The sequence below is a fragment of the Mycobacterium sp. UM_WGJ genome, assembly GCF_000455125.1.
Taxonomy (GTDB): domain Bacteria; phylum Actinomycetota; class Actinomycetes; order Mycobacteriales; family Mycobacteriaceae; genus Mycobacterium.
The window spans coordinates 1-51,943 of record NZ_AUWR01000065.1; the positions used below are offsets into that span (position 1 = coordinate 1).

The following is a 51,943-nucleotide window of genomic DNA, read 5'->3' on the forward strand; positions in this document are numbered from 1 at the left end:
GGCGTGATTGGCGGCCAGTTCCGGCAGCGTCGGCATCGCCGCCAACGCGGCGATATACGCCGCCGCCGTCTGTTCGTGTGCGGCCGCCATTCGGGCACTGTCTGCGGCGGTTCGATCCAGCCACGCCAGATACGGCAGGTGCGCTGCCTGGTACTGCTCACCGGCCACACCGCGCCACAGCCCGGCCGCTACCGAAGCCAATACTGCGGTCAGATCCTGCGCCGCCGCGGTGTACGCCACGCTCAGGGACGACCACGCGCCGGCGGCAGCCAACAGCGGGCCGGGGCCCGGACCGGAGCTGAGCAGCGTCGCATGCACCTCAGGTGGAGACGCCATCCACATCGGCCCGAACACAAGGATTCACTCTAGCGAATCTATAGTTTCGGGCGCCCGAACTCCTGCTCGTTTTCGGTGCGCCAACTGCCGGGCAGCACGGGCATGCGTGCAGCGTCGTCGAAAACGCCGCCGCCCGACACTGTCAGCCCCCCGGCCGGGGCGCCGTCGCGGGCCAGCGTGCCGGCGAATCCGGCCGCTCCGCGCGACGACGCGGTCAAGCCCACCTCAGCCGGCTCCGCCCACTCCGGCGCGACCCCGACGTTGAGGTCCATGACCGCGTCGTCGGGCCTGCGCACCGCAGCTCGCTTGCGGACCCGGGCCCGCCGCTGAGCACGCTCGGCCGCGGTAGCCGCAGCGGCGGTCGCACTACCGCGCGGCTGCGAGGCCTTGCGCGACGCTGCGGCCCCGACGGGCATGCCGGTCCCGGCGCCAACGCCGGGCGGACCGAGCAGATACGGCGGGAAGAACGGCGCGGCGCCCGGCGGCGGAGGTGGCGCCGCCGGCGCGGGGCCGCTGACGCCGGCCGTCACCGGGACCGGCGCGGGCGCCGGAGCCGGGGCCGGCGTGGTCGGCGTCGCGGGTACCGGCGCTCCCGCCGAGCCGGATCCGAACCCGGCGAAGCCATCGGGAGTGGCGCCCACCGGCAGCGGCGGGAGCGGCTGTGGCACACCGGCCAATCCGGCCAGCCCGGCGAAACCGCCCACCGCGCCTACCGGGGCGATCAGCACGCCGATCGCGGCCGCGAACAACTGCGGCGATTGGGCCAGCCAGGAGCCGATCTCGGCGAGGTGTGTCGGCCAGTCGAACTCGGCGAGCTGAACCAGATACTGAAACGCCAGCGCGGGGTTCTGCTGGAAATTCACCCCGAGCTGCTGAAAGTCCTCCAACAGTTCCAGCGCCCGCACCAACCAGAACATCGGCTGGCCGGCATCGGTGTACTGGTCATAGGGAATTCCGTTCACCATCGCGTGGGCGGGATCCCAATTGATCTGCCCGTTGCTGGCGGTCTGCAGAATCTTGGCGATCAGCTGATCCAGCGGACCATTGACCGTGGGGTCGGTGGGATCGTCGCCATGGGCGGGGTGCGCGTCGGCCTTGACGATCGGGGGCGCCGCCGGGGTGTGCGGCATCGCGGCCACCGCGGCGCCACTGACCGCTTGATACGTCGCCATGGTCGCGGCGGCCTGCACCCACATCCGCACATAGTCGGCCTCGTTGAACGCAATCGGGATGGTGTTGATGCCGAAGAAATTCGTCGCCACCAATACCCCATGGGTGGCGTGATTGGCGGCCAGTTCCGGCAACGTCGGCATGGCGGCCAGCGCGCTGACATACGCCCCCGCAGCCGTCTCATATTGGGCCGCGGTTGCCGCACTGTCCGCGCCGGCCTGGGTCAGCCACGCCAGGTAGGGCCAGTGAGCGCTCGCATACGCCTGGGCACTCGGGCCTTGCCACGCCCCCGCCCCGACGGAGTCCAGCACCCCCTGCAGTTCATCCGCGGCGGCAACGTACTCGGCTTCCAGCGCCGACCAGGCGGAAGCGGAAGCCAGCAGCGGGCCGGGTCCCGCTCCGGCGCTCAGCAACGCGGAGTGCACCTCGGGCGGAGATGCCATCCATGCCGGCGCCGGTGCCGTCACCGACTGCCGTCCACCAAGTTGTTGAACATGGTTTTCATTATCGGCAATTGAATACCCGCTGCGGCCGCCCCCGCAAGAGACTCCGCCTCCGCGTTAGCCCCGACAACGAAGTGAAGTGAATGGCCACCCCGGCACGCTCAGTCACATGCAGACTTCGCGGCTCAGCGTCACGGAGCGCGCCGACAACGACCGGGAAACCCGGTTCGAATGGAGCGGGAAGACCTAGAACAGGGTCGGCAGGCCGATGGCCGAGTCCACCGCCAGCGCACAGAAGACCAGCGCCAGGTAGTTGTTCGACTGCAGGAAGAGCCGCAGCGGCTTGACCGGCTCACCGCGACGCACGCCCGCGTACAGCTGGTGGGCCATAGCCAGGAACCACGCGCCAGCCAATACCGCGACCGCGGCGTAGAGCCAGCCTGCGGCGGGCACCAGCGCCAACGTGGCCAGCACGGTCGCCCAGGTGTAGACCACGATCCGGTGGGTGACCACATTCTCGCTGGCGACCACCGGCAGCATGGGCACCCCCGCCGCCGCGTAGTCCTCCTTGTAGCGCATCGCCAGCGCCCAGGTGTGCGGCGGCGTCCAGAAGAAGATCACTAAGAACATCACCACCGCGGGCCAGCCGATGGTGCCGGTGACCGCCGACCAGCCGATCACCACCGGCATGCAACCGGCCGCTCCGCCCCACACCACGTTCTGGGAGGTACGCCGCTTGAGCATCATCGAGTAGACCAGCACGTAGAACGCGATGGTGGCCATGGCCAGCAGGCCCGATATCAAGTTCGTGGTACGCCACAGCCACACGAACGAGGCGGCACCGAGCCCCAGGCTGAACACCAGAGCGTTGCGGGTCGGCACCGCGTCGCGAGCCAGCGGGCGGCGCGCAGTGCGCTTCATCACCTTGTCGATGTCGGCGTCGACGACGCAGTTCAGCGCATTGGCGCTGGCGGCGGCCAGCATCCCGCCGATCAGCGTGTTGAAGATCAGCAACGGATTCACCGTGCCGCGGTCGGCCAGTAGCATCGCCGGAATGGTCGTGACCAGCAGCAACTCGATGATTCGGGGCTTGGTCAGCGAAAGGTACGCCAACAACGTGTTGCGCACGGCGCGTATTCGGCGCGGCTCAGCGCGCTCGCGAATACTCACGTGATGACTCCTAGGATGGCAGCTGCGACGCCAGCTTCTACTACGGACGGACGCCAGCTTCTACTACGGACGATGGTAGACCGCCTGGCCAGGTCGTCCGAATCGCAGGGTCAATTCACGGCGAATCCACACGGCAACCGGACCTGCAACACTGCGCGTGCCCGCATTAGGGTGAGAAGCAACCTGGCTTGCATTTGAAGACCTATCTCAAAGATGAGGACCCGACGTTCGTGACCACTGCTGCAGAGATCTCCGCCCTTACCCGCCCGCACCACCCCGCTGACTGGGCCGAGATCGACTCCGTCGCAGTCGACACCGCCCGGGTGCTGGCCGCCGACGCGGTGCAGAAGGTCGGCAACGGCCACCCGGGTACCGCGATGAGCCTCGCGCCGCTGGCCTACACGCTGTTCCAGCGGGTGATGCGCCACGACCCGTCCGACACCACCTGGTTGGGCCGCGACCGGTTCGTGCTGTCCTGCGGGCACTCCAGCCTGACCCTGTACATCCAGCTCTACCTGGGCGGTTTCGGGCTGGAACTGGCCGACATCGAGGCACTGCGCACCTGGGGTTCCAAGACCCCGGGGCACCCGGAGTTCCGCCACACCAAGGGTGTGGAGATCACCACCGGCCCGCTCGGACAGGGCTTGGCCTCGGCGGTCGGCATGGCGATGGCCGCACGCTATGAGCGCGGCCTGTTCGACCCCGACACCGCCCCCGGCGAGAGCCCGTTTGACCACTTCGTCTACGTGATCGCCTCCGACGGCGACATCCAGGAAGGCGTCACCAGTGAGGCCTCCTCGCTGGCCGGCGTCCAGCAGCTGGGCAACCTCATCGTGTTCTACGACCACAACAAGATCTCCATCGAGGACGACACCGCGATCGCGCTCTGCGAGGACACCGCGGCCCGCTACCGGTCCTACGGCTGGCACGTCCAGGAGGTCGAGGGCGGCGAGAACGTGACCGGCATCGAGGAGGCCATCGCGAATGCCAAGGCCGTCACCGACAAGCCGTCGTTCATCTCGCTGCGCACGATCATCGGTTACCCGTCCCCGGGCAAGATGAACACCGGCGCCATCCACGGTTCCGCGCTCGGCGGCGACGAGGTGGCAGCCACCAAAGCCGCACTCGGATTCGACCCGGACAAGGCGTTCGACGTCCGCGAAGACGTGATCACCCACACCCGCGGGCTGGTGGCACGCGGCAAGCAGGCCCACGCCGACTGGCAGGAGCAGTTCGAGTCGTGGGCGGCCCGCGAGCCGGAGCGCAAGGCGCTGCTGGACCGGTTGATCGCAGGCGAGCTGCCCGAGGGCTGGGACGCCGAGCTGCCGTACTGGGAGCCCGGCTCCAAGGCCGTTGCCACCCGCGCCGCATCCGGCAAGGTGCTCAACGCAGTAGGCGCCAAGCTTCCCGAATTGTGGGGCGGCTCAGCCGATCTGGCGGGCAGCAACAACACCACCATGGACGGCGTCAAGTCGTTCGGGCCGGCGTCGATCTCCACCGGCGAGTACACCGCCGACCCCTACGGCCGCACCCTGCACTTCGGGATCCGCGAGCACGCGATGGGCTCGATCCTGTCCGGCATCGTGCTGCATGGGCCCACCCGCGCCTACGGCGGCACGTTCCTGCAGTTCTCCGACTACATGCGGCCCGCGGTGCGGTTGGCGGCGCTGATGGACATCGACCCGATCTACGTGTGGACGCACGACTCGATCGGGCTCGGCGAAGACGGTCCGACGCACCAGCCGATCGAGCACCTGGCGGCGTTGCGCGCCATCCCCCGGCTGTCGGTGGTGCGACCGGCGGATGCCAATGAGACGGCCTACGCGTGGCGCACAGTGCTGGCCCGCGGCGCGAGCAGCGGTCCGGTCGGGCTGATCCTGACCCGGCAGAACGTGCCGATCATCGAGGGCACCGACGCCGAAGGCGTCGCCCGCGGCGGCTACGTGCTGGGCGGCCTGGAAGCCGTCGGCGCCGACGACCCCGACGTGGTGTTGATCGCCACCGGTTCGGAGGTGCAGCTCGCGGTCGAAGCGCAGAAACTCTTGGCGGCCAAGGACATCAATGCCCGCGTGGTGTCGATGACATGCCTGGAGTGGTTCGAATCGCAGCCGGCCGACTACCGCGATGCAGTGCTGCCACCGTCGGTGTCGGCCCGGGTGGCGGTCGAAGCCGGTATCGCACAGTGCTGGCACAAGATCGTCGGCGACACCGGCGAGATCGTCTCGATCGAGCACTACGGCGAGTCCGCCGACTACCAAACGCTGTTCCGTGAGTTCGGTCTGACCGCGGAGGCTGTCGTCGCCGCCGCCGAAAGAACACTGGAAAACTGACGTCAATCGAAACCGATTGAGAAGGAGCGCAACATGACTCAGAATCCCAAGCTTGCCGCTCTCAGCGCCGCGGGCGTGTCGGTGTGGCTCGACGATCTGTCCCGCGACCGGCTCACGTCCGGCAACCTGGCCGACCTTGTCGCCACCCGCAGCGTGGTCGGCGTGACCACCAACCCGACCATCTTCCAGAAAGCACTGGAGAAGGGCCACGCCTACGACAAGCAGCTGGCCGAGCTGGCCGCCCGCGGCGCCGACGTGGACGCGGTGATCCGCACCGTCACCACCGACGACGTGCGCAACGCCTGCGACGTGCTGGCTGCGGCATGGGAGGCCACCGACGGCGTGGACGGGCGGGTGTCGATCGAGGTCGATCCGCGGCTGGCCCATGACACCGACAAGACCGTGGCCCAGGCCGTCGAACTGTGGAAGATCGTCGACCGGCCGAACCTGTTCATCAAGATTCCGGCCACCAAGGCGGGTCTGCCGGCTATCACCGCGGTACTGGCCGAAGGGATTTCGGTCAACGTCACGCTGATCTTCTCCGTCGAGCGGCACCGCGAGGTGATGGACGCCTACCTGGCCGGTCTGGAGGCCGCCAAGGCCGCCGGACACGACCTGGCCAAGATCCACTCGGTGGCGTCGTTCTTCGTTTCGCGGGTGGACACCGAGATCGACGCCCGGCTGGAGAAGATCGGCTCGGCCGAGGCTCTGGCGCTGCGCGGCAAGGCAGGTCTGGCCAACGCCCGGCTGGCCTACGCGGCCTACGAGGAGGTGTTCGCCGGCGAGCGCTTCGCCGCGCTGGCGGCCGACGGTGCGCGGGTGCAGCGGCCGTTGTGGGCGTCGACCGGGGTGAAAAACCCCGACTACCCGGACACCCTGTATGTCACCGAGCTGGTCGCGGCGCACACCGTCAACACCATGCCGGAACCGACGCTGGACGCCGTCGCCGACCACGGCGACATCACGGGTGACACCATCGCCGGAACCGCGGCAGCATCCCAGCAGGTCTTCGACGAACTCACCGCAGCAGGCATCGACCTGACCGACGTGTTCTTGGTGCTGGAGAACGAAGGCGTCGAGAAGTTCGAAGCGTCCTGGGGCGAACTGCTGGACGCCACGGCGACGCAGCTCGAAGAGGCCAAGTGATCTGATGGCCGGCGCCGGGGCAGCGCGAAACACCTCCTCGGGGTGGCAGAACCCGCTGCGAGACAAGCGAGACAAACGCTTGCCCCGCATCGCCGGCCCCTGCGGCGTGGTGATTTTCGGGGTCACCGGCGACCTGGCCCGGCGCAAGCTCATGCCGGCCATCTACGACCTGGCCAACCGCGGTCTGCTGCCGGCGACCTTTGCGCTGGTCGGTTTCGCCCGCCGCGACTGGGCCGACGAGGATTTCGCCGAGGTGGTCTACCAGGCCGTCAAAGAGCACGCCCGGACCCCGTTCCGGCAGGTGGTGTGGGACCGGCTGGCGTCCGGCTTCCGGTTCGTCACCGGCACCTTCGATGACGACGAGGCCTTCGCCCGGCTGGCGCAGACCCTCGAGGACCTCGACGCCGAGCGCGGCACCGGCGGCAATCACGCCTTCTACCTGTCGATTCCGCCCCACGCGTTCCCGGTGGTCTGCGAGAAGCTGCACTCGACAGGACTCGCCCGGCCGCGGGATGGCCGGTGGAGCCGGGTGGTGATCGAGAAGCCGTTCGGTCACGACCTGACCAGTGCGGTCGAACTCAACAGCGTGGTCAACAGCGTGTTCCCCGAGGAAGCGGTGTTCCGGATCGACCACTACCTGGGCAAGGAGACCGTCCAGAACATCCTGGCGCTGCGCTTCGCCAACCAGTTGTTCGACCCGATCTGGAACGCCCACTACGTCGACCACGTGCAGATCACCATGGCCGAGGACATCGGTTTGGGTGGGCGAGCCGGCTACTACGACGGCATCGGCGCTGCCCGGGACGTGATCCAGAACCACCTGCTGCAGTTGCTGGCCCTCACGGCGATGGAGGAGCCGGTGAGCTTCTCCCCTGCCGAACTGCAGTCCGAGAAGATCAAGGTGCTCTCGGCCACCAGGCTGGCGCAGCCGCTGGATGAGACCACCTCTCGCGGTCAGTATGCCGCCGGGTGGCAGGGCGGCGAGCGCGTCGTGGGCCTGCTCGACGAGGAGGGGTTCGCTCACGATTCACGGACCGAGACCTTCGCGGCGATCACGCTGGAGGTCGACACGAGGCGCTGGGCCGGCGTCCCGTTCTACCTGCGCACCGGGAAGCGCCTGGGCCGGCGGGTCACTGAGATCGCACTGGTGTTCAAGCGCGCACCGCACCTGCCGTTCGACGACACCATGACCGACGAATTGGGCAAGAACGCGTTGGTGATTCGGGTGCAGCCAGACGAGGGCATCACACTGCGATTCGGGTCCAAGGTGCCCGGCCACCTGATGGAGGTCCGTGACGTCAACATGGACTTCTCCTACGGCTCGACGTTCTCCGAGGATTCACCGGAGGCCTACGAGCGTCTGATCCTGGATGTGCTGCTGGGTGAGCCCTCCCTGTTTCCGGTCAACGCCGAGGTCGAACTGTCTTGGGAGATCCTCGATCCAGTCCTCCAGAACTGGGCTGAGCACGGCAAGCCCGAGCCGTATGTGGCCGGAAGTTGGGGACCGCGGTCGGCGTTCGAGATGCTGACCCGCTCCGGCCGGGAATGGCGGCGCCCATGATTGTCGAGTTGCCGAACACCACCACCACCGCGATCAACAAGAAGCTCAACGCGATCCGCGAGCAAGTCGGTGCGGCGACGACGGGGCGGGTGCTGACGCTGATCATCGCGCTGGAAACCGACGCCCTGCTCGATGAGTCCATCGCGGCGGCCAACATCGCCAGCCAAGAACACCCGAGCCGGGTGATCGCGGTGGTCGGCGGAGACCCCGACACCGGTGAGTCGCGCTTGGACGCCGAAGTGCGAATGTTCGGCGATGCCGGCGCCAGCGAGGTGGTGGTGCTGCGGCTCTACGGTCCGCTGGCCGGCCATGCTGACGCGGTCGTGGTGCCCTTCCTGCTGCCCGATATTCCGGTGGTCGCGTGGTGGCCCGACGTCGCGCCCGCAGCCCCGGCCACCGACCCCCTGGGGGCCCTGGCGTTGCGGCGCATCACCGACGCCACCAACGCCCCCGATCCCCGGGCGGCGATCAACAGTCGCCGAGACGGCTACACCGCCGGCGATACCGACCTGTCGTGGAGTCGCATCACCTACTGGCGGGCGTTGCTCGCCTCCGCACTGGATCAGCCACCGTTCGAGCCGATCCGCTCGGCGGTGGTCTCCGGGCTGGCGACCGAACCGGCCCTGGACATCCTGGCCGGCTGGCTGGCCAGTCGCATCGACGGTCCGGTGCGGCGTGCGGTCGGCGAACTGAAGATCGAATTGACCCGCGACAGCGAGACCGTGGAGCTGAGCCGCCCCCAGGACGGGGTCACCGCCACTTTGAGCCGCACCGGGAGGCCGGCGGCGCTGGTGCCGCTGCCCCGCCGGGTGACCGCGGAGTGTCTGGCTGAAGATCTGCGCCGGCTGGATGCGGACGTGATTTACGGTGCCGCGCTGACGGGCCTGGAAGAAGTGGAGTATCTGTGATCGTTGCGACCTACCCCGACACCGACGCACTGGTCGCCGCTGCCGGTGACCGCCTGGCCGATGCCGTCGAATCGGCGATCGCCGCCCGAGGCCGGGCGTTGGTCGTGCTGACCGGCGGCGGTACCGGCATCGGGATCCTCCGCCGGCTCCGCGAGCATGCTGCGCGGATCGACTGGGGTTGCGTGCAGGTGTATTTCGGCGATGACCGGTTCGTGCCGAGCGACGACGACGAACGCAACGAGAAGCAGGCCCGCGCGGCTCTGCTGAACCACGTCGGGATCCCCGCCGGCAATGTTCATGCGATGGCGGCCAGCGACGGCGCGTTCGGCGACGATCTGGATGTGGCCGCGCTGGCCTACGAGCAGGTGTTGGCCGATCATGCCGAACCCGGCGAGCGCACGCCGGACTTCGACGTGCACCTACTGGGCATGGGGGGTGAAGGCCACGTCAACTCCTTGTTCCCGGACACCCCGGCGGTCGCCGAGTCCGCCCGGCTGGTGCTGCCGGTCTACGACTCGCCCAAGCCTCCCCCACGCCGAATCACCCTGACAATTCCTGCGATCCAGCGCTCCCGCGAAGTGTGGCTGGTGGTGGCCGGTGAGCCCAAGGCCGAGGCGGTCGCCGCCGCGGTCGGTGGTGCGGACCCGGTCGCGGTGCCCGCCGCCGGGGCGACGGGGCGCGAACAGACGGTGTGGTTGCTCGATGAAGCAGCCGCCTCGCTGCTGCCCGCCACGTCATAATGAGCGCTATGGCAGACAGAAGCTCAGTATCCGGCACGGAACGTAAGCGACTCAAGACCCTGGCTCAGGCTGCCCTGAACGCCGACGTGACGGTCGGGCAGCTTGAAGATGTGCTGGACGGTCTGGGCGGCACCATGAATGAGCTCAACAGCTCATTGTCCAATCTCAACGCGACGATCGAACGCCTCGGCGGCGGCCTGGATCACCTTGAGGACACCATGTCCAGCCTCGATGACCTGGCCCGCCGCTTAGTCACGCTGATCGAACCGGTGGAGGCCATCGTCAATCGCATCGACTACCTGGTCGAAGTCGGCGAGACGGCGATGTCTCCGTTGACAGCGACCGAAAACGCGGTGCGCGGCATATTCAATGCCATGCGCAACCGGGTGCGCTGAGCCGTCAGGGTTTCATACCCCCTGCCTCCCTGCGCATTCAGAGGCGTCGGAGAATTCGACCCACCAAAGCACCGTGATCGACTGCCCGCCACCGAACCGCGACACCCAACGCGATCTACGAGCAGTTCAAAACAGACCAGGACACCGTTATGCATCGCCCTTCTGCCCCGCTGTCGGCGCCGCCTCCGGGCGGCGACCACCAGCCCCAGCCGGTCTAAGCCGGGCTGGGGGGCAGATCACGCGTACTTGATGAGCAGGCCGACCGCGATGATGCAGGTCAGCCAGATCGCGATGACGAAGTAGGTCAGCCGGTCCAGGTTCTTCTCGACCACGGTCGAGCCGGACAGGCTGGACTGCACACCGCCACCGAACAGAGTCGACAGGCCGCCACCCTTGGCGCGGTGCAGCAGCACCAGCAGAATCACCAGCAGGCTGGTGATCACCAAGAGAATCTGCAGCGTCAAGATCATGGGAGTTACCCTACCGTTCGCCTTGGTGCGTCAAGGCTCTGGGTCAAGGGAGCGGCCCGCCGGCAGCCAGCGCCGCCAGCATCGCGAACTGCTCACCGTCCAGCGACGCCCCGCCGACCAGGCCGCCGTCCACGTCCGGCTGGCCGATGAGTTCTCCGACGTTCTTGGCGTTGACCGACCCGCCGTAGAGCACCCGGACGGTGTCGGCGATCTTGGGCGAGGCGAGCTTGCCCAGCTCGCCGCGCACGGCCGCACACACCTCCTGCGCATCCGCCGCACCGGCCACCCGGCCGGTTCCGATGGCCCACACCGGCTCGTAGGCGATGACGCTGGCACCGATCTGCTCGGCGCTCAGGCCGGCCAGCGAGCCACGCAACTGCTCCAGGCAGTGCTCGACGTGGCTGCCGGCCTCCCGGATCTCCAGGTGCTCGCCGATGCAGATGATCGGGGTGAGGCCGTGCTTGAGGGCGGCGGCGGCCTTCGCGGCGACCAGCGCGTCGTCCTCACCGTGGTAGCTGCGCCGCTCGGAGTGCCCGACGACGACGAAGGTGCAGCCCAGCTTGGCCAGGAACGCCCCGCTGATCTCGCCGGTGTAGGCGCCCGCGTCGTGCTGCGAGACGTCCTGGGCGCCGAAGGTCAGCCGGAGCTTGTCGCCGTCGACCAGGGTCTGCACGCTGCGCAGATCGGTGAACGGCGGCAGCACCGTGACATCGACCTTGTCGAAGTACTTGTCCGGCAGCGCGAAAGCCACCTTCTGCACCAGTGCGATGGCCTCGAAGTGGTTGAGGTTCATCTTCCAGTTGCCGGCGATCAGCGGCTTACGACTCATTACGAACCTCCGGTTTCCAGAACTTGCAAGCCTGGCAGTGGTTTGCCCTCAAGGTATTCCAGGGACGCTCCGCCGCCGGTGGAGATGTGCGAGAAACCGTCCTCCGGCAGACCCAGCGCCCGTACCGCCGCGGCGGAGTCGCCGCCACCCACAACACTGAACGCACCCTTGGCGGTGGCGGCTGCGATCGCCTCGGCCACTCCCCTGGTGCCGGCCTCGAACGCCGGGAACTCGAACACGCCCATCGGCCCGTTCCAGAAGATGGTCTTGGCGTTGCCCAGCAGTGCGGCGAACCGCTCCACCGAACCCGGGCCGACATCCAGGCCCATCTTTCCGTCCGGAATGGCGTCCGCGGCGACGACCTCGCCGGTGGCGGCGGCGTCGAACTTGTCGGCGACGACGATGTCCACCGGCAGCCGCAGCACATCGGCGTAGTCATCGAGCAGTTGCCGGCAGGTGTCCACCATGTCGGCCTCCAGCAGCGACGTCCCGACCGCAAGGCCTTGGGCGGCCAGGAAGGTGAAGCACATCCCGCCGCCGATCACGATGGAATCGGCCTTGGTCGCCAGCGACTTGATCACGCCCAGCTTGTCGGAAACCTTCGAACCGCCCAGCACTACGGCGTAGGGCCGCTCGGTGGACTCGGTCAGCTGCTGCAGCACCTGGATCTCCGCGGCGACCAGCGTCCCGGCGTACGACGGGAGCAGCGTGGCGATGTCGTAGACCGAGGCCTGCTTGCGGTGCACCACACCGAATCCGTCGGAGACGAACGCCCCCGGCGAACCATCCGGCGCGGCCACCAGCTCAGCCAGCGCCCGGGCCAGCGCCAGTCGCTCGCCGTCGTCCTTGCTGGTCTCCCGCGCGTCGAAGCGGATGTTCTCCAGCAGCAGCACGTCACCGTCGGTCAGGCCCTCGGCGCGGGCCAACGCGTCGGTGCCGACCACGTCACCGGCCAACTGGACGTGGCGGCCCAACTGCTCGCCGAGCGCGGCCGCGACCGGCGCCAGCGACAGTTTGGGGTCCGGACCGCCCTTGGGCCGGCCCAGGTGGGCGGTCACCACGACCTTGGCGCCGGCGTCGACCAGCGCGCGCAGTGTGGGCACCGACGCGGTGATCCGGCCCAGGTCGGTGATCTTTCCATCGTCGAGCGGGACGTTCAGGTCGGAGCGCACCAGCACGCCCCGCCCCGCCACACCCTCGGCGATCAGGTCTTCGACTGACTTGACGGCCACGATCGCGTTACAGCGACTTGCCGACGAGAGCGATCAGGTCGACCAGACGGTTGGAGTAGCCCCACTCGTTGTCGTACCAGGAGACCACCTTGGCCTGGTTGTCGATCACCTTGGTCAGCCCGGAGTCGTACAGCGACGAGTGCGGGTCGGTGACGATGTCGCTCGACACGATCGGGGCGTCGTAGTACTTCAGGATGCCCTTCATCGGGCCCTCGGCGGCGGCCTTCATGGCGGCGTTGATGTCTTCCACCGACGCCGACTTGCTCAGCTCGGCGGTCAGGTCGGTGACCGAACCGGTGGGGATCGGCACCCGCAGTGCGTAGCCGTCCAGCTTGCCCTTCAGTTCGGGCAGCACCAGGCCGATCGCCTTGGCGGCACCGGTTCCGGTGGGCACGATGTTGATCGCGGCGGCGCGGGCGCGACGCAGGTCGCTGTGCGGGCCGTCCTGCAGGTTCTGGTCCTGGGTGTAGGCGTGGATGGTGGTCATCAGACCCTTGACGATGCCGAACTCGTCGTTGAGGACCTTGGCCAGCGGGCCAAGGCAGTTCGTGGTGCACGACGCGTTGGAGATGATGTTCTGGCTGCCGTCGTACTTGTCGTCGTTGACGCCCAGCACGATGGTGATGTCCTCATCGGTGGCCGGCGCGGAGATGATGACCTTCTTGGCGCCGGCGTCCAGGTGGCCCTTGGCCTTGGCGGCGTTGGTGAAGATGCCGGTGGACTCGACGACGACGTCGACACCCAGGTCACCCCAGGGCAGTGCGGCCGGGCCTTCCTTGACCTCAAGCGCCTTGATCTTGGTGTTGCCGACGACGATGGTGTCGTCGCCTTCGAGGCTGACGTCGTGGGGCAGCCGGCCCAGGATTGAGTCGAACTTCAGCAGGTGCGCCAGGCTGGCGTTGTCGGTCAGGTCGTTGACCGCGACGATCTCGATGTCGGTGTTGTTGCCCAGAGCTTTTTGTGCGTCCAATGCCCTGAAGAAGTTCCGCCCGATGCGGCCGAAGCCGTTCACGCCTACCCGGACCGTCACTGGTCTCTCCTCGTGTTTCTCAGTTTGCTGGTGTAGTGCTAGCCAGCCTAGTGCGTGACGGACCCCACAGAACCTTCGGTACGGCGGACCGGCAACTCGTCGCCGGGTTCGGGCCACGGCTGGCGGCTGAGCAAGTCGGCCACCGCCACGTAACCGGCTTCGATCAGCCCCGATTTGGCGTCGACAATCCGGTAGGCCTGCTCTTTCCGGTGGATGGGTTGGCCTTCGAGCACGATCACCCGCAGCTCGCCCTCGGCGAAGTGGCAGCGGCGCTGCACCGCCGTGAGCAGCTGCTCATTGTGCAGGTGGCCTTCGCCGAAGTTCCACCCGATCAGCGGGCCCGCGATGATCTCGCCGTCGCGGATGTTGTAGTCGGCCACGTTGTCGAGCGCTCGGGCCAGCAAGCCGTTCAGTGCCCGCCCCTGCAGGTGCATGGCACGGAACGCCCCCGGGACTTTGTCGGCGACAAGATCGGCGGTGGACTGGTCGTAGAACTTCGCCAACTGGTTGATGACCAGCGCGGAGCTCTTGACCACGTTGGCCTCCACGATGTCCTCGGTGCCGGCGCGGAAGCACCAGAAGCTGGCCGCCCAGTTTCCGGCGTAATAGCGCATGGCGGGAAGGAACGAAATCTGCTGCGGAAACATGTTCCCGGCCACCGGGATAACGATGAGTCCGGTGAACAGGATGGCCATCAACAGCGGCGACCGCAGTTCGTAGACGCTGACTTCGGGATGCTGTCCGAACAGGAAGAACAGCGAGAAGAGGAAGAAAACATTCCATTCCAACGGGACTCCCATCGGGAGGTTGGACAGGATGTTGAGGTGAAAGATCACCATGAACGCGATCAAGAACCACCGCCACGGGTGATCACCGGCGACGAGCACCAATAACGCCGGCACGACGAATTCGGCTGTGGTGCCGCCGACGTGCGCCATGAGCTGCGGAATCCGGGTGGGGCGCAGGTCGTTGACGTGATCGCGGTACATCAGGTGTTTGAGGCCGGTGAAGATCTTGGAGCGCAGCAGGGCATTGTTGCTCGTCATCACCGCGACCACATAGGGAAAGTGGTGGTTGAGCTTGGAGGTGGCCGCACCCCACCACAGCCCGAGGATGATGAGCTTGAACGCGGCCATCTGGTCGACGTAGGGAAAGAAGAAGACCAGCAGCGTCAGGCCGTAGTGCTCGGCGCGGGCGGCCAGAAAGATCGTCTTGTCCCGCAGGCCCAGCAGCACCAGTGCGACGACCATCGGCGTCACCACCATCGGGTCCAGCAGACCCACCGGGCCGGGATCGCCGTGCCCCGCTGACAACAATGCCCAGACACCGCAGCCCAGGACGGCGGCATACAAGGCGATGTCGACCACGGTGCGGGTGTCGCCGCGGGTGAGCGGGACCTTGCCGGGCCACGGCGGCAGGCGGATTGTGTTGGGCCGCAACCAGTACAGGACACCGCCGATGGGCGGCCAGAACCGGGCGGTCAGCGGACCGGATCCGCAGCCCAGGCCCAGGATCTCGAACAGCAGACTGAAGACGACGAGTTTCTGATAGACGATCGGCTGGGTCCACCAGTCGGCGATGCGGCCGAGTTCGCCCAGGCCCGGAGTCAGCGCGATGACCGCTGCGGCGCCTGCGGCGTAGGCCGCGATCTTGATCAGGTAGATCAGGTAGACCCCCGATGGGGTGCCGAAACCCTGTTCGGCCCAGTGCCTGCTGCAGACCTGGATCCGGGTCGCCCACGGGGTGGCGCGCCACGTTTCGGGGTCGACGTCGGGAACCGACGGTTTGATGAACCCCATACTGTCCTCACTCCCTGCCGTGTGCCCGTTCTGTTATAGCGGCAAGTGCAGGCGTGCGACGGTCATTCGGGCGGGTCGGAATCACCGCGCAGGAGTTCTTCTCCGGTGGTGGGCGTTGTCACCTGTGGTGGGGTGGTGCCGTCGGTCCAGCCGAGGCGTCCGGTGGTGGTGATGATGGTGTGTTGGCGGCCGTCGGTGGTGTCGGTGTGGTCGCAGCCGCAGGCGAAGAACAGCTCGTCGGCGTTGGTGCGTCCGCCGCGTGCCCAGGGCTGGGAGTGGTGCACTTCGCAGTGGTAGCCGGGCTCTAGGCAGTTCGGTCGGGTGCAGCCGCGGTCACGGGCGTAGCAGATCAACCGCTGATCAGCGGTCGCGACGCGTTTTTGCCGGCCGAGGTAGAGCGGGCGTGTGGTGTGGTCGTCGAAGACGGCCAGGTAGTGGATCGCCTGGGCGGCCATGGTGATCAGGTCGCGCATGGGCAGCCGGGATCCACCGCCGGTCAAGGCTGGTGGTGGCATGGTCAGCGAGGGGTCGCAAGCGGCGTGGGCGGCTTGGTTGAGTTCGGCCAGGGTGGTGGTGACGATGACGGTGACGGGGTGGCCGCGGTGGGTGCCGAGTTTGCCGGAGGCGATGGCGGTGGACATCGCGAGTTTGAACGCGTCGTGGCAGCGCTGCCCGGGGCTGCGGTCATCGCGTTCCCCAGGTCCGTCGGGCACATGCCGTCCGGGGCGCACGGCGGCGGCAACGGCTTCGAAGTAGGCGCGGGTTTGGGGGTCGAGGAGCCCGGTGAGTTTGGACATGCCGTCGAGACCTTGGCGACCAAGGGTCAGGCTGCGCCGTCGCGCCCGGTCGCGGTCACTGAACAGCCCATCGGGGTTGAGGTGATCGGCGATGCGCTGCCCGATCTTGGTGACCACCCCGGCATCGACTCGGGTGGCATGCGAGACCAACGCCGTTTCGGCATCGGCGACGTCGGCAGGTGGCACCGAGGTGGGCAGCACGTCGACGGCCTGGCAGACCGCGCGGATGTGGTCCTCCCCGACCGCACCCGACTGCACCGCGGTGGCCAGGGCTGGTAGTTCAGGAGGCAGAACCGCCCCGGTCAGGGAGCGGCGGGGCCGGATGCGGGCGGCCACACGGCAGCGGCGGGTGATCTCGCGTGGGGTGATCCGCAGCCGTTCCCATAGGGCGGCCCGTGCTGCGGCGATCGAACCGCAACCATCGGGCGGGTCGGCGAGTTCGCCGAAGATCCGGTACATCAACCCGCGATTCACCCGGTCCTGGGTTTCCAGCCGCTCGGCGATGTCGACCCGAAAGTCGTTGCCCACCAGATCCGTCGAGGTCGCCCGCAACACGTCCTGGGCGGCATCAATGGCATCCAGAGCAGCACAGACCTGCTCCCGCGCCGCCACCACGCCCAGTGCTGTTGCCATACCCCGACGCTAAAAACCACCCCCGACACCGACCCCCAACCGGAGGTCGCCGGCACCCCGGGCTGTGGATCAACCCCCAACTGGGGATAAGCACACCGCTAGGCGTCTTCGAGCAGCTCCGGGGTGACCGCAGACTCGGTGTCGGGAATGCCGTCCTGCTTGGCCTTGCGGTCGGCCATCGACAACAGCCGCCGGATGCGTCCTGCCACCGCGTCTTTGGTCATCGGCGGGTCAGCCAGCCGGCCCAGTTCCTCCAGGGAGGCCTGCCGGTGCTCGACCCGCAGTTTGCCGGCCGAAGCCAGATGATCAGGCACGGTGTCGCCGAGGATCGCCAGTGCGCGTTCCACCCGCGCCGCCGCCGCCACGGCCGCCCGCGCGGAGCGGCGCAGGTTGGCGTCATCGAAGTTGGCCAGCCGGTTGGCCGTTGCCCGTACCTCGCGGCGGATCCGGCGCTCCTCCCAGACCAGCCGGGTGTCTTGGGCACCCATGCGGGTCAGCAGCGCCCCGATCGCCTCGCCGTCGCGCACCACCACCCGGTCCGCTCCACGCACCTCGCGGGCCTTGGCGCTGACCCCGAGCCGGCGCGCCGCGCCGACCAGCGCCAGGGCGGCCTCCGGGCCCGGGCAGCCGACCTCCAGAGCCGATGAGCGTCCCGGCTCGGTGAGGGAACCGTGCGCCAAAAACGCTCCCCGCCAAGCAGCTTCGGCGTCAGCGACACTGCCACCGACGACCTGGGCCGGCAGGCCCCGCACCGGGCGCCCGCGCAGATCCAACAGCCCAGTCTGACGAGCCAGAGCTTCCCCGTCCTTCGTCACGCGCAGCACGTAGCGGGTGCTCTTGCGCATCCCGCTGGCGGTCAGCACGTGCACGATCGCGTTATAGCCGTACAGGTCGAAGATGTCCTTGCGCAGCCGCCGCGCGATGACCCCCAGGTCCACCTCGGCTTCGACTACGACCCGACCGGCCACGATGTGCAGTCCGCCGGCGAAGCGCAGCAGCGCCGCGACCTCGGCGCGGCGAGCACTCACCGAACTGACCACGAGACGGCTCAGCTCGTCCTTGACTTCGGCCGTCATCGCCACGACTTGTCACCTCCCGGCCCGAGCCCGCTCGGTCCACTCACGCCGGATTGCCGGCCCCCGCCCTCGGCATGCGTCGCGACCGGTGTCGGAGCGATCAACGTCGATGCGTCGATGTTCCGAACCCCGTCCAGCGCCGCCGCCAACTTTCCTGGGTCATGTAAAGGTGTACCAGGTCGAGCCACGTCCACGAACCGAACCTCGGCAGCGAACAATGTGGCGGCACGCCGCAGTTGTTCGCGCTCGCGTTCACTGGGCACTCGGCCTGCGTCGATGATGATGTGGTCCACCGTGAAATCGGGTGCGTGTTGCGCCAGTACGTGCAGGTGTCGCTCCACGGAGAATCCCGCGGTCTCCCCCGGCTCGGCCACCAGGTTGAGCACCAGAGCACGACGGGCGGTGGTCTTCTGCAGCGCCCAGGCCAGACCCGGTACGAGCAGGTGTGGGATCACACTGGTGAACCACGAGCCCGGGCCGAGCACCACCAGATCCGCGGACATGATGGCGTCCACCGCTTGGCGGGTAGCCGGCGGATTGCCCGGCAACAGCCGTACCCGGCGTACCTTTCCCGGGGTGGTCGCGATGGCCACCTGCCCCCGGATCACCCGGAACAGTCGCGGGTCGGCCTCCAATCCGGACACATCGGCTTCGATCTGCAGCGCGATCGGGCACATCGGCAGCACCCGCCCCTTGACCCCCAGCATCCGGCCGAGCTCGTCGAGTGCGGCGACCGGGTCGGCCAGCACTTCGTTGAGGCCGGCCAGCAGCAGGTTGCCGATCGGATGCCCGGCAAGGGCGCCGCTGCCACCGAAGCGGTGCTGCAAGATGGTCGCCCACAGCTGGCCGGTCGGGGTATCGGAGGCCAGCGCCGCCAGTGCCATCCGCAGGTCCCCGGGTGGTATCACGTCGAGCTCGCCGCGCAACCGACCCGAGGAGCCACCGTCGTCGGCAACGGTCACCACCGCGGTGACGTGTGGGGTCAGCCGGCGGGCAGCCGACAGCGTCGCGTACAGGCCGTGCCCACCACCGAGCGCGACGATGCTCGGATTGCCTTGCGCGGGCTCAACACTCATTGGCGCCGCTTCTCCTCATCGCTTCGCACTGCACTGCCGCCGGCGCAACTCATTCGCGACCCAGATCCCGGTGCAGCACTCGAACCGACAGTTGGTCGTTGTCGTCTTGGGCATCCAACAGGCGCGCCAACGCCTCGGCGATAGCCACGCTGCGGTGCTTGCCGCCGGTGCACCCGATGGCCAGCGTCATGTACCGCTTTCCCTCTCGCCGATAGCCGCTGACCACCAGGGCCAGAAGCCGGTGGTAGCCGGCCAGGAATTCGTCCGCGCCCGGTTGGCTCAGCACGTAGTCGCGTACCGCCGGGTGCTGCCCGGTGTGCGGGCGTAGTTCGTCGATCCAGTGCGGGTTGGGCAGAAAGCGCACGTCCATGACCATGTCGGCGTCCATCGGCAGGCCGTACTTGAAGCCGAAAGACTCGACCGTGATCGACGTGGGGGCCAGTACGGCGTCACCACCGAACATCCCCTCGATGCTCTCCCGCAGTTCGCGCACGCTGAGCACTGAGGTGTCGATGACGAGGTCGGCCACCGCGCGCACCGGCGCCAGCATGATCCGTTCAGCCGTGATGCCCTCGGTGAGGGTCTGCTGGCCCTGCAGGGGGTGACTGCGGCGGTTGTGCTCGTAGCGCCGGATCAGTACGTCGTCGCTGGCCTCCATGAACAGCACGCGCGGGTTGATGCCGCGGGTGGCCAGTTCGGTGCGCACCGAGTCCAGGTCGCCGGTGAAGCCGGCCGAGCGGACGTCCATCACGACTGCCAGCCGGGTGATCCGGGATCCCGCCGCCAGCCCCAGGTCCACCATGCGGGTGATCAGGTCTGGTGGCAGGTTGTCGGCGACGTACCAGCCCAGGTCCTCCAAGACCTTCGCCGCGGTGCCGCGCCCCGCGCCGGACAGTCCGGTCACCAGCACCACGTCGATACCGGCGCCGTCTGACGGGCCGGCGACATCGCGTTCCCGTACGCCCTTCGGTGATTCCGTGGTCATCCCGACATCCGTTGCTGTTCAGCGGCGCCCGCCGCGCCGTCGGCTCCCAGCGCCTCGAGGACGGCCGCGGCCGTCGCCGCGCCGATCCCCGGGATCGAAGTGAGCTCTTCGACGGTAGCCCCTTTCAGTCGCGCCACCGAACCGAAATGGGAGATCAGCACCTTGCGCCGATGCTCACCCAGCCCGGGCACCGCGTCCAGCACCGACTCCGTCATCCGCTTGGACCGCTTGCTCCGGTGGTAGGTGATGGCGAACCGGTGCGCCTCATCCCGAATTCGCTGCAAGAGGTAGAGCCCTTCGCTCTGCCGGGGCAGGATGATCGGGTCCGGCTCAGAGGGCACCCACACCTCCTCCAGTCGTTTGGCCAGGCCGATGGTCGCGACGTCAGTGATGCCGAGCTCGGCCAGCACCGCGGCCGCAGCGTTGACCTGCGGTGCACCGCCGTCCACCACGTAGAGATTGGGCGGATAGGCGAACTTACGTGATTTCCCTTCGGGGGCAAGCACTTCGGCATCCAAGTGCCGGCGGAACCGACGACGCGTCACTTCGGCGATCGAAGCCACATCGTCCGAGCGCCCCTCGCCGGCGGCTTCCCGAATCGCGAAATGGCGGTAGTCCGACTTGCGGGGCAGTCCGTCCTCGAACACCACCAGCGACCCGACGACATCGGTGCCCTGCACGTGACTGATGTCGACACACTCGATGCGCAGCGGAGCGTCGGACAGACCCAGAGACTCCTGAATATTCTGCAGCGCAGCCGATCTGGCCGTGAAATCCCCGGCCCGCTTCATCTTGTGTTGCTGCAGCGCATCTTTGGCATTGCGCTCTACCGTCTCGGCCAGCGCCCGCTTGTCGCCGCGCAGCGGCACCCGCAGCGAGACCCGCGAACCCCGCAGCTCAGAGAGCCAGCTGGTCAGCTCATCGGCGTTGGCCGGCAGACAGGGCACCAGCACCTCACGCGGCACCGGGTTGGTCGGCTCGTCGGCGGCGCCTTCCAATTCGGCCTGGTCACCGTAGAACTGGGTGACAAACTGCTCGACCAGCTGTCCCAAGGAGCTGTCGGCGTCGCCGGGGTCACCGGGCTTCTCGACGATCCAGCCGCGCTGCCCGCGCACCCGCCCGCCGCGCACGTGGAACACCTGAACCGCCGCTTCCAGATCGTCCTCGGCAAACGCCACCACGTCGGCATCGGTCCCGTCGCCGAGCACCACGGCCTGCTTCTCCAGGGCGCGTTTCAGGGCGGCGACGTCGTCGCGCAAACGCGCGGCGCGTTCGAAGTCGAGCTCATCGGAGGCGGCCAGCATCTGCTGCTCGAGGCTGCGGACCAGCCGGTCGGTCTTACCGGCCAGGAAGTCGCAGAAGTCCTCCACGATCCGCCGGTGTTCTTCGGTGCTGACCCGACCGACGCATGGTGCGGAGCACTTGCCGATATAGCCGAGCAGACAAGGCCGGCCGATCTGCTGGTGGCGCTTGAACACACCCGCCGAGCAGGTGCGGGCCGGAAAGACCCGCAGCAGCAGATCCAGGGTCTCGCGAATCGCCCAGGCGTGTGAGTAGGGCCCGAAGTAGCGCACGCCCTTACGGCGCGGCCCGCGGTAGACCATCAGCCGCGGGTACTCTTCGCCTCTGGTGACCGCCAAAACCGGGTAGGTCTTGTCGTCGCGGTAGCGGACGTTGAACCGCGGGTCGAACTCCTTGATCCAGTTGTATTCCAGCTGGAGAGCCTCGACCTCGGTGTTGACCACCGTCCACTCCACCTTGGCGGCGGTGGTCACCATCTGGCGGGTTCGCGGGTGCAGGCCGGCGATGTCGGCGAAGTACGACGTCAGTCGTGACCGCAGGCTTTTCGCCTTGCCCACGTAGATGACCCTGCCGTGCGGGTCGACGAACCGGTAGACGCCGGGCGCGACGGGAATGGACCCGGGCGCCGGACGATAGGTCGCGGGGTCTGGCACGGTAACCAGGCTAGCGACGATCGGGGGGTTGTTGCGCGGGCCGGTAGCGCGACAGCAAGGCCCGCAGCGCCCGCATGGCCTCGACGGCGTGCTCTTTGTCGGCGGACTGGATGGCCACCAGCGGAATGTATTCGTCGTCGGGCAACTCCAGCCGGGCCCAGCGCTTGCCCGGCGGGAACGTGACGCCGACGACCTCCGACCACGGAATCAACCGGTCTGAAAGCGCATTGCGGACCGACACACCGGACTCGCCCGCCCGCACCCGGGCCCGAGTCAACAGCAGCAGCGCGCCGGCGACGATCAGGCCCAGCACCACCACCGCCACCCGGTCATAGGTACGGAAGATCACGCCGCTGGCACGGATGGTCAGCAACACGCTCACCACGACATGGATGGTCACGATCAGGATTGCGACGATCCATACGCCCAGGCGCATCATGCGCGGACGTACCTGAAGATCCCAGCGCGGGGATCCGGCCGGGGGCGTCACAGTGCGGCGCGAAGCTCGCGCAGCCTCAGCGCCGTATCGAGTGCTGCGGCAGCCGCCTGAGCACCCTTGTCCTCGGTCGAATCGGGCAGTCCAGCGCGGTCCAGCGCCTGCGCCTCATCGTTGACGGTGAGCACGCCGTTGGCCACCGGGGTCGCCGCGTCCAGCGAGACCCGGGTCAGGCCCTGCGTCACCGCATCACACACATAGTCGAAATGCGGTGTGGCACCGCGGATCACGACCCCCAGCGCGACGACGGCGTCATGGTTTCGGGAAACTTCCTGCGCCACGACCGGGATCTCGATAGCCCCGAGCACCCGTACCACCGTCGGCTCGGCGATGCCCGCGTCAGCGGCAACCTTGCGGGCTCCGGCCAGCAGGGCATCACAGATACGGGTGTGCCACGTGCTGGCCACGATCGCCAGACGCACATCAGAGGCGTCGAGCGCCGGAATGTCCGGCACTCCTGCAGCGGGACTCATTTACATCGCCCCGCCGAATTCGTCCGGCAACTGCGCGGAGTCGTCGTAGTCCTCCAAGCCGGTCAGTTCATGGCCCATCCGGTCACGCTTGGTCAGCAGGTAGCGGATGTTCTCCGAGTTGGCCCGCACCGGCAGCGGCACCCGCTCGATGATGTGCAGGCCGTAACCGTCCAGCCCGACGCGCTTGGCCGGGTTGTTGGTGAGCAGCCGCATCGAGCGAACACCGAGGTCCGAGAGGATCTGGGCCCCGATCCCGTAGTCGCGGGCGTCGGCTGGCAAGCCCAGTTTGAGGTTGGCGTCGACAGTGTCGTCGCCGGCGTCCTGCAGCTGGTAGGCCTGCAGTTTGTGCAGCAGCCCGATGCCGCGGCCCTCGTGGCCACGCATGTAGAGCACCACGCCGCGGCCCTCCTGGGCGACCATCGCCAGTGCCGCGTCCAGCTGCGGACCACAGTCACAGCGCCGGGAGCCGAAAACATCGCCGGTCAGGCACTCCGAGTGCACGCGAACCAGCACGTCGTCGCCGTCGTTGTTCGGCCCGGCGATCTCGCCGCGGACCAGCGCGACATGCTCGACGTCCTCGTAGACGCTGGTGTAGCCGACCGCGCGGAACTCGCCGTGCCGGGTCGGGATGCGGGCCTCGGCGACCCGTTCGATGTGCTTTTCGTGCTTGCGCCGCCACTCGATCATGTCGGCGATGGAGATCAGGGCCAGCCCATGCTCGTCGGCAAAGACTCGCAGCTCCTCGGTCTGGGCCATCGCGCCCTCGTCCTTTTGGCTGACGATCTCGCAGATCGCGCCGGCGGGTTGCAGGCCGGCCATCCGGGCCAGGTCGACCGCGGCCTCGGTGTGGCCCGGCCGGCGCAGCACTCCGCCGTCCTTGGCGCGCAGCGGCACCACGTGGCCGGGGCGGGTGAAGTCGTCGGCGACACTGCCCGGCTCTGCCAGCAGACGCATCGTGGTGGCCCGGTCAGATGCCGAAATCCCCGTTCCAACATTGTTTTTGGCGTCGACGGTGACGGTGTAGGCGGTGCCGTGCTTGTCCTGGTTCACCGCATACATCGGCAGCAGGCCCAGCCGGTCGCAGATGGCGCCGTCCAGGGGCACACACAGGTAGCCGGAGGTGTAGCGGACCATGAACGCCACCAGCTCGGGGGTGGCCTTCTCAGCGGCGAAGATCAGGTCGCCTTCATTCTCGCGGTCTTCGTCGTCGATGACGACGACGGCCTTGCCGGCCGCGATGTCGGCAACCGCCCGCTCGACGGTGTCCAACTTCGTCATCTGTGCCACCTTGGTTTCGCCGTCGGAAAGCGCCCCGTCGGCGCAACCCGCCCATCCAGTATGAACCACCCCGGACCCACGGTTTGCCCCGCGGAGTCATTCCGTGGGCTTTGTCACCAACCGCTCGACATACTTGGCGATCACGTCCACCTCGAGATTGACCACCGCGCCGACCGGCGCCCGGCCCAGGGTGGTCAGTTCCAAGGTGGTCGGAATCAGCGAGACTTCAAAGAAGTCATCGGGGTCGGCGCCCAGTCCGGACACCGTCAGCGAGGTTCCGTCCACGGTGATCGAGCCCTTCTCCACCACGTAGCGCGCCAGCGACGCCGGCAGCTCGATCCGCACCACTTCCCAGTGCTGCCCCGGGGTGCGGGACAGCACCCGCCCGGTGCCGTCGACGTGGCCCTGCACGATGTGGCCGCCCAGTCTGCTGTTCAGAGCGGCCGCACGTTCCAGGTTCACCGGGCTTCCTACCTGCAACGATCCCAGGCTGGACCGCTCCAGCGTCTCAAGCATCACGTCGGCGCTGAAGCGGCCGCCGGGCTCGACATCGACAACGGTCAGGCACACACCGTTGACGGCGATCGAGTCGCCGTGGCGGGCGTCGGAGGTGACCGTGGGGCCCTGGATGACCAGGCGCGCAGCGTCGGCGAGGTCCTCGCGGCCGACCAGCTCGCCCAGCTCCTCGACGATTCCGGTGAACATCACACCAGGCTATGTCTACGCTGCCCTACCTCGACCAGGCGGCCTCTATACGATGTCCCCCATGCGCAGACTTCTCATCGCCCTGGCCACCGCGACCACTGCCGCCGCGCTGCTCGCCGGCTGTTCTTCCAAGGATGCCGGCGGACCGCTGCCCGACGCTTCGACGCTGGTCAAGGAATCGGCCACCACCACCGCCAACCTCAAGAGCGCGCACCTGGCACTCTCGGTGACCGGCCAGATCAAGAACCTGCCGGTCAAGACCCTTGAGGGCGACCTGACCACCCAGCCGACCACCGCAGCCAAGGGCAGCGCGACCATCATGATGCTGGGCTCGGACGTCGACGCCAAGTTCGTCGTGATCGATGGCGACCTCTACGCGGCGATCACCGGCGATGACTACGACAACTACGGCTCCGCCGACAAGATCTACGACGTGGCCGCGATTCTGAGCCCGGAGAAGGGCTTGGCCAACATGCTGTCCAACCTGACCGACGCGAAGTCCGCCGGCCGCGACACCATCAACGGCCAGAAGACCGTTCGGGTCACCGGCAACGCGCCCGCCGACGCGGTGAACTCCCTGGCGCCGCAGCTCAAGGCCACCGCTCCGACGCCGGCCACGGTGTGGATCTCCGAGGATGGTGACCACCAGCTGGTTCAGGCCCAGCTCAACCCCAGCGCGGGCAACGCCATCCAGATGACCCTGTCGAACTGGAACGCAGCCGTCACGATTGAGAAGCCGGCGGGAGCGTAATGCGGGTCAACCGCACGCTGGCGATCAGCGCAGGTAGCCTCGCCGTCCTGCTCGGGGCACTCGACACCTATGTCGTGGTCACGATCATGCGCGACATCATGGCTCCGCAGCCGGCGGGTGTCGGCATCCCGATCAACAAGATCCAGCAGCTGACCCCGATCATCACCTGTTATCTGCTCGGCTACATCGCTGCGATGCCGCTGTTGGGCCGGGCGTCTGACCGGTTCGGCCGCAAGCTGTTGCTGCAGCTCAGCCTGGCCACCTTCGCCATCGGATCGGTGGTGACCGCACTGTCGACCGACCTGTCGATGCTGGTGGTCGGCCGCACCATCCAGGGCGTCGCGGCCGGGGCGCTGTTGCCGGTGACGTTCGCCCTCGGCGCTGACCTGTGGGCGCAGCGCCGCCGGTCGGCGGTGTTGGGCTGGATCGCCGGCGCCCAGGAACTGGGCAGTGTGCTGGGTCCGCTGTACGGCATCTTCATCGTCTGGGCGCTGACCAGTTGGCGAGACGTGTTCTGGATCAACGTGCCGCTGACGGTGCTGGCCATGGTGTTGATCCACTTCAGTCTGCCTCCGCAATCTCAGGACGCCGCACGGGAGCGGGTCGATGTGGTCGGCGGGCTGCTGCTGGCGGTGATCCTGGGCTTGCTGACGATCGGGCTGTACAACCCCGACCCCAGCGCTAAGCAGGCGCTTCCCGACCACGGTGCGGCCTACCTGTTGTTTGCCGCGATCGCGCTGGTGGCGTTCGTGGTCTGGGAGATCAAGTCGCCGACGAAGCTGCTCGACCCGGCCGGCGCCCGGATCGGCCCGTTTCTGGCCGCGTTGGGCTCCTCGCTCTGCGCCGGCGCCGCGTTGATGGTCACCCTGGTTGACGTCGAGCTGTTCGGCCAGGGCGTGCTCGGCAAGACCCAGAACGAGGCGGCGATGCTGCTGCTGTGGTTCCTGGCCGCGCTGCCCATCGGCGCCGTGGTGGGCGGGGCGATAGCCACCGTGGTCGGTGACCGGCTGGTGACGTTCGCCGGGCTGCTCATCGCCGCCGGGGGCTACTGGCTGATCTCGAAATGGCCGGTCGACCTGATGGCCTATCACCACGATGTACTCGGCTTGAGCCTTCCGGCGGCACACACCGACCAGGTGCTGGCCGGCTTCGGTCTGGGCCTGGTGATCGGCCCGCTGACCTCAGCGGTGATGCGCGTGGTGCCGCCACGGGAGCACGGCATTGCCGCGGCGGGTGTGGTGGTGGCCCGGATGACGGGGATGCTGGTCGGCATGGCTGCGCTGTCGGCGTGGGGCCTGTACCGGTTCAACCAGATCCTGGCCGGCCTACCCAAGATGCCCGGCGGCAGCCTGGCCGAGAAGATGGCCGCGACTGCGGCCAACTCCAAGCTGGCCTTCGCCATGATGTACGGCGAGATCTTCGGAATCACCGCCCTCATCTGTGTGGTGGGCGCGGTGCTGGGATTGTTCATCGGCAGCAACGATGTGCACGCCGAAGATCCCGAGGTGCCCGAGCCGGAGGTCGCCATCTCCCGGTGAGCGGCGCCAGCCGTTAGTGCGGCACCAGGCTCAACAGCAGGTCGGGGCCGATCTGCTCGGTGGTGTCGAATCGCCAGCGCAGTGCCCGGGCGATGTTGGGTACGCCGACGTCGTCGACGGCGGTGACCGGCCCGCCCAGCAGGATCGGCGCCACATAGGCCAGGATGCGGTCGATCGCTCCGGCCCGCAGGAATGCCCCCGCCAAGGTGGGGCCGCCCTCGAGCAGCACGTCGGTCCGGTCGGAGAGCGCGCGGAGTACCTCGGCCGGGTCGTGGGTGCGGATCACCATGGTGCGCGAGTCGTCGTTGAGCACGTGCGCGTCCGCGGAGATCTCACGCTGGCCCACCACCACCCGCAGCGGCTGGCGGTCGGCCAGGGTGCCATCGGGCAGCCGGGCGGTCAAAGTGGGGTCGTCGACGAGCACGGTGCCGGTGCCGACCACGATGGCGTCGGCTGCCGCGCGACGGCGGTGCAGATCGGCCCGGGCCGCCTCGCTGGTGATCCACTGGCTGGAACCGTCGGCGGCCGCGCTGCGGCCGTCGATGCTGGTGGCGTATTTCCAGGTGACGTGCGGGCGGCCCGTGCGTTGCTTGTGCAGCCATTCCCGCAACGGCCCGGTGCTCACGGCCGCGGCCTGGACCCCGGAGATCACCTGCACGCCCGCGCCGGCCAGTCTCGCCGCCCCGCCGCCCGCATCCGGGTTGGGGTCGTCGACGGCGTAGACCACCTGCGCCACCCCGGCGGCCAGCAGCGCATCCACGCACGGCGGGGTCTTGCCGTGGTGATTGCACGGCTCGAGGGTGACGACCGCCGTACCGCCGACACTCAGCTCACCGGCCCGGCGCAACGCCACCACTTCGGCGTGCGCCTCGCCGGCCGGCCGGGTCCCCCCGACGCCGGCCACCCGGCCGTCGCGATCCAGAATGACCGCGCCCACCGGCGGGTTGGGATAGGTGTTGCCCTTGACCCGCTGCGCCTGTTCGACCGCCAACAGCATGGCGGCGTCATGGTCGACGCCATGCTCGGCGGCCGACGCAGCGCTCATGCCTCGACTCCTCGCTCGCTCGTTCCTCTCTCGCCGCGGCCTTCGATAGTCATGCGCGCAGGTGCGGTGACGCCGCCAGAGCCTGACGCCGCAGTGACTCGACGGCGGCGCCCGGGTCAGCGGCGCTGTAGACGGCCGAACCGGCGACGAAGCAGTCGACGCCGGCTTCCGCGGCCTGCTCGACGGTGTCGGCGTTGATGCCGCCGTCGATCTCCACCAGGATGCTCAGCTCCCCGGAATCGACCAGCTTGCGCACGGTGCGCACCTTGCTCAGCACCTCGGGGATGAAGGACTGCCCGCCGAACCCGGGCTCCACCGACATCACCAGCAGGGTGTCGAAGTCCCGCAGGATCTCCAGGTAGGGCTCCAGCGGCGTGCCGGGCTTGATGCTGAGTCCGGCTTTGGCACCCGCGGCGCGGATGTCGCGTGCCACGGCGACGGGATTGTCGGTGGCCTCGGCGTGGAACGTGACGTTGTACGCGCCGGCTTCGGCGTAGGGCGGCGCCCAGCGTCCCGGGTCCTCGATCATCAGATGGCAGTCCATCGGGATGTCGGTGGCCGCCAGCAGGCTCTGCACCACCGGCAGACCCAGGGTCAGGTTCGGGACGAAATGGGCGTCCATCACGTCGACGTGCAGCCAGTCCGCACCCTTGACAGCGGCGACCTCATCGGCGAGGCGGGCAAAATCGGCCGACAGGATCGACGGCGCGATCATGGCTCGTGACATGCGCTCAGATTACTTGTAGCGCCGCAGCGAACATGGCGTCGGTCCCGTGCCGGTGTGGCCACAGCTGCACGTGCGGTCCGTCGCCCAGCGCGTCAACCGGGGCGAACAGTTCCCGGGTGTCCAACGCCCGCACCGGATGCCGGCGTAGCGCATCGGCCACCACACCGACCGTCTCGGCCAGGTGCGGCGAGCATGTCGCGTACAACACCACTCCCCCCGGCCGGGTCAGCCCGATCGCGGCGGCCAGCAACTCACGCTGCAGTTTGGCCAGCACCGGAATATCGGCGGGCAGGCGGCGCCAACGGGCTTCGGGTCTGCGCCGCAGGGCGCCCAATCCGGTGCAGGGCGCGTCGACCAACACCCGGTCGAAGCCGGGTTCCAAACCTGAGTCGCGGCCGTCGGCCGTCAGCACCTGCACGTCCAGACCACGGGTGTTATCGGCGACCAGCGCGGCCCGGTGCGGGGCCTGCTCCACCGCGGTCACCCGCGCCCCGGTCTGGGCGCCGAGGGCGGCCAGCAGCGCGGTCTTGCCGCCGGGTCCGGCGCACAGGTCCAGCCACCGCCCGGTGTCACCGTCGACTGGAGCCAGCGTGAGGGCGCGGGCCACCAACTGGCTGCCCTCGTCTTGAACCAGGGCCTGACCGGCACGCACGGCGTCGAGCTTGCCGGGGTCACCACCGGGCAGATAGACGGCGTACGGCGAATACCGGCCGACTTCGCCGTCCACCGCGGCGGCCAACTCGGCCGCGGTCAAGGCGCCCGGCCGGGCCGCGAGATGCACGCGGGGCCGCTCGTCGTCACCGGCCAGCACCGCGTCGAGTTCGCCGGCGGCGGCGCCCAGCGCGTCGGCGAACGCCTGCGCGATCCAGCGCGGGTGGGCGCGGACGAAGGCGGCGTGGCCGATCGGATCGCTGTCGGCGTTCGGTGCCAGTTCCGCGGTCCAGGACTGCTCATCACGGGTGCTGATGGTGCGCAGCACGCCGTTGACGAAACCGCCTCGTGCGGAGTCGAATTCGAGGACAGCCTGATCGACGGTGGTCGATACCGCGGCGTGCGGCTCGACTCGGGTGCGCAGGAGTTGATAGCTGCCCAGCCGCAGCAGATCCAGCAGCACCGGGTGGATCGTCTCGGGTTGGCGCTGCGCTGCCGCGCCGATGATGGCGTCGAGCAGGCCCCGCACCCGGCAGGTGCCGTAGGTCAGTTCCGTGGCGAAAGCGGCGTCACGGCCGGTGATTCCACGTTCGGCCAGCAGCGCCGGCAGCGCGAGGTTGGCGTAGGCATCACGCTGGGAGACTGCCTGCAGCACATCGAATGCGGCGCGACGAGCCGGGTCCAGGGGCTTGCGGCGGGGTTTGCGTGAGCCGTCCTGGGGGCGCTGCGGCCGGCGCTGGCCGCGTTGGGGTCCGGTCATGACGCCCGCACCTCGGGGTCGAGCCGAGCGCCGCGCGCCCAGTCTGCGGCGTCCATCAGTTTCTTTCCCTGCGGCTGGATCTGACCCAATCGCACCGGATCCGTGCCGGTGCCGACCCACACCTGCCGGCGGTCGACATGTAGGGCGCCGGGTGGCAGTCCTGCCGGCCCGTCCGCGGCGAGGCTGACGGGCCCGACTCTGACTCGCAGGTCGCCGATCATGGTCCAGGAGCCCGGGTTCGGGGTGACGGCGCGGATCCGGCGGTCGATCACCGTGGCCGGCAGCTCCCAGTGCACCCGCGCGTCCTCCACGCTGATCTTCGGTGCATAGCTGACCCCGTCGTGCGGTTGCGGCACTGCGTGCAGCGCTCCGTCATCGATGCCGTCGAGGGTGGCCGCCAACAGCTCGGCGCCCGAGACCGCCAGCCGCGCCAGCAGTTCGCCGGCGGTGTCATCGGCCCGGATGGTCTCGGTCGTGACCCCGTAGACCGGCCCGGAATCCAGTTCCGGCTCGATGCGAAACGTCGTCGCCCCGGTCACCTCGTCGCCGGCGGCGATGGCCGCCTGCACCGGAGCCGCGCCCCGCCAGGCCGGCAGCAGGGAGAAGTGCAGGTTGACCCAGCCGTGCGTCGGCACCGCCAGCAACGCGTCGCGCAGCAGTGCCCCGTAGGCGACCACCGGACAGCACTCCGGCGCCAGTGCGGCCAGCTCGGCGACCGACTCGGGCGCGTTGGGCTGGGCCGGCCGCAGCACCGGAATGTCATGGTCGAGCGCCAGCCGGGCCACCGGAGACGGCTGTGGGCTGCCCCGCCGGCCGGACGCCGCGTCGGGTCGGGTCAGTACCGCCACCACGTCGTGGCGCGGCGAATCGATCAGCCGTTGCAACGACGGCAACGCGGTGTCCGGGGTGCCGGCGAAGACAATGCGCACCGGGACAGTTTAGGGAAGTCGGGTCCGCTGGATCGCGGCGCGCCACAGCTCCTGAGCCTTCCGCACACAGTCATCGAGCGGTTGCGACGTGTCGACGCGATGCGCGGTGTCCCACTCGAAGTCGTGGGCTGCCAGCGCTTCGGCGATCTGTGGTGTGGCATCGGAGTTGCCCGGGGCCCTGCTTCGGATGCGGTCGGCGGCGACATCGACCGGCACCACGCACTGGATCTCCATGGACGCCGCGTGTTTGTCGGCCGCCACACGGCGGGCCTCGGCGCGGACCTGCGCATCGCGCCAGGTTCCGTCCAGGATCACCGACTGACCGCCGGCCAGATTCCGGCCCGCCCGATGCAGGACCGCCTGGTAGACAGCAGCCACATTGGCGGGTGCGTACAAACCCGCGCCGAGCGAGCCGGCCGCTCCGCTCAGCTGCCCGGACTCGTGCAGTTCTTTGCGCACGTCATCGGTGGACACCACCACCGCCCCGACCCGTTCGGCGAGCTTGCGGGCCAGTGTCGACTTACCGGTTCCGGGGCCACCGCCGACCAGCACCAGCCGAATGGCGCCGCGCTCCAGATGGCTCGCGGCGATGTCGAGGTGACGCGCCGCCGCGGCGTCGGCCCCGGATTTGCCCTGGGACAGCTGCACGCAGTCGACTTTGGCGCGCACCAGGGCGCGGTAGGCGATATAGAAATCCCGCAGCGACGACGGCGCAGCGTCGCCCGTATAGGTGGCGTAGCGGTTCAGGAAGTGGTCGCCGAGATCCTTGCGGCCCAGGAATTCCAGATCCATGGCAAGGAAGGCCGCGTCGTCGATACGGTCGACGAAGCGCAGGTCGTCACTGAACTCCAGGCAGTCGAGCAGCACCGGCCGGTTCTCCGCCCAGAAGATGTCGTCGGCGAGCAGGTCGGCATGGCCGTCGACAATGCAGCCCGCGTCGATTCGCTGAGCGAACAGATCCGCGCGGCCGGCAAGGTATGCGCCGGCGAGATCCTCAACAAGGCGCACCGTCTCGCCGGGCACCACGGTGTCAGCGTGACGGCGCAGGGTGGGGAAGTTGTCGAACCACCGTTGGTGGATAGCCTCGGGCTTGCCCTGCAGGCTGATTCGCGGGCCGCGCTCGGCACGGTCGTGGAAGTCGGCCAGTGTCCGGGCGATGCTGTCGAGCACGCCTTCTACCGGGGCACCATTGCTGACCATCGAAGCCAACCGCTGGTCGTCCTGATAGCGGCGCATCACGACGATCGGTTCGGGCGCCCCGGCGGACGGACCGCTGAGATGGGCCACCCCGAAGTAACTGTCGGGGGCGATTCGGCTGTTGAGGCGGACTTCCCGCGCGCACGCCTCTTCGCGCTGCTCGACGGTACGGAAGTCCAGGAAGTCGGTCTGCACCGGCTTCTTGGCCTTGTAGGCCCGATCGCCGGCCAAGATCACCACGCCGGAGTGCGTTTCGTGGGCCGCGACGTAGGGCGCCGCTTCCGGCGCACCCACGTCGCCGTGTGTCGTGAACTCCATGACGTCCAGTGTTACCAGCGCGGCCCGGGGCGGGGGCGAGCAACGGACCGCCCCCGAGCCTGGCCGACGGTCACCTTCCGTCCGGGCGGACCACGATCACCGGAATGCCTGCGGCCTGAACCACCGCGGAGCTGACCGACCCCAACAGCTGACTGGCGAATCCGCCACGGCCGCGACTGCCGACCACCACCAGCTGAGCCCGCTCGGCCGCCTTGACCAACCAGCGAGCCGGGTGGTCACAGACGACCCGTCGCTCGACGGCGACATCCGGATATTGCTCCTGGTAGCCCGCCAGGCGTTCGGCGAGGATCTCGTGGCCCTGGACTTCGTAGTCGTGCTGGTCCACGTTGAGGATGGGCATGACCCCGACATCGCTCCAGGCGTGCAATGCCACCAGCGATACTCCGCGGTGGGAGGCCTCCTCAAAGGCCAGCGCCGTAGCCCGCTCCGACGCGGGTGAACCGTCGATGCCCACCACCACGGGCGCATCTGTCGCGCAAGCGCGATCGGTGCGAATGACCGCAACCGGACCCTTTGCGTGGTGGATCAGGCTGGTGCTCACCGAGCCCAGCAGCAGGCGGCCGATCGCGCCCAATCCCGTTGAGCCCACGACGGTCAGCCAACAATTCTTGGTGACACCGATCAGCGTCGAGACCACCTGGGCGTAGGCCATCTCGGTGCGCACCTCCGGTGACGCGGCGTCGCCCCGGCTAGCGTCGACGACGTTGCGGGCCCGCGCCAGGATCTTGTTCGCCTCGTCGGCCTGCCAGCTGGGGATTCCCTCGGACATCGGCCCGGGTGGCCAGCCGGTCTCCAGGGGTGTCACCACATGCAGCAGCGTGAGCGGCAACTGGCGCATGATCGCCTCATGCGTCGCCCAGGTCACTGCCGCGTCGGATTCAGGCGATCCGTCCACACCCACCACGATTCCGGGTGTCGTTCTCACTTGTGACATCGCAGGCCTCCAACCATATTGATCAGCCGGCTAGCCGACTTACCTTTGAAACTACTGCGGCCCGGGATGATTCGGCAGGGGCCGTTGGACCTCAATTGCCGATCCAGCTGCCCTTTGTCCTGACGTGACGGCCTGCAAACTCTTGCGGCGGCACCGATTCCGATGATGAAATATCGGTATACGATCTATTATGGCAGCTGCCGAATCGACAGCCACCGCCCATCAAACGGAGGCGCAACATATGTTCAATAGCAGCTAGCACAGGTAGCGACGCGCAGGTTCTCGCGAGTACCGCGACCCTTTGGCTATCGCCGCTGCGTATTCCCGCGAGTTGCCCATGCTGCTCTCCGGTACGGACGGGGAACCACGCGCAGAAGCGACAAACAACTCCGGCGGAGACAACATCCACCGCCCCGCCCGTTTCTGATTGGGTCAATTGTCAATGCAGGCAACGGTGGCGGCCTCCCCCACCTCACGGCCGACGACGGGCACGGTCCGGAAAAGAAACGGAGAGCCGTGCCATGTTCAACCCGGCGTACCACTGCGTCACCACCGCCGCGATCACCGCGCTCGCTGCTGCCATGTTGCCCTGCGGCGCGGCAGCGGCAGACCCGAATCAAGACGACCAGTTTCTGGCGGTACTGCAAGAGAAGCAGATTCCCGCCATGGAAAACATCTCGACCGTTGTCGCCGCCGGCCACACCGTGTGCCGCAAACTCGACGACGGTATACCGGCACACACCGTCCTGGACGGATTGGACAACGATGCCTTCGGAATGAACCCCGCATTACGCGAGCAGTCAGATCGGCTGGCGGCCACCATGAGCCGATTCATAGCGGCAGCAGTCGAGGTCTACTGTCCGGGCGACCAGGGCAAGATCGCTTCACTGGCGGCCGCTCGCACGTCCACCGCGCCCGCCGGCCGGTTCGTGGCAGCGCATCACCGTCTCCGGACCGGCACCGGTGGCGCGGTGCTCGGCTCACCGGCCGACACCATAGCCACCGGCGACGCGTCGCAACCGAAACCGCCGAAGATTCCACCGCCGAAGGCACCCAAAGCCAAGATCCCCCGGTCGCCCGGGACCGCCACGAAACCACCGCCACAACAAAAGCCGCCGCCACCGCCCAAACAGCCCCCACCGCCCCAAGCGCCACCCGAGCAGCTCCCGCCGCCGCCTCCGCCGGAGCAGATCCTGCCCCCGCCACCGCAGCAGCCGCCACCGCCGCCGCAAAACCTGCCGGCCCCCGGCGGTCCACCGTCCGGCAGTGCCACCGACCGCAGCGGCTCAGGGAACGGCGGCGGCGACAACGGCGGCGCAGGCGGCGGGGGCTCCGACAACGGCACGCCTGCCGAGCCGCCGCCGGCGCAACCCAGGGCGCCCGGCATGATCCAACTCGTGCCGTGGTGAGGCGGGGCCGGCCGACTGGCTAACCGATGTGCAAGGGATCGATCTGGACCCGCACCGGGTGAGTCGAGCCGCGGGCACTGAGCACTCCGATGCCGTGACGCAACGCTGAAGCCAACGGCAAGCCGTGGTCGCGACCCACCCTGACCAGCATCCGGATCACATTCAGCTCGTCGGGCACCCCGGCCGGACGCCGTACTCCCGGCGGCAACGGCACCGGCCCCAGCAGGTCGGCGCCGTCGGGCAGCCGCGCCTGCTCCAGCAGCGTCGTCACCGACTCCGGATCACCGTCGAGGGCCGCCATGTGCACCGCGGGCGGCAGCCCCACCTCGGCCCGGGTGGCCAACTCGGCGTCGGCATGGCCGACCGGATCCCACCGGATCAGCGCCTGCACCGTCGGGATCGACGATTCGGCGACCACCGTCACCAGCCCGCCGGACGCATGGTCACGCACCAGCGCCGCCGCGCCCATCCAGCGCCGCAGGGTGTCCTCGGCGGCACGCAGATCCTGGCGGCCCAGCAGCGCCCAACTGTCCAGCAACAACGCTGCCCCGTAGCCGTGCGGGGCGCGGGGTTCGGCGCCGGGAGTGGCGATCACCAGGGCCGCACCGTCCTCGATGCGGTCGACGATGGTGTCACCGGCGGAGGTCACGACCGGGGTGCCCGGGAAGGCGCGGCCAAGTTCTTCGGCGGTGCGCCGGGCGCCGATGACCACCGCCCGCACGGCATCCGACCCGCAGCACGCGCACCGCAGCGCCGGGTCGACCCGGCCGCACCAGCGGCACTGGGCGGCCCCGCCACGCTCGGGCAGCGACAACGGCCCGGTGCAGTGCCGACAGCGCGCGATCGTGCGGCAGCGCCCACAGGCCAGCGACGGAACATAACCGCGCCGGGGCACCTGCACCAGTACCGGCGCCCCCGCAGCCAGTGCGCTGCGCGCGCTCTGCAGCGCCACCGTGGGCAAGCGAGCGCTGCGCGCCGCGGCGTCGCGCTCCTCGGCATAGCCGGTGTCGTCCAGGGCGACCACCCGCGACACGGCCGCCCGCAACACCGCCCGCGGGGCCACCACGTCGTGCGCCCACCCGGTGCCCACCAGAGCGTGCGCTTCGGCGGTGCGGGCGTGCCCGCCGATCAGGGCGGCGCAGCCCGCCAGATGCGCCCGCAGCATCGCCACCTCGCGGGCATGCGGGTAGGGCGCCCGCGGCTCCGCAAGGGAGTCGTCACCGTCATCCCAGACCATCACCAGGCCCAGATCAGCCAGCGGGGCGAATACCGCGCTGCGCGTACCGATCACCAGCCGCGCCCCGCCCCGCAACACCGACAGCCAGCGCCGGTAACGGGTGGCCGGGCCCAATCCGGCGGACAGCGCCACCACCGACGGCTCATCGATGCGGGCCGTCGCGGCCCGATACAGTGCGTCGACGTCTCGCTGATCGGGCACGATCGCCAGGGCGGTGCGGCCGGCGCGGATCGTCTGGGCGGCGGCGTCGACGAACCGGTCGGTCCAGGAGTCCCCGGGCAGCACCTGCCACACCGCACGCGCCGCCCGGCCTTCGCCCAGCGCGGCCAGAAACGATCCACCCGCTCCGTAGCGCCGCCAGCCCGCGGGGTCGACCGGGCCGATGACGGGGGGTTCGGTTGGCGGCATCGCTTCGCGTTCCACCCGGGCGTGCCGGGGCGGCACCGCCAACCGCAGCACGTCGGCCCTGCTGCCGGCATAACGTGCGGCCACCGCCTCCACCAGCCGGCGGACCTCGTCGGTGAGCACCGGTTCGGCCGAGACCACCCGCTCCAGCCGGCCCAGCCTGCCGACATGGTCGGTGTCGGCACGACGCTCCCAGACGAAGGCGTCCACCAGCCGGCCGTGAAAGCGCACCCGCACCCGGGCCCCGGGCCGGGCATCCTCGTCCTGCTCCGGGGTGACGAGATAGTCGAATTCCCGGTCTAGGTGCGGCACCGACAGCATCGGCAGCACCCGAGCGATGGGCTCGCTGCGGCCGTCGGGTTCGCTGTCGACACTCACCACGCAGGTCTAGCAGACGCCGCCGACCGCGGCAGACGGCGGATCACAGCCATGACGGGCTGTGTATCGGCGGGCACGTGCCCAACTGAGCTGAATTACGTTGCTGCGGTATGCCCGAACAGCGCGGGGCCCACGCGGCCGCGGTGCGACGTCGCGAGGCGGACCTCGCCACGCGGATGCGGACTGCGGGGCTGACCGATCACCTGCTGGCCGCCACAGTGCACGATGCCGCCGCGCACGCCCGTGCCGGCGGTCGCCACCTGCACGCCATCCACGGCGAGATCCGCGACACCCTGGCTTCTCCGTGGGCGCCGGTCTGGGACACCCCGGCCGGTGCCCGCCACTTCCAGCTCTTCCTGGCCGCCAAGCTGCGAGAGATCTGCCGGGTGGTCGCTGACGGCATCGCCGACAATCGGTTCCAGACAGGCCGGTTGCGCTCGAGCGGTTCCGGCTACGGTGTGCCGGCCCGGCTGCGCGACCGGATCAACCGCCAGGCGCTGGCCGACGACATTCGCCGGGTGGCCAACCCGACGTCGGCGATCAGTCCCGCCGAGCTGGCGCGCTACCAGAACGCGCTACGGGTCCGCGACGGGCTCGCGGTCAACACCGGTGACGGCGCCGCCCCGGTGCTGCTGCTCACCTATGAACCGGCAGCGTTCGGCGGACGCGGGCGGGCTGCCATCGCGATCGGCGATCCGGACACCGCTGACAACGTCACCATGCTAGTGCCCGGCGCACACAGCAGCGTCCGCGACGGCTACCTGTCGCACCCGGACGGGCGCAATGTCTATCGCGAGGTGGTCCGCTCCGATCCCGACCGCACCAATTCGGTCGTGGTATGGATGGGTTATCGCGCACCGGACAGCCTGTTCGATCGGGCGGTGACCCAACCGGCTGCCGCACGGGCCGGGGGCAGGCTGCTGGCCGCCGACGTCAACTCCCTGATGGCGTCGCATGTCGGCGGCTCACACGTCACCGTTGTGGGCCACTCCTACGGCTCGACGGCGGTGGCCGACGCGGCGGCCTCGGCGGGGTTGCGCGCTGATGACGTGGTGCTCGTCGGGTCACCGGGAACCGACCTGGCCCACAGCACCAACGACTTTCACCTGCCGGCCGGTGGTCACGTGTATGTGGGGGCGGCGTCGTCGGATCCGATCACCGGCTTCGGTGGCGAGCCGCAACTACCGCTGCACCCAACATCGGCCACGCTCGGGCTGGGCGTCGACCCGGCCGCCGACGGGTACGGGTCCACTCGCTTCAAAGCCGAAACCCACGGTGTGACATTGCCGATGAGCGGCCACAGCTCCTACTTCGATCCCGGCGGGGAGTCCCTGTTCAGCATCGGCGACATCGCTTCGGGACACGGCGATGCGTTGGCGAACCACCACATGACCGCCCCGCACCGCCGTCGGCTGCCCGCCTTCGACCCGGAACGACTGCGTCCCGGGACCGGGAATCACCGGCATTGACCGACCTAGCCCTGCGGCGGATGTCAGTCCGTGGCCGCCACGTCGGCGCCGGTGGACCGGCCGAAGAAGAACCCGGCGGTGATCAGCAGCTGCGCGGCCGCGTAGGCCCACCAGATCGGCACCGCCAGCAGTTCATTGCCCAACACGAACTGGCTGGCTCCGATCATGGCGTCCGACACCGCGAAGCACACCGCGCCGATCGCGGTCCAGGGGGTGGGCAGCTTCGCCAGCAGCGCGGCGCACACCATCGCGCCGAGCACCCCGACGTACACCGTCACCGGCAGGGTCATGCCTTCGCGGGCCATGCCGGGCCAGAACCACGCCAACAGCACCAGGCAGCTCACCGCCACCACGCCCGCCCCGACCAGCCGGGCCCGCGACACCACCACCAGCGGCAGCAGCGCGCCCAAAAAGCACAGGTGGGCCACGAGGAACGCGGCAAGACCTGCGACGAAGGACGGTTCCCACCACGGGATGGCCAACAACCAGTCGCCGGTAGCCGAGAAGATCAGGGCCGGGATCAGCCAGCGCGCCTCCCGCAGTATCGGGTGGGCGGCCGCGGCGAACACCAACAGCACCGCCATCGCCGCCTTGAAGGCCGGCTGCCCGACCCACTGCCCGGTCAGCGCCTCTCCCGGCGCTGAGCGCAACGCCACCACCGTCAGGAAGATGCCGTAAGCCACTCCCAGCCATCCCGCAGCTGCCCAGCCGGTGAATACTCGTTTGGTTGCGTACGGTGTTTTTATGCCAGCAATCGACCCCATAGTGCTGAAGGTACTGGAAGCCATCCCGTTCCGACTGACACTGGACGACGGCGCCGAAGCAGCGCGTCGCGCTATGCGCAACCTGCCCCATCGGCCGGTGCACCCGGAGCTTCCCAGCGAGGACCGGGTGATCGATGGACCCGGGGGCGCCCTGCCGATACGCATCTACCGGCCGGCGGGCACCGAATCGGGTGGCGCGCCGGTGGTGGTGTTCTTTCACGGCGGCGGCTTCGTCGCCGGCGACCTCGATACCCACGACGGCACCGCACGCATGCACGCCGCCGACGCGGGTGCGGTGGTGGTGTCTGTGGACTACCGTCTGGCCCCGGAGAACCTGTTCCCGGCCGCCGTCGAGGACGCGATGGCGGCCACCGATTGGGTGGCGGACCACGCCACCGAGCTGGGCGTCGACCCATCGAAGCTGGCGGTGGCCGGGGATTCGGCGGGCGGGAACCTGGCCGCGGTGGTGTGCCAGCTGGCCCGTGACGCCGGCGGCCCGAAGATCGCCTTCCAGCTGCTGTGGTACCCGGCCACCACGTACGACGGCAGCCTGCCGTCATTCACCGAGAACGCCAACGCGCCGATCATCGACAGCGCCGCGATCGCCGCGTTGACGCGCGCCTACGCCGGGGACCTCGACCTGACCAGCCCACCGGCGAATCTGGCTCCGGCACGCGCCGAGAATCTCGCCGGCCTGCCGCCGGCCTACATCGCGGTCGCCGGGCACGATCCGCTGCGCGACGACGGGATCCGGTACGGGGAGCTATTGGCCGCTGCCGGGGTTCCGGTGCAAGTCCACAACGCCGAGACGCTGGTGCACGGCTATCTGGGCTACGCCGGCGTGATCCCGGTGGCCACCGAGGCCGCCGACCTCGGGCTGGCCGCGTTGCGGGCTGCCCTGGCGTGATGCGATGCGGCTGAACCAGGTCACCATCGGCAGCACCGACCTGGACCGCGCCGAGAGGTTCTACGGCCTGCTCGGACTGCGGCTGATCGTCAAGACGGACGACTACCTACGGTTCGAGTGCCCGGACGGGGACAGCACCTTCTCGGTCGAGCGCAACAGCGAGATCGCGTCCGATGAGCGGGTGACGATCTATTTCGAAGCCGACGATCTTGACGAGCAATACCAGCGGTTGCGCGGTTCGGTTGCGTTCACCCAACCACCGACCGATATGCCGTGGCTGTGGCGAGAGGCCCGGCTCGATGATCCCGACGGCCACCGGTTGTGCCTGTTTCGCGCGGGTGCGGCCCGCCGGAATCCACCGTGGCGCCTGCCGCCCGAAGCCCAGGATTTGCCGTAACACCGCCCCGGTCGCCCGGCGTGCGCGCTACCGTCGACCTCGATCGACACCGGCGATGAGGAGCGCACCGTGAGCGAGGAACCCGACCACGAGATTCTGATCGTCGGCGCCGGCTTCTCCGGAATCGGAGCAGCCATCAATCTGGACCGTGCCGGGATGTCGGACTTCGCGATCATCGAAGCCGGCGACGGGGTGGGCGGCACCTGGCACTGGAACACCTATCCGGGTATTGCCGTGGACATCCCGTCGTTCTCCTACCAGTTCTCGTTCGAGCAGAGCCCGGACTGGTCGCGCACCTACGCCCCTGGCGGGGAGCTGAAGGCCTACGCCGAGCACTGCGTGGACAAGTACGGTCTGCGCTCGCGAATCCGGTTCGCCACCAAGGTGGTTGCCGCGGAGTTCGACGACGAACGCGGCTGGTGGCGCGTTCAGACGGATCAACTCGGTGAGCTCAGCGCGCGATTCCTGATCAACGCCAGCGGCGTGCTGACCACCCCCAACCTTCCTGACATCGCCGGTGTCGACACCTTCGCCGGGGTGACGATCCATACCGCCCGCTGGGACCATTCGCAGGACCTGACCGGCAAGCGCGTGGCGGTGATCGGCACCGGAGCCTCTGCGGTGCAGGTGATCCCGGAGATCGCGCCGAAGGTTTCCGCACTGACCGTCTTTCAGCGGACACCGATCTGGTGCTTCCCGAAATTCGATGTGCCGCTGGCCGCTCCGATCCGCTGGGCGATGCGGATTCCCGGCGGCAAGTCCCTGCAGCGGCTGGCCAGTCAAGCCTACGTCGAGGCGACCTTCCCCATCGCGGCGCAGTACTTCACGGTGTTTCCGCTGGCCAAGCAGATGGAGTCGGCGGGACGGGCGTATCTGCGGCGCCAGGTGCGCGATCCAGAACTGCGTAAGCAGCTCACCCCGAGCTACGCCGTCGGCTGCAAGCGCCCCGGCTTCCACAACACCTACCTGTCGACGTTCAACCGCGACAACGTGCACCTGGTGGTCGACCCCATCGACCGGATCGCTCCCACCGCCGTCGTCACCGCCGACGGGACGTCCCACGAGGTCGACGTGCTGATCTTGGCCACCGGTTTCAAGGTGATGGACAGCGACAACATTCCCACCTTCGCCGTCACCGGGGCCGGAGGCCAGACCCTGGCCAGCTTCTGGGACGAGCACCGACTGCAGGCCTACGAGGGGGTCAGCATCCCCGGATTCCCCAATCTGTTCAGTGTCTTCGGCCCGTACGGCTACGTCGGGTCATCGTATTTCGCACTCGTGGAAGCACAGACGCATCACATCGTGCGGTGCCTGAAGAGCGCCCGTGGCCGTGGGGCGACCCGGATCGAGATATCGGAGGCGGCCAATACCCGCTATTTCGACGAGATGATGAGCAAACGGCACCGCCAGGTGTTCTGGCAGGACAGCTGCAAATCGGCCAACAGCTACTACTTCGACAAGCACGGGGATGTCCCGTTGCGGCCCACCACCACCGTGGAGGCCTACTGGCGCAGCCGCCGCTTCGACATGGACGACTACCTGTTCAGCGCCTGACTGCCGTAGGCCAGAAGACGCGAAAGCCCCCAATTCGAGGCCGAAATGGGGGCTTTCGCGACTGCTGGCGCAAGCAACTAGATGGCGCGCTTGAGGTCGTCGACCTTGTCCAGCTGCTCCCACGGCAGTTCGATGTCGGTACGGCCGAAGTGACCGTAAGCCGCGGTCGGTGCGTAGATCGGACGCAGCAGGTCCAGGTCACGCACGATCGCGCCCGGGCGCAGGTCGAACACCTCCGGGACGATCTTCTCGATCTTGACCGGGTCGACGGTGGCGGTGCCGAAGGTCTCGATGAACAGACCGACCGGCGCGGCTTTGCCGATGGCGTAGGCCACCTGGACCTCGACGCGCTGGGCCAGGCCCGCGGCGACGATGTTCTTGGCCACCCAGCGCATCGCGTAGGCGGCCGAGCGGTCCACCTTCGACGGGTCCTTGCCGGAGAAGGCGCCGCCGCCGTGGCGAGCCCAGCCGCCGTAGGTGTCGACGATGATCTTGCGGCCGGTCAGGCCGGCGTCACCCATCGGTCCGCCGACGACGAACTTGCCGGTCGGGTTGATCAGGATGCGGGTCGACGACGAGTCCAGCGTCTCGTGAGCGAGCTCGGCGAGCACGGTGGAGATGACGTGCTCGCGCAGGTCGGGGTCCAGGGTGTTGACCAGGTCGATGCCCTCGGCGTGCTGGGTGGAGATCACCACAGTGTCCAGCCGGGTCGGGACGTCGTCCTCGTACTCGATGGTGACCTGGGTCTTGCCGTCGGGGCGCAGGTAGTCCAGCGTGCCGTTTTTGCGAACCTCGGTCAGCCGCCGCGACAGGCGGTGAGCCAGCGCGATGGGCAGCGGCATCAGCTCCGGGGTGTCGGCGATCGCGTAGCCGAACATCAGGCCCTGGTCGCCGGCGCCCTGGGAGTCCAGCGGGTCGGCCGCACCCTCGACGCGGGCCTCGTGGGCGGTGTCGACGCCCTGGGCGATGTCGGGCGACTGCGCGCCGATCCCGATGTTGACCCCGCAGGTCTCACCGTCGAAGCCTTTGGCCGAGGAGTCGTAGCCGATCTCCAGGATGCGCTCGCGCACCGTGTTGGTGATGTTGGCGAAGGCTTCGCGGGCGTTGGTGGTCACCTCACCGACCACGTGCACCTGGCCGGTGGTGACCAGGGTTTCCACCGCAACACGCGAACGGGGGTCATCGGCGAGCAGTGCGTCGAGCACCGAGTCGCTGATGGCGTCACAGATCTTGTCGGGGTGGCCCTCGGTCACCGACTCACTGGTGAACAGCCGTCCCTTTTCGCTCACAATGTCGCCTTCCGGGTAATCGTTCAAGAAGTTAGCTCGGGCTAATATAGCCGTGTGGTCCTCGGGAGAGCCTGGCAGCCCGGTGCCCATCCCCCGTGCCACGGGCCGGGTAATGGCGGTGCTGCCCTCCGTCCAGAAAATCCTCGACAACATCCCCCACGACGAGGATCCTGAACGACTCGGCCCTGCGAGCGCCTACTCTACCGTCCGGTCGCCGCCGTCGCCTTTTCGACCCGGACCGCCCAGGCGACCAGTGACCGCAGATAACTGAGCACCAATTCGTCCGGGTGAGTTCGCGGATCGGTGAGGTGGAGCAGGGCCAGTTCCTCCAACGCCGACAGCAACAGCCGGGTCGTCACGCCGTCGGCGTCGACTGGGTGGCCCACGATCCGGGACAGCCGCCCCGCGGCGATGGTTCGGGCATAGCGACGGCCCGCCTCGGTGCGGGCCCCCAACTGGGGCGGAGCACCGGCGGGCGAGCTCAGGATGATGCGCCAGCTGGTCGGCGCCGCATGCAGATACGCCAGAATGCCGCGGCCGAGCGCGTCCGGGTCCTCGTCGGGCGGACCGTCTACGCTGCGCATTCCAGCGAAGGCAATCGCCGATTCGCGGTCCAGTAGTGCGGTCATCAGGCCGGCCAGATCACCGAAGTTCTGATACAGCACCGTCCGGGTGACCTGCGCGGCGCGGGCCACCCGTTCGATGGTCACCGCGGCGTAGCCCTCGGCGGCGACGATGTCGCGGGCGTGGTCGAGCAACTGCGTCCGCCGCGCTTGTGCCGACATCCGCCGCTTCGGCTCTGATTGCGGGCTCATGGCGAGGGCGGCAGCTCGAGCAGTAATTCCACGGCGCGGGCCGCGCTCTGGGCGGCGCTTTCCATGGTCGCCGACCAATCGGTTCGGGTCCAGTCCCCGGCGAGCACCAGGCTCGGCACCGACGTGCGTTGATCCGGGCGCAGCCCGTCGGTGCCCACCACCTGCGAAAAGGTGGCTTTGGGCATCTTCACCACCTGCGCGGCCACCACGTTCGCCTCGGCCGCGGCCGGATAGTAGCGGCGCAGCATGTCCATCTGCTCGGCCACGATCTGCTCGTTGGACCGGTGAATCTGCTCGTAGGCTCCGCTGGTGGTCAGGCAATACAGCCACGCACCATCGGGATCGCGGCGCTGCATCCGCTGCCGGTCGAACACCTCGTCGATGACGCCCGTGCCGCCGATCACCGACTCCATCGCCGCCTCGGTGCCCAACGGACGGTCGAGGTAGAGGTTGGTGCTCACGATCGGTGTGTAGTGCAGCTTTTCTGCTGCGGCGTAAATGTCGGCGTGCTCGGGCAGATCGTCGAGCAGGCCGGCGATATTCGAGTTGGGCACCGCACACACCACCGCGTCCGCCGCGACCTCGGTGCCATCCGCCAGTTGGACGGCACGAACGGCATTGTCTTGCAACACGATTCGCCGCGCCACGGTGCGGTAGCGCACCTCCACGCCGAGCCGGTCGAAAACGGCGAGCGCGCCGGAGATGTACAGCGTGTCGAGGTCGGTGGTGGGGTAACCGATGGTCACCGCAGCGCGGTGGCGTAGGCCGAGTCGGATTCCGGTGGCCAGGACGTCGGCAAAGACTTTCGCCGAACCCTGCTCCACCGGCTCGGCCGCGATGCCCAGTGCCAGCCAGTCCCACACCGCCTCCCGGGCCTTGGCGGGCATCCCGACGCGGCGCAGCCACTGGTCGGTGGTCAGATCGGGCAGATCGGCGGGTTGAAACAGTGCTTCACCGGTCAGGCGCACCGTGGCCGCAGCGGTCCGCAGCCGGTCGAGCAGGCTCGCATCGGGGTGCGGCCCGAACAGCGTTCGCACCGCGCCCAGTCCGCGGGTCACCAGGGTGGTGGTGGCCCCGCCGGGCCAGCGCAGCGTTCCGCCGGTCGGAAACTCGACCATCGATCGGGTTCCGACGCTGGTCAGGTAGCGAAACAGGTGGTCGTAGCCGCTGGCGATCACGTGCTGGCCGTTGTCGGCGAGGTCCGCTATGCCCTGCACCTGCATCGCCTGGGTACGCCCGCCGAGCCGGCCGCGCCGCTCCAGCAGCGTCACCTTCTTGCCGGCCTCGGCCAGCCAGACCGCGGCTGCCAGACCGGCCAGACCGCCCCCGATCACCACGTAGCGACGGTCGTCCATTTCCGGCCCCTCTCGGCTAACTTACGTTCTGCAAGTTAGCCGAGTGACGACGAGCGGTCAATGCTGCGATGGCCACGCGGTGGCGGGCCGTGTCAGGCGCGGTTGCTGCCGAGGAACGCCGCAATCGCGTCCACGATGCGGCTGGCCATCAACGTCTTGGAGCCCGACTCCAGGGCGGACTCGGTTCCGTCCGCGGCCAACAGCCAGCCGTCGTTGTGGTCGACCTCGAAGGCCCGGCCGTCCCCGACGGCGTTGACCACCAACAGGTCACAACCCTTGCGGCGTAGCTTCGCCCGAGCGTGGAACAGCACGTCGCCGTTCTCATCGCCGGTCTCCGCGGCAAACCCGACAATGGCCCGCATATTCGGCAGCTGCCCGTCGGCACGGGCACGCACCGCGCCGGCCAGCACGTCGTCGTTGCGGACCAACTCGATGGTCGGCTCCCCCGCGCTGTCGGGGCCCTTCTTGATCTTGGCCTGAGCCACCCGCACCGGGCGGAAGTCGGCGACGGCAGCGGCCATCACCAGGACGTGCGCCTCGGGGGCGTGCTTGGACACCGCGTCATGCAGTTGCTGCGCGGAGCTGACGTGCACCACGTGGACTCCGGCCGGATCGATCAGCCCCGCGGTGTGTGCGGCGATCAGGGTGACCTCGGCGCCACGCTGGGCGGCCACCCGGGCGACGGCGTAGCCCTGCTTGCCCGAACTGCGGTTGCCGATGAAGCGAACCGGGTCGATCGGCTCGCGGGTGCCGCCCGCGGTCACCAGGACCTTCTGCCCGGCCAGGTCGTGCGGCAACGCGTCGGCGCGCTCCAGCAGCAGCGACGCGAAGGTGTTGATCTCCTCGGCCTCGGGCAGCCGGCCGGGGCCGGTGTCGGCGCCGGTCAGCCGGCCCGATGCAGGTTCGAGGACCACTGCGCCGCGTTCCCGCAGCGTCGCCACGTTGGCGACGGTGGCCGGATGCTGCCACATCTCGGTGTGCATGGCCGGAGCGAACAGCACCGGACAGCGCGCGGTGAGCAAGGTGGCGGTCAGCAGGTCGTCGGCGCGACCGGCCACTGCGCGCGCCAACAGGTCAGCGGTCGCCGGTGCAACCACCACCAAGTCGGCCTGCTGGCCGATTGCCACATGGGGGACCTGAGGGACATCGTCGAACACCCCGGTGTCGACCGGCTGGCCCGAGAGCGCCTCGAAGGTGGCTGCCCCGACAAACCGCAGGGCGGACTCGGTCGGGACGACGCGAACCGAATGACCGGCCTCGGCCAGCTGTCGGACCACGGTGCACGCCTTGTATGCGGCGATGCCCCCGGAGACACCGACGACGACCCGTTTCTGGCCCACCGGTACGACCCGTCCTGCCCGGCTCCGGCTACTCGCCTTCGGTGTATTCGAGCAGGTCGCCGTGGATCTCGCGCAGCGCGATCGACAGCGGCTTCTCCTGCAGGCCGGGCTCGACCAGCGGCCCGACGTATTCGAGGATGCCCTCACCGAGCTGGTTGTAGTAGTCGTTGATCTGGCGTGCCCGCTTGGCCGCGTAGATCACCAGCGCGTACTTGCTCGACGCCCGCTGCAGCAGCTCGTCGATGGGCGGATTGGTGATGCCGAGGGGCGTGTCATAACCACCGATCGACGCCGGGTCGAACTCGTCGGCGTCGGTCAGCACGGCCGAGTCGGTCTGCGAGGTACTCACTTAAGACAATCTCCTGAAGCTCTTTGGCTGGGGCGGGTCACGCCTGCTGGTTGTCGTCCGGGTAAATCAGACCGCGCCCGGTGCGGTATCCACCAGCAAGGATACCAATTCTGAGCAGGCTGTTTCCAATCGACTGTTGACCACGACGGCGTCGAAGTCGCCCTGCGCCGCCAACTCGGTGCGTGCGGTGGCCAACCGGCGTTGCATGACCTCGGTGGATTCGGTGCCGCGGCCGGCCAGTCTGGCCTGCAGTGTGTCCCAGTCCGGCGGGGCCAGAAACACCGTGACCGCCTCCGGAAGGGCCTTCTTGATGGCCCGGGCCCCGGCCAGGTCGACCTCGATCAGAACGGGTCGGCCGGAGCGGGTGGCGTCTATGACGGGGGCCGCCGGAGTACCTGAGCGCTGCAGGCCACCGTGAATGTCGGCCCACTCCAGCAGCTCGTTTTTCTCAACCAGCCGGTCGAACTCGGCCGGCGAAACAAATCGGTAGTCGACGCCGTCCACCTCCCCGGGCCTGGGCGCCCGGGTGGTGGCCGACACACTGAAATACAGGTCCGGTACCCGCTCCCGCAGGCACCGGACCACACTCGACTTACCGACCGCGGATGGACCGGACAGCACTACGACGCGTCCCGCGTTCCCGCTGTCCGGTCCTCCACCGGTATTCACTGCCGGGTCAGGAGAAGTCGAACTTTTCCAGCAGCGCCTTGCGCTGCCGGTCGCCCAGGCCGCGCAGCCGGCGGGTGGGGGCGATCTCCAGCTCGGTCATGATCTCCTGCGCCTTGACCTTGCCGACCTTCGGCAACGCTTCCAGCAGCGCAGACACCTTCATCTTGCCAAGGACCTCGTCGGTCTCGGCGTCCTTGAGCACCTGCTTGAGATTGGTGCCGCCACGCTTCAGCCGGTCCTTGAGCTCCGCTCGGGCCCGACGCGCGGCCGCCGCCTTCTCCAACGCGGCGGCGCGCTGCTCGTCGGTCAACTGGGGAAGGGCCACGATTCCTCCGTCTCGTCATCATCGACAACGTCGATGTTTTCCTTGTCCCGGCCAGGTACTTCGGCCAGAGACGACGACCGTACCCACGCCGTCTGACGAAATCTAACCCCACCCCCCCGTTTCCGGCTACAAATGCCCAGCGTATGGGGTCTGGGCGCGGCACCGTCCCACCCGAGTCGGCCACCGTCGCTCGACCCGCTCCGGGGGAACCGTCATCTTCGGTGCCCCGGCCCGAAAAACCGCTCTGAACTAGCCTTTTGCTACATATTTTCGGTCAGATGGGACGCCGCGCCGTGGCCGCGGGGGGTGGTCTTCGGGATGTGACCGGACCTTCACGCCATCGACTTCCCGCCGCGCGGCGTGTCGGGCGTGTCGAGGGCGGTTCCGCCACCCGGGGCCATCGGCTGCCGGGGTCCATCGCAACGGATGCCGGCACCTCGACGAGGTGGGCGACCACGGTGTTCGGCCCTTTTGCGCCCCCGGCCAACCCCTGGCAGCCAGGGTCGTCGTCCGGCCCGCGGATGCGCCGGCGGCAACCCCGGTAAGCCCCCAACGCCCGTTATTTCGGCGCGGAGGCGCTCGCTCCCACGGCAAAAAGCACGAATCCAGATACCCGCTGGACTGACAGCAACTATTCAGGGAGTTTTTACATTTGCCCAGCCGAAGCCGTGGATTAGCCGCCTAATGTTCCGGCCAGGTGGACGGTCCACCCGGGGGTGTTTATGGGGGGTATGACTATGAACATTTCCGCTGAATACCGTTTCGGTAGAGAAAGTGGGAATTGATGGCGATGACGACAGTCGGCCGTGCTGGCCGGTGGGCTCTTGCGGCGTCCGCGGTGGTGGCACTCGGCGCTTTCGGGATCGGTGCGGCCGGCGCCGAGCCCAATGACGGAATCACCGGTGGGGCCGGCAACAACGGCGGGGTGAATGTCAACATGGGGCCTTTCGGGGGCGGTATGAATGTCGGCAGAAACGGCGGCTTCAACTTCGGCCCTAACGGAATCGGCGCCGGCGGCGGTCAAAACCACAGCGCCAACGTCAACATGGGGCCCTTCGGCGGCGATATGAATGTCGGCAGAAACGGCGGCTTCAACTTCGGCCCTAACGGCATCGGCGCCGGCGGCGGACAGAACAACAGCGCCAACGTCAACATGGGGCCCTTCGGCGGCGGTTATCACGCCAATACCGGTGGGGGCGTCAACTTCGGCGGCCGGTAACCGGCAATACAGGGCCTGCGGGGCGCCCCTGACGGGCGCCACGCAGGCCCTGTTGTGTCAGGTGGGGCTAGGCGGCCAGGTAGGCCACGGCGTCCCGCAACCGCTCGGCGGCGGTACGCAGCGCACCGGCATCGGGTCCGTCCCGCAGCACCTCCCGCGAGACCGCCGGCAACAAGCTGCCCGCAGCGGCCCCTCCCAGCCCGGCAAGGGCCTCTGGGCGCCCTCCCTGGGCTCCAATGCCCGGCACCAGCACCGGCCCACCCAGGGCGCTCAGATCGGGCACCTCGCGCAGCGTGGCGCCCACCACGACCCCGACCGAACCCAGGCTCGCCGCGCCCTCGGCCCGATTGGCTTCCGCGGCCGCGTCGACGATCGCCTGTGCCACGGTGCGGCCGTCGGCGTCTCGGGCACGCTGCACACTGGCCCCCTCCGGGTTTGAGGTGGCGGCCAACACGAACACTCCCCGCCGATGCTGCGCGGCGGTCTCCAGTAACGGCTGCAGCGACCCGAAGCCCAGGTAGGGCGAGGCCGTCACCGCATCGGCAGCCAACGGCGACGGGCCGGCCCAGGCGGCGGCGTAGGCGGCCATGGTCGAGCCGATGTCGCCGCGCTTGGCGTCGGCCAGCACCAACACACCGGCCTCGCGCAGCGCCGCGATGGTGTGCTCCAGCACGGCGAAGCCGGCCGACCCGTAGGCCTCGAAGAACGCCACCTGCGGCTTGACGACGGCGAACCCGGCGAACGCCGCCACACACGTCTCGCTGAACGCCGCCAGCCCGTCCGGCGTCGCGGGCAAGCCCCACGAGGCCAGCAGTTCGGGGTGCGGATCGATGCCCAGGCACAGCGGCCCGCGGGCCGCTGTCGCTTCGGCCAGGCGTGCCCCGAACCCCGGTGTCACTACTGCCCGCCCAGGGTGCTGTGCAGCTCCTGCAGCGAGCGCACCCCGATATCGCCGCGGATGCCCGCCTCGATGCCCTGCACCGCCGCGGCCGCACCCTGAACAGTGGTGATGCACGGGATGTTCACGCTGACCGCTGCCGAACGGATCTCGTAGCCGTCCACCCGCGGGCCGGAGTTGCCGTACGGGGTGTTGATCACCAGGTCCACCTCCCCGGCCCGGATCGCGTCCACCGCGGTCAGCTCCGGGCGCTGCGGACTGGGTTCCTCGAAATTCTTGCGCACCACATCGCACGGAATCCCGTTGCGGCGCAGCATTTCCGCGGTCCCCTCGGTGGCCAGCACCCGGAAGCCCAAGTCGGCGAGCCGTTTGACCGGAAACACCAGGGAACGCTTGTCATGGTTGGCCACCGACACGAAGACCGTGCCCTGGGCCGGCAGCGACCCGTAGGCGGCGGTCTGGCTCTTGGCGAACGCGGTGCCGAAATCGCGGTCGATGCCCATCACCTCACCGGTGGACTTCATCTCCGGGCCGAGCAGCGAGTCGATGCCCGAGCCGTCCGCGCGACGGAAGCGGTGGAACGGCAGCACGGCCTCCTTGACCGCGATGGGGGCGTTCGGGCCGACGGTAGCCCCGTCCCCGGAGGCGGCCAACAGGCCCTCCGAGCGCAGCTCGGCGATCGTGGCGCCCAGCATGACGCGCGCGCACGCCTTGGCCAGCGGCACCGCGGTGGCCTTGGACACGAACGGGACGGTGCGGCTGGCCCGCGGATTGGCCTCCAGGACGTAGAGCACGTCATCTTTGAGGGCGAACTGCACATTGAGCAGTCCCACCACCCCGACGCCGTGTGCGATGGCCTCGGTGGCCCGCCGCACCTTCTCGATGTCGCTGCGCCCCAGCGTCACCGGCGGCAGCGCGCAGGCCGAGTCACCGGAGTGAATGCCGGCCTCTTCGATGTGCTCCATGATGCCGCCGATGTAGACCTCGGTGCCGTCACACAGCGCGTCGACGTCGATCTCGATGGCGTCTTCGAGGAACCGGTCGACCAGCACCGGATGTTCCGGGGACAGCTGGGTGGCCCGAGTGATGTAGCCGTGCAGCGTCTCTTCGTCGTAGACGATCTCCATGCCGCGCCCGCCCAACACGTAGGAGGGACGCACCAGAACCGGATAGCCGATGTCGGCGGCGATCCGCTTGGCCTGCTCGAAGGTCGTCGCGGTACCGTACCGCGGCGCCGGTAGGCCGGCGGTGGTCAGCACG

General features: G+C 68.6%; 48 protein-coding genes. 14 read left to right on the plus strand and 34 right to left on the minus strand.

Annotated features, from left to right (window positions below):
* From N416_RS21850 to N416_RS0118135, 3 genes are all read right to left on the minus strand, one after another.
* A partial coding sequence (locus N416_RS21850) for a PPE family protein (RefSeq protein WP_036458522.1) occupies positions 1 to 354 on the minus strand: 354 nt, incomplete at its 3' end.
* 20 nt (positions 355 to 374) lie between these two features.
* Positions 375 to 1,949 (minus strand): PPE domain-containing protein, encoded by a 1,575-nt coding sequence (locus N416_RS0118130; protein WP_024443519.1) that lies wholly within the window; start codon positions 1,947 to 1,949, stop codon positions 375 to 377.
* A gap of 246 nt (positions 1,950 to 2,195) precedes the next feature.
* On the minus strand, positions 2,196 to 3,119 hold the full coding sequence (locus N416_RS0118135; RefSeq protein ID WP_036458524.1) for a heme o synthase: 924 nt from the start codon (positions 3,117 to 3,119) through the stop codon (positions 2,196 to 2,198).
* Positions 3,120 to 3,349: 230 nt separating this feature from the next.
* On the opposite strand from N416_RS0118135, the gene tkt reads away from it, so the two are divergent.
* From tkt to N416_RS0118165, 6 genes are read left to right on the plus strand one after another with little or no spacing between them, the layout of a single operon-like run.
* The gene (gene tkt / locus N416_RS0118140) at positions 3,350 to 5,449 is read left to right on the plus strand and encodes a transketolase (protein WP_024443521.1); all 2,100 of its coding nucleotides are present in this window, start codon (positions 3,350 to 3,352) and stop codon (positions 5,447 to 5,449) included.
* Positions 5,450 to 5,482: 33 nt separating this feature from the next.
* Complete coding sequence (gene tal / locus N416_RS0118145; RefSeq protein WP_024443522.1) at positions 5,483 to 6,595, plus strand: transaldolase; 1,113 nt, start codon at positions 5,483 to 5,485, stop codon at positions 6,593 to 6,595.
* A 4-nt stretch (positions 6,596 to 6,599) separates the two neighbouring features.
* A complete protein-coding gene (gene zwf, locus N416_RS0118150) occupies positions 6,600 to 8,156 on the plus strand; it encodes a glucose-6-phosphate dehydrogenase (RefSeq protein WP_024443523.1) in 1,557 nt (518 codons plus the stop codon).
* Positions 8,153 to 9,064, plus strand: a complete 912-nt coding sequence (opcA, locus tag N416_RS0118155) for a glucose-6-phosphate dehydrogenase assembly protein OpcA (protein ID WP_024443524.1) — start codon at positions 8,153 to 8,155, stop codon at positions 9,062 to 9,064. Before zwf ends, opcA begins: the two co-directional genes overlap by 4 nt.
* Positions 9,061 to 9,804 carry a 6-phosphogluconolactonase gene (gene pgl, locus N416_RS0118160; RefSeq protein WP_024443525.1) on the plus strand — a complete coding sequence of 248 codons (744 nt, stop codon included), beginning with the start codon at positions 9,061 to 9,063 and terminating at the stop codon, positions 9,802 to 9,804. The genes opcA and pgl overlap by 4 nt, the downstream gene beginning before the upstream one ends.
* Complete coding sequence (locus tag N416_RS0118165) at positions 9,804 to 10,199, plus strand: ATPase (protein ID WP_024443526.1); 396 nt, start codon at positions 9,804 to 9,806, stop codon at positions 10,197 to 10,199. The genes pgl and N416_RS0118165 overlap by 1 nt, the downstream gene beginning before the upstream one ends.
* Positions 10,200 to 10,435: 236 nt before the next feature.
* Here the strand turns inward: N416_RS0118165 and secG are convergent, their stop codons facing one another.
* From secG to N416_RS0118235, 14 genes are all read right to left on the minus strand, one after another.
* Entirely contained in the window at positions 10,436 to 10,669 is a 234-nt protein-coding gene (gene secG, locus N416_RS0118170) for a preprotein translocase subunit SecG (protein WP_024443527.1), read from the minus strand.
* Positions 10,670 to 10,712: 43 nt separating this feature from the next.
* Complete coding sequence (gene tpiA / locus N416_RS0118175; RefSeq protein ID WP_024443528.1) at positions 10,713 to 11,498, minus strand: triose-phosphate isomerase; 786 nt, start codon at positions 11,496 to 11,498, stop codon at positions 10,713 to 10,715.
* Entirely contained in the window at positions 11,498 to 12,730 is a 1,233-nt protein-coding gene (gene pgk, locus N416_RS0118180) for a phosphoglycerate kinase (RefSeq protein ID WP_024443529.1), read from the minus strand. The genes tpiA and pgk overlap by 1 nt, the downstream gene beginning before the upstream one ends.
* Positions 12,731 to 12,737: 7 nt before the next feature.
* Positions 12,738 to 13,760, minus strand: a complete 1,023-nt coding sequence (gene gap, locus N416_RS0118185) for a type I glyceraldehyde-3-phosphate dehydrogenase (protein WP_024443530.1) — start codon at positions 13,758 to 13,760, stop codon at positions 12,738 to 12,740.
* A 47-nt stretch (positions 13,761 to 13,807) separates the two neighbouring features.
* Positions 13,808 to 15,559 carry a DUF3556 domain-containing protein gene (locus N416_RS0118190; RefSeq protein ID WP_024443531.1) on the minus strand — a complete coding sequence of 584 codons (1,752 nt, stop codon included), beginning with the start codon at positions 15,557 to 15,559 and terminating at the stop codon, positions 13,808 to 13,810.
* A gap of 62 nt (positions 15,560 to 15,621) precedes the next feature.
* Entirely contained in the window at positions 15,622 to 16,989 is a 1,368-nt protein-coding gene (locus tag N416_RS0118195; protein WP_024443532.1) for an HNH endonuclease signature motif containing protein, read from the minus strand.
* Between the two features lie 98 nt (positions 16,990 to 17,087).
* A complete protein-coding gene (whiA, locus tag N416_RS0118200) occupies positions 17,088 to 18,065 on the minus strand; it encodes a DNA-binding protein WhiA (RefSeq protein WP_024443533.1) in 978 nt (325 codons plus the stop codon).
* Positions 18,062 to 19,141: a YvcK family protein gene (locus N416_RS0118205; RefSeq protein ID WP_024443534.1), complete on the minus strand. Its 1,080-nt coding sequence runs from the start codon at positions 19,139 to 19,141 to the stop codon at positions 18,062 to 18,064. Before N416_RS0118205 ends, whiA begins: the two co-directional genes overlap by 4 nt.
* 49 nt (positions 19,142 to 19,190) lie before the next feature.
* Positions 19,191 to 20,126 (minus strand): RNase adapter RapZ, encoded by a 936-nt coding sequence (gene rapZ, locus N416_RS0118210; RefSeq protein ID WP_024443535.1) that lies wholly within the window; start codon positions 20,124 to 20,126, stop codon positions 19,191 to 19,193.
* Entirely contained in the window at positions 20,123 to 22,081 is a 1,959-nt protein-coding gene (uvrC, locus tag N416_RS0118215) for an excinuclease ABC subunit UvrC (protein WP_024443536.1), read from the minus strand. The genes rapZ and uvrC overlap by 4 nt, the downstream gene beginning before the upstream one ends.
* Before the next feature lie 10 nt (positions 22,082 to 22,091).
* Positions 22,092 to 22,520 carry a PH domain-containing protein gene (locus N416_RS0118220; protein ID WP_046300472.1) on the minus strand — a complete coding sequence of 143 codons (429 nt, stop codon included), beginning with the start codon at positions 22,518 to 22,520 and terminating at the stop codon, positions 22,092 to 22,094.
* A gap of 47 nt (positions 22,521 to 22,567) precedes the next feature.
* Positions 22,568 to 23,050 carry a 6,7-dimethyl-8-ribityllumazine synthase gene (gene ribH, locus N416_RS0118225; RefSeq protein WP_036458529.1) on the minus strand — a complete coding sequence of 161 codons (483 nt, stop codon included), beginning with the start codon at positions 23,048 to 23,050 and terminating at the stop codon, positions 22,568 to 22,570.
* A complete protein-coding gene (locus N416_RS0118230) occupies positions 23,051 to 24,328 on the minus strand; it encodes a bifunctional 3,4-dihydroxy-2-butanone-4-phosphate synthase/GTP cyclohydrolase II (RefSeq protein WP_024443539.1) in 1,278 nt (425 codons plus the stop codon).
* 96 nt (positions 24,329 to 24,424) lie between these two features.
* Positions 24,425 to 25,033 carry a riboflavin synthase gene (locus N416_RS0118235; RefSeq protein ID WP_024443540.1) on the minus strand — a complete coding sequence of 203 codons (609 nt, stop codon included), beginning with the start codon at positions 25,031 to 25,033 and terminating at the stop codon, positions 24,425 to 24,427.
* Positions 25,034 to 25,085: 52 nt separating this feature from the next.
* Between N416_RS0118235 and N416_RS0118240 the strand changes: the two genes are divergently transcribed.
* Complete coding sequence (locus N416_RS0118240; protein WP_024443541.1) at positions 25,086 to 25,784, plus strand: LppX_LprAFG lipoprotein; 699 nt, start codon at positions 25,086 to 25,088, stop codon at positions 25,782 to 25,784.
* Entirely contained in the window at positions 25,784 to 27,322 is a 1,539-nt protein-coding gene (locus N416_RS0118245; protein WP_024443542.1) for an MFS transporter, read from the plus strand. Before N416_RS0118240 ends, N416_RS0118245 begins: the two co-directional genes overlap by 1 nt.
* A 13-nt stretch (positions 27,323 to 27,335) precedes the next feature.
* On the opposite strand, the gene ribD is transcribed toward N416_RS0118245, so the two are convergent.
* The 6 genes from ribD to N416_RS0118275 form a co-directional block, all read right to left on the minus strand.
* Positions 27,336 to 28,367 carry a bifunctional diaminohydroxyphosphoribosylaminopyrimidine deaminase/5-amino-6-(5-phosphoribosylamino)uracil reductase RibD gene (gene ribD, locus N416_RS0118250; RefSeq protein ID WP_024443543.1) on the minus strand — a complete coding sequence of 344 codons (1,032 nt, stop codon included), beginning with the start codon at positions 28,365 to 28,367 and terminating at the stop codon, positions 27,336 to 27,338.
* A gap of 49 nt (positions 28,368 to 28,416) precedes the next feature.
* Complete coding sequence (gene rpe, locus N416_RS0118255; protein ID WP_024443544.1) at positions 28,417 to 29,094, minus strand: ribulose-phosphate 3-epimerase; 678 nt, start codon at positions 29,092 to 29,094, stop codon at positions 28,417 to 28,419.
* Between the two features lie 4 nt (positions 29,095 to 29,098).
* Positions 29,099 to 30,505, minus strand: coding sequence for an RsmB/NOP family class I SAM-dependent RNA methyltransferase (locus tag N416_RS0118260; RefSeq protein ID WP_036458531.1), 1,407 nt, complete (start codon positions 30,503 to 30,505; stop codon positions 29,099 to 29,101).
* Positions 30,502 to 31,434: a methionyl-tRNA formyltransferase gene (fmt, locus tag N416_RS0118265; RefSeq protein WP_024443546.1), complete on the minus strand. Its 933-nt coding sequence runs from the start codon at positions 31,432 to 31,434 to the stop codon at positions 30,502 to 30,504. The genes N416_RS0118260 and fmt overlap by 4 nt, the downstream gene beginning before the upstream one ends.
* Before the next feature lie 9 nt (positions 31,435 to 31,443).
* Positions 31,444 to 32,949, minus strand: coding sequence for a bifunctional aminoglycoside phosphotransferase/ATP-binding protein (locus N416_RS0118270; protein WP_051190312.1), 1,506 nt, complete (start codon positions 32,947 to 32,949; stop codon positions 31,444 to 31,446).
* Between the two features lie 70 nt (positions 32,950 to 33,019).
* On the minus strand, positions 33,020 to 33,904 hold the full coding sequence (locus N416_RS0118275; RefSeq protein WP_024443548.1) for a universal stress protein: 885 nt from the start codon (positions 33,902 to 33,904) through the stop codon (positions 33,020 to 33,022).
* 521 nt (positions 33,905 to 34,425) lie between these two features.
* Here N416_RS0118275 and N416_RS0118280 point away from each other — a divergent pair.
* Positions 34,426 to 35,313, plus strand: coding sequence for a DUF732 domain-containing protein (locus tag N416_RS0118280; protein WP_024443549.1), 888 nt, complete (start codon positions 34,426 to 34,428; stop codon positions 35,311 to 35,313).
* Positions 35,314 to 35,332: 19 nt separating this feature from the next.
* Here N416_RS0118280 and N416_RS0118285 read toward each other — a convergent pair whose 3' ends face one another.
* Positions 35,333 to 37,276, minus strand: coding sequence for a primosomal protein N' (locus N416_RS0118285; RefSeq protein ID WP_024443550.1), 1,944 nt, complete (start codon positions 37,274 to 37,276; stop codon positions 35,333 to 35,335).
* 167 nt (positions 37,277 to 37,443) lie between these two features.
* Here N416_RS0118285 and N416_RS0118290 point away from each other — a divergent pair, with 167 nt between their 5' ends.
* The gene (locus N416_RS0118290; RefSeq protein WP_024443551.1) at positions 37,444 to 38,802 is read left to right on the plus strand and encodes an alpha/beta hydrolase; all 1,359 of its coding nucleotides are present in this window, start codon (positions 37,444 to 37,446) and stop codon (positions 38,800 to 38,802) included.
* 23 nt (positions 38,803 to 38,825) lie between these two features.
* Here the strand turns inward: N416_RS0118290 and N416_RS0118295 are convergent, their stop codons facing one another.
* Complete coding sequence (locus tag N416_RS0118295) at positions 38,826 to 39,548, minus strand: lysoplasmalogenase (protein ID WP_024443552.1); 723 nt, start codon at positions 39,546 to 39,548, stop codon at positions 38,826 to 38,828.
* On the opposite strand from N416_RS0118295, the gene N416_RS0118300 reads away from it, so the two are divergent.
* The 3 genes from N416_RS0118300 (at position 39,547) to N416_RS0118310 (ending at position 42,424) form a co-directional block, all read left to right on the plus strand.
* Positions 39,547 to 40,473, plus strand: a complete 927-nt coding sequence (locus N416_RS0118300; protein WP_024443553.1) for an alpha/beta hydrolase — start codon at positions 39,547 to 39,549, stop codon at positions 40,471 to 40,473. The genes N416_RS0118295 and N416_RS0118300 overlap by 2 nt on opposite strands.
* 4 nt (positions 40,474 to 40,477) lie before the next feature.
* Positions 40,478 to 40,870: a VOC family protein gene (locus N416_RS0118305; RefSeq protein ID WP_024443554.1), complete on the plus strand. Its 393-nt coding sequence runs from the start codon at positions 40,478 to 40,480 to the stop codon at positions 40,868 to 40,870.
* 69 nt (positions 40,871 to 40,939) lie between these two features.
* A complete protein-coding gene (locus tag N416_RS0118310; protein WP_024443555.1) occupies positions 40,940 to 42,424 on the plus strand; it encodes an NAD(P)/FAD-dependent oxidoreductase in 1,485 nt (494 codons plus the stop codon).
* A gap of 77 nt (positions 42,425 to 42,501) precedes the next feature.
* Here N416_RS0118310 and metK read toward each other — a convergent pair whose 3' ends face one another.
* The 7 genes from metK to mihF all read right to left on the minus strand — a co-directional run bounded on the left by metK (position 42,502) and on the right by mihF (position 48,566).
* Complete coding sequence (gene metK, locus N416_RS0118315; protein ID WP_024443556.1) at positions 42,502 to 43,713, minus strand: methionine adenosyltransferase; 1,212 nt, start codon at positions 43,711 to 43,713, stop codon at positions 42,502 to 42,504.
* A 200-nt stretch (positions 43,714 to 43,913) separates the two neighbouring features.
* Positions 43,914 to 44,528 carry a TetR/AcrR family transcriptional regulator gene (locus N416_RS0118320; protein ID WP_036458534.1) on the minus strand — a complete coding sequence of 205 codons (615 nt, stop codon included), beginning with the start codon at positions 44,526 to 44,528 and terminating at the stop codon, positions 43,914 to 43,916.
* On the minus strand, positions 44,525 to 45,883 hold the full coding sequence (gene hpnE / locus N416_RS0118325; protein ID WP_024443558.1) for a hydroxysqualene dehydroxylase HpnE: 1,359 nt from the start codon (positions 45,881 to 45,883) through the stop codon (positions 44,525 to 44,527). The genes N416_RS0118320 and hpnE overlap by 4 nt, the downstream gene beginning before the upstream one ends.
* A gap of 92 nt (positions 45,884 to 45,975) precedes the next feature.
* The gene (coaBC, locus tag N416_RS0118330) at positions 45,976 to 47,223 is read right to left on the minus strand and encodes a bifunctional phosphopantothenoylcysteine decarboxylase/phosphopantothenate--cysteine ligase CoaBC (protein WP_024443559.1); all 1,248 of its coding nucleotides are present in this window, start codon (positions 47,221 to 47,223) and stop codon (positions 45,976 to 45,978) included.
* A 28-nt stretch (positions 47,224 to 47,251) separates the two neighbouring features.
* Positions 47,252 to 47,572, minus strand: coding sequence for a DNA-directed RNA polymerase subunit omega (rpoZ, locus tag N416_RS0118335; RefSeq protein WP_024443560.1), 321 nt, complete (start codon positions 47,570 to 47,572; stop codon positions 47,252 to 47,254).
* Positions 47,573 to 47,638: 66 nt separating this feature from the next.
* On the minus strand, positions 47,639 to 48,241 hold the full coding sequence (gene gmk, locus N416_RS0118340) for a guanylate kinase (protein ID WP_024443561.1): 603 nt from the start codon (positions 48,239 to 48,241) through the stop codon (positions 47,639 to 47,641).
* Between the two features lie 7 nt (positions 48,242 to 48,248).
* Positions 48,249 to 48,566 carry an integration host factor, actinobacterial type gene (gene mihF, locus N416_RS0118345; RefSeq protein WP_003932123.1) on the minus strand — a complete coding sequence of 106 codons (318 nt, stop codon included), beginning with the start codon at positions 48,564 to 48,566 and terminating at the stop codon, positions 48,249 to 48,251.
* Between the two features lie 784 nt (positions 48,567 to 49,350).
* Between mihF and N416_RS0118350 the strand changes: the two genes are divergently transcribed.
* A complete protein-coding gene (locus tag N416_RS0118350; RefSeq protein ID WP_155943401.1) occupies positions 49,351 to 49,785 on the plus strand; it encodes a hypothetical protein in 435 nt (144 codons plus the stop codon).
* A gap of 67 nt (positions 49,786 to 49,852) precedes the next feature.
* On the opposite strand, the gene pyrF is transcribed toward N416_RS0118350, so the two are convergent.
* A complete protein-coding gene (gene pyrF / locus N416_RS0118355; protein WP_024443563.1) occupies positions 49,853 to 50,683 on the minus strand; it encodes an orotidine-5'-phosphate decarboxylase in 831 nt (276 codons plus the stop codon).
* A partial coding sequence (locus N416_RS0118360; protein WP_024443564.1) for an ATP-grasp domain-containing protein occupies positions 50,683 to 51,943 on the minus strand: 1,261 nt, incomplete at its 5' end. The genes pyrF and N416_RS0118360, both read right to left, overlap by 1 nt.

What these genes read in the sequence shown, in the direction of transcription:
- N416_RS0118130 (WP_024443519.1), bottom strand. Translation starts at nt 1,949, where the DNA reads ATGGCATCTCCGCCCGAGGTGCACTCCGCGTTGCTGAGCGCCGGAGCG.
- tal (WP_024443522.1), top strand. Translation starts at nt 5,483, where the DNA reads ATGACTCAGAATCCCAAGCTTGCCGCTCTCAGCGCCGCGGGCGTGTCG.
- zwf (WP_024443523.1), top strand. Translation starts at nt 6,600, where the DNA reads ATGGCCGGCGCCGGGGCAGCGCGAAACACCTCCTCGGGGTGGCAGAAC.
- opcA (WP_024443524.1), top strand. Translation starts at nt 8,153, where the DNA reads ATGATTGTCGAGTTGCCGAACACCACCACCACCGCGATCAACAAGAAG.
- N416_RS0118165 (WP_024443526.1), top strand. Translation starts at nt 9,804, where the DNA reads ATGAGCGCTATGGCAGACAGAAGCTCAGTATCCGGCACGGAACGTAAG.
- secG (WP_024443527.1), bottom strand. Translation starts at nt 10,669, where the DNA reads ATGATCTTGACGCTGCAGATTCTCTTGGTGATCACCAGCCTGCTGGTG.
- tpiA (WP_024443528.1), bottom strand. Translation starts at nt 11,498, where the DNA reads ATGAGTCGTAAGCCGCTGATCGCCGGCAACTGGAAGATGAACCTCAAC.
- N416_RS0118190 (WP_024443531.1), bottom strand. Translation starts at nt 15,559, where the DNA reads ATGGGGTTCATCAAACCGTCGGTTCCCGACGTCGACCCCGAAACGTGG.
- N416_RS0118195 (WP_024443532.1), bottom strand. Translation starts at nt 16,989, where the DNA reads ATGGCAACAGCACTGGGCGTGGTGGCGGCGCGGGAGCAGGTCTGTGCT.
- whiA (WP_024443533.1), bottom strand. Translation starts at nt 18,065, where the DNA reads ATGACGGCCGAAGTCAAGGACGAGCTGAGCCGTCTCGTGGTCAGTTCG.
- N416_RS0118205 (WP_024443534.1), bottom strand. Translation starts at nt 19,141, where the DNA reads ATGAGTGTTGAGCCCGCGCAAGGCAATCCGAGCATCGTCGCGCTCGGT.
- rapZ (WP_024443535.1), bottom strand. Translation starts at nt 20,126, where the DNA reads ATGACCACGGAATCACCGAAGGGCGTACGGGAACGCGATGTCGCCGGC.
- N416_RS0118220 (WP_046300472.1), bottom strand. Translation starts at nt 22,520, where the DNA reads ATGATGCGCCTGGGCGTATGGATCGTCGCAATCCTGATCGTGACCATC.
- ribH (WP_036458529.1), bottom strand. Translation starts at nt 23,050, where the DNA reads ATGAGTCCCGCTGCAGGAGTGCCGGACATTCCGGCGCTCGACGCCTCT.
- N416_RS0118230 (WP_024443539.1), bottom strand. Translation starts at nt 24,328, where the DNA reads ATGACGAAGTTGGACACCGTCGAGCGGGCGGTTGCCGACATCGCGGCC.
- N416_RS0118235 (WP_024443540.1), bottom strand. Translation starts at nt 25,033, where the DNA reads ATGTTCACCGGAATCGTCGAGGAGCTGGGCGAGCTGGTCGGCCGCGAG.
- N416_RS0118240 (WP_024443541.1), top strand. Translation starts at nt 25,086, where the DNA reads ATGTCCCCCATGCGCAGACTTCTCATCGCCCTGGCCACCGCGACCACT.
- N416_RS0118245 (WP_024443542.1), top strand. Translation starts at nt 25,784, where the DNA reads ATGCGGGTCAACCGCACGCTGGCGATCAGCGCAGGTAGCCTCGCCGTC.
- ribD (WP_024443543.1), bottom strand. Translation starts at nt 28,367, where the DNA reads ATGAGCGCTGCGTCGGCCGCCGAGCATGGCGTCGACCATGACGCCGCC.
- rpe (WP_024443544.1), bottom strand. Translation starts at nt 29,094, where the DNA reads ATGTCACGAGCCATGATCGCGCCGTCGATCCTGTCGGCCGATTTTGCC.
- N416_RS0118260 (WP_036458531.1), bottom strand. Translation starts at nt 30,505, where the DNA reads ATGACCGGACCCCAACGCGGCCAGCGCCGGCCGCAGCGCCCCCAGGAC.
- N416_RS0118270 (WP_051190312.1), bottom strand. Translation starts at nt 32,949, where the DNA reads ATGGAGTTCACGACACACGGCGACGTGGGTGCGCCGGAAGCGGCGCCC.
- N416_RS0118275 (WP_024443548.1), bottom strand. Translation starts at nt 33,904, where the DNA reads ATGTCACAAGTGAGAACGACACCCGGAATCGTGGTGGGTGTGGACGGA.
- N416_RS0118280 (WP_024443549.1), top strand. Translation starts at nt 34,426, where the DNA reads ATGTTCAACCCGGCGTACCACTGCGTCACCACCGCCGCGATCACCGCG.
- N416_RS0118285 (WP_024443550.1), bottom strand. Translation starts at nt 37,276, where the DNA reads ATGCTGTCGGTGCCGCACCTAGACCGGGAATTCGACTATCTCGTCACC.
- N416_RS0118290 (WP_024443551.1), top strand. Translation starts at nt 37,444, where the DNA reads ATGCCCGAACAGCGCGGGGCCCACGCGGCCGCGGTGCGACGTCGCGAG.
- N416_RS0118300 (WP_024443553.1), top strand. Translation starts at nt 39,547, where the DNA reads ATGCCAGCAATCGACCCCATAGTGCTGAAGGTACTGGAAGCCATCCCG.
- N416_RS0118305 (WP_024443554.1), top strand. Translation starts at nt 40,478, where the DNA reads ATGCGGCTGAACCAGGTCACCATCGGCAGCACCGACCTGGACCGCGCC.
- N416_RS0118320 (WP_036458534.1), bottom strand. Translation starts at nt 44,528, where the DNA reads ATGAGCCCGCAATCAGAGCCGAAGCGGCGGATGTCGGCACAAGCGCGG.
- hpnE (WP_024443558.1), bottom strand. Translation starts at nt 45,883, where the DNA reads ATGGACGACCGTCGCTACGTGGTGATCGGGGGCGGTCTGGCCGGTCTG.
- N416_RS0118350 (WP_155943401.1), top strand. Translation starts at nt 49,351, where the DNA reads ATGGCGATGACGACAGTCGGCCGTGCTGGCCGGTGGGCTCTTGCGGCG.